Consider the following 57,671-nt stretch of genomic DNA (forward strand, 5'->3'; position numbering starts at 1 on the left):
CAATTTGCAGAGAACAGTTTTTATAGTGAAAGTCGGGCCGTCAGCGGGGGTAGCTTGCTGACACAGACACAAACTCTGCTTAGAAGGTGTCACAATGAACGACTCACTAAAAGCGCAATGCATTGCCGAATTTTTGGGCACCGGGCTGTTTTTGTTTTTCGGTATTGGTTGCCTCAGCGCGCTCAAAGTTGCTGGCGCAAGTTTGGGATTATGGGAAATCTGTATCATTTGGGGGTTAGGGATCTCGCTTGCCGTTTATCTGACGGCCGGAATATCCGGTGCGCATTTAAACCCGGCAGTGACGATTGCATTATGGTTGTTTGCCTGTTTCCCTGGCCGTAAGGTTTTGCCTTACACCATAGCCCAGCTTGCTGGCGCGTTTGGCGGGGCGATGCTGGCATATCTGCTGTATGGCAGTCTGTTTATCGAATTTGAAACGGCTCATCAATTGGTGCGTGGCAGCGTCGAGAGTTTGCAACTGGCGAGTATTTTCAGTACCTATCCGGCTGCGGCCTTGAGTGTATGGCAAGCGGCGCTGGTGGAAGTGGTGATCACGTCCATTCTGATGGGGATGATCATGGCGCTGACTGACGATGGCAATGGTGTGCCTAAAGGACCGTTGGCCCCTTTGCTGATAGGGATACTGGTGGCGGTTATCGGTGCTTCCACCGGACCTCTGACCGGATTTGCGATGAACCCTGCGCGTGATTTTGGCCCGAAACTGTTCGCATGGATGGCAGGATGGGGAGACATTGCGATGACGGGCGGACGTGATATCCCATATTTTATTGTACCTATCGTGGCACCTATTGTTGGGGCTTGCGGGGGGGCGGCAATCTATCGCTATTTTATTGGCAAAAACTTACCGTGTAATGCCTGTAAGCTGGAAGAAAATCAGGGGTAACGCCGTTTTTATGGGCTTTTTCTGAAATAGGTAAATGATTTCGTGATCTGGTTTCACGAACTGAATAAAACGTCTCCCAGGGATGGGGGACTTTTGTTATTGTGCATTTTGCTTTGTTCATTAATATCCCAGGAAAATGATCAGGCGAATGTAAATAAAATGTGCTGTTTATAACAATAAATTAACTGAGGGGTTTTATCATGATTTCTGCGAGCGCTCTGAACTCAGAACTCATTAATAAAATCGCCCAGGATTTTGCACAAGCCACCAGTCTGGCCGTTGTGGTTGTCAATATTCATGGTGATGAGATTTCTGAGTTGTTTAATTTCACACCATTTTGTCAATTGATGCGCCAACATCCTCAACACAGTACGCGTTGTCGTATGAGCGATCGCTGCGGCGGTCTGGAAGCATCAAAATCAGACCAACCTTGTATTTATCGCTGCCATGCGGGTTTAACCGATTTTTCTATTCCGTTGGTAATTGCAGGTCATCTGGTTGGTTTTGTCCTTTGTGGACAAGTGCGTTTAAGCAACGATGTCGGCCTGGTGGATATTCTTAGTGTGGATGACCGTTGGCAAGCCGATCCCGAACTGCTGAATGAATTTCATAACGTACCTGAGATGGACTATTCAAGGGTGATGGCGTCAGCAGACCTGTTGAAGCTTATTGTTGAAAATTGCCTTAAAAAACAACTTAATTTTGTTGTTATCAAGGATAACCCACAGCAAGCTGAACCTGCCCGGGCGAACCGTAGCCCTAATCCGCATGACAGTAAAATAAAGAAAGCGCTGCGCTACATTGATGCGCATTTGTCGGACGATCTGCGTCTTGAGGATGTCGCTTCACATGTTTATCTTAGCCCGTACTACTTCAGCAAATTATTTAAAAAATATCAGGGCATCGGTTTTAACGCTTGGGTAAACCAGCAAAGAATGGCCAGCGCCAGGGAACTGCTGTGCCACAGTGACTGGAGCATTGCCAGCATTGCGCGTAATTTAGGCTTTTCTCAAACCAGTTATTTCTGCAAAGTTTTTCGCCAGACGTATCAGGTGACGCCGCAGACGTTTCGCCAGCAAATTAATGAAAATTCCTCTATTGAATCTGCGTAAATATCAATATCTGGCAATTGCCGATTTTTGATATCCTGTGGCATGTCAGCCTTTATAAAATGAAAACAATCATCTCAATGCGATAAGTTGTCGTAGCGCAACAAAATAGTCTTATTTGAGGGATAAACTGCGTCTGTTTTTATTTTTGTGATGGGGTGCAGTTTCGGGAAGTGTGGTTTTTATTATTATTTCCCCGCTGCACTCATTCAATACATATACGAGTGAAATATGCATGTAAACGCCAGGAAATTGGCGTAAGAAAGAGTGAGATGTAATTAGAGTTTAATTACCGTTATGGGTTACGAAAAATGCCCATAACGTAAGTCGACAGGTTTGCCACATTTGTGGCAGGGAAGGGGGTGAGAATCCCCCGCAGCCCCCGCTGCTGTGATGCTGACGACCCCGTAAACGCCACTGATCGCAAGATTGGGAAGGACGGGTGAGGATGACGCTGAGCCAGAAGACCTGCCTGTCGACCATTACCAACAACTTCGGTGGGAAGTGGGTTGATCGGAAGCGTATCGTCTGAAGACGGGTTACAAGCGCATCTCTACACCCCTACCACCCTGAACAGGATCAGGGTATGGCGGCACGTTCTCACGCATTTATTCTTGCAGGCACCGGAAGCGGCTGTGGCAAAACCACGGTAACGCTGGGTTTGCTGAGTCTGTTAAAACGTCGCGGTCTGCGTGTGCAGCCCTGCAAAGTGGGACCTGACTATCTCGACACGGGCTGGCATACGGCGGTCTGTGGCACGGCCTCCCGCAATCTCGACAGTTTTATGCTCCCTGAGCCCGTTCTTAATGCCTTGTTTTGCGAGCATATGCAGCAGGCTGACATTGCCGTCATCGAAGGGGTTATGGGGCTGTACGACGGCTACGGCACCGACCCCAATTATTGCAGTACGGCGGCAATGGCGAAGCAACTGGGTTGCCCGGTTATTCTGCTGGTGGATGGCAAAGCGGTATCAACCTCGATTGCCGCGACGGTGATGGGATTCCAGCACTTTGATCCTGACCTCAACATCGCGGGTGTCATCGTCAATCGCGTTAATAGCGAAGCACATTACCAACTCCTCAAAACGGCAATTGAACGCTACTGTACGGTGCCCGTTCTGGGCTATGTCCCTCGTGCTGAGGGCGTTTCATTGCCTGAACGCCATCTTGGACTGGTCACCGCCCGAGAGTCGCTTATCAATCAGCAACCGTGGCAGGAATTTGCCAGTACCCTCGAGCAGACACTGGATATCGACCAGCTGCTTTCGCTGAGTCATCTCACGTCGCTACCTGAAGGAGAATGGCCGACATTACCCTCCGCTTCTGCTGGCAAAGGGCTTACGCTGGCGCTCGCGGATGATGAAGCCTTCAATTTTTATTACCCGGACAACATCACTCTGCTGGAGCGTACTGGCGTCCGTATCACGCGTTTTAGTCCTCTTCATGACCGCAAACTTCCTGACTGTCAGATGATTTGGCTTGGCGGCGGGTATCCTGAACTGCATGCGGCGGGTCTTGCCGAAAATACAGAGATGTTGTCGCAATTGCGGGCAGCGCACCAGCGCGGTGTGGCTATCTATGCGGAGTGCGGCGGTTTGATGTACCTGGGAACCTCGCTGGAGGATGCAACCGGATCGGTCTATCAGATGGCCGATGTTATTCCAGGCCACAGCCGGATGGGAAAACGACTTACCCGCTTCGGCTACTGCGAAGCGCAGGCCCTGCAGCAAACACTGCTGGCAGCGGCAGGTGATGTGCTTCGTGGGCATGAATTTCACTACTCGGATTTTACCCCAGAAATACCGGCCGTGATGGCGTGTCGCAAAGTCCGTGACGGTAAAACCTTGCAGGAATGGTCCGGCGGCTGGCAAGTGGGCAATACCTTTGCCAGCTACCTTCACGTTCATTTCGCGCAGCGTCCACAAATGTTGAACCACTGGCTGGCTGCGGGCAGGGAGTCACTATGACATTGCTGGCATGGGGCGTTGCCTGGCTTCTCGATTTCATTATTGGTGACCCGCAAAACTGGCCGCATCCGGTGCGCTGGATAGGCAATTTAATTTCCTCAGTTCAACGCCTTGTCAGACGTTATTGCCATAGCGAGCGCGCGCTGCGGGTAGGTGGTGCGGTGATGTGGGTGCTGGTGGTCGGCGTGACCTGGGGTGTTTCCTGGGGCGTGCTGACGCTGGCGACGATGATTCACCCCTGGTTTGGCTGGCTGGTTGAAGTCTGGATGATCTTTACCGTCCTGGCAGGGCGTTGCCTGGCAAAGGCCGCGATGGATGTTGAACGTCCATTGCGGGCTGGCAATCTTGCCGAAAGCCGGGAAAAGCTCGCCTGGATTGTGGGTCGGGACACGTCGCAGTTACAGCCGGATCAAATCAATCGTGCAGTGGTAGAGACCGTGGCGGAAAACACCGTTGACGGCATTATTGCGCCGCTGTTTTTCCTGTTGATTGGCGGCGCACCGTTAGCCATGGCCTACAAAGCGGTCAACACCCTTGATTCTATGGTGGGCTATAAGCATGAAAAATACCGGGCCATCGGTATGGTCAGCGCCCGCCTTGATGATGTGGCGAATTACTTTCCAGCCCGTCTTAGCTGGCTGTTGCTCAGTCTTGCCGCAATCCTGTGCCGTCAGGATGGCGCCCGCGCACTGCAGATCGGCTGGCGTGACCGTTACAACCACAGCAGTCCAAACTGCGCCTGGTCTGAGGCTTGTGTGGCTGGGGCGCTAGGGATTCGCCTGGGCGGTCCGAATAACTACTTTGGGCAGCGCGTTGAGAAACCCTGGATAGGCGATGCGCGGCGCGACATTTCTGTAGACGACATTTCCCAAACGATTCGATTGATGTGGGTAGCTTCGACCCTGGCCCTTGCGCTGTTTATGGTGGCGCACTGGCTGGTAGTTGGCGCGGCCTGAGGAGAAATACATGCAATACATCCAGCAACCCCAGGCGATTGAAACCAAAAGTTTCGACATCATTGGCGAGATTATTCGTGAGACCCGCCCGGATTATCAATTTGCCAGCCCGTTGCATGAAGCGATCATCAAACGGGTTATCCACACTACGGCAGATTTTGACTGGCTGGACATTTTGTGGTTTTCCAGAGATGCGCTGGAGCACCTGTGTGCGGCACTCCAGCGTCAGTGCGTTATCTATACCGATACCACGATGGCGCTTTCCGGGATCAATAAAACCCTGCTGGCCAAATTTGGCGGTGAATGCCGCTGCTACATCAGCGACCCGCGCGTCGTGAGTGCAGCAAAAGCGCAGGGGATCACCCGCTCAATGGCGGCCGTTGATATTGCGGTTACTGAAGAGAGCGAAAAGGTGTTTGTGTTCGGCAATGCGCCAACGGCATTGTTCCGACTGCTTGAACATGATGTTGCCGTCAGCGGCGTGGTCGGTGTGCCAGTAGGATTCGTTGGCGCCGAAGAGTCGAAAGACGCGCTAACGCAAAGCAACCTGCCGGCGATCGCCGCATTGGGGCGCAAAGGCGGAAGTAACGTGGCTGCGGCCATCGTGAACGCCATGTTGTACCACCTGCAGGGGGCGCGATGAGCGACGCATCCTTTGATGCCCCGGTATGGCACAACGGCAAAGCGCTTCGCAAGGGGTATACCACGGGATCCTGTGCAACGGCGGCAGCAAAAGTCGCTGCACTCATGGTATTGCGCCAGCATTTGATTCATCAGGTTTCTATCGTTACGCCTTCCGGGGTAACGCTGTGTCTGAACGTTGAGTCTCCCCACATCGAAGGGCAGCAGGCCATTGCCGCGATTCGTAAGGATGGCGGAGATGATGTGGACGCCACCCACGGCATGTTGATTTTTGCCCGTGTGACGCTGAATGACAGCGGTGAGATCGTCTTGCTGGGCGGAGAGGGCGTTGGCACGGTCACCCGTAAAGGTATCGGTTTGCCTGTCGGTAGCGCGGCGATCAACCGCACGCCCCGGCACACCATTGAATCCGCAGTACGTGAAGCCATTGGTCCGGCGCGTGGCGCAGAAATTGAAATCTTCGCTCCGGAAGGTGAAGAGCGAGCGCAAAAAACCTACAACTCACGCCTCGGGATTCTGGGGGGGATTTCGATCATTGGCACGACAGGAATTGTGACGCCAATGTCGGAAGAGAGCTGGAAACGTTCGTTGTCGCTGGAGCTGGAGATCAAACGCGCAGCGGGTCTGGACAGGGTTGTGCTGGTGCCAGGCAATCATGGTGAACGTTTTGTCCGCGAGCAAATGGGAATCGACACTCAGGTTGTCGTCACCATGAGCAATTTCGTCGGCTACATGATTGAAGAGGCAGTGCGACTGGGGTATCGCCACATCGTGCTGGTGGGACACCCTGGTAAGCTCATCAAAATCTCCGCTGGGATCTTCCATACGCACAGTCATATCGCCGATGCCCGCATGGAAACGTTAGTGGCGCATCTGGCGCTCCTTGGCGCACCGCGTGAACTGCTGACGCTGGTCAGCGACTGCGATACCACCGAAGCGGCGATGGAACACATCGACGCCTACGGATTTCAGCGCATTTACCCGCATCTGGCCGAGCGAATTTGTCTGCGCGTCATGCAGATGCTGCGCTTTACGAAAAACCCGCCTTGCTGTGACGCCATCATGTTCTCTTTCGAGAATCAGGTTCTCGGCAGTAACCGCCCGGTCGAAGAGATTGCGAGGGAGATGCAATGTTAACGGTGGTGGGAATGGGGCCGGCAGGGCTACATCTGATGACGCCTGCCGCCCGGGAAGCGGTGGCGCAAGCCGACGTCCTGGTGGGCGGGAAACGCCATTTATTACAGTTCCCTGATTTCAGCGGCGAACAGTTTGTGCTCGGCGCCAACATTGCAGAACTGCTGGACTGGGTTGCCCGCCATGACGATAAACGCGTGGTGGTACTGGCCTCTGGCGATCCGCTTTTTTACGGCATCGGCACGCGCATGGTGGCGCATTTTGGTCTTGAGCGGGTGCGCATTATTCCGGGTATCAGCGCGGTGCAATATCTCTGCGCGCAGTCAGGCGTTGACATGAACGATATGTGGCTCACCAGCAGCCACGGGCGCAGCGTCTGTTTTGACGAACTAGCGCGGCACAACAAGGTCGCGATGGTGACAGACACGCTCTGCGGCCCACGCGAAATAGCGGCTCAGTTAATGAAACGCGGTAAGGGACATCGCTGGATGGTGATCGGTGAAAACCTGGCGATGGAAAACGAACGGATCCACTGGCTGCCCGTCAGTGAGGTCAACAGCGACTATGAGATGAATGCAGTGGTGATCCTTGATGAAAGATGAGCTGTTCCTACGTGGAGAGAAAGTGCCGATGACCAAAGAAGTGGTTCGCGCACTCGCCCTCTCAAAACTTGAATTGCACCGCGCAAGCCATCTCATAGATGTCGGCGCTGGAACCGGAAGCGTCTCGATTGAGGCGGCGCTGCAGCATCCTTCTCTGCATGTCACCGCCATTGAGCGTAATCCCGCAGCGCTGCGACTGCTGGATGAAAACCGCCAGCATTTCGCCTGCAGCAACATTGATATCCTGCCGGGTGAAGCGCCAATGATGCTGACCGAGAAATCCGATGCGGTGTTTATGGGCGGCAGCGGTGGTCACCTTACCGAACTGATTGACTGGGCAATGCGTCAGCTTCACTGCGGCGGCCGCCTGGTCATGACCTTCATCCTGCAAGAAAACCTCAATACCGCGCTGGCGCATCTGGAGCACATTGGCGTGCAGGACGTGGATTGCCTACAGCTACACGTTTCGTCACTGACTGCCCTCGGCAGTGGTCACTATTTCAAACCGAATAATCCTGTTTTTGTTATCGCCTGTCAGAAGGAAGAACACCATGTCTGAGACATTTGATCCCCGTAGTGTGTGGTTTGTCGGCGCAGGTCCTGGCGACCGTGAGTTGATCACCCTCAAAGGCTACCGTTTGCTGCAACAGGCGCAGGTGGTTATCTATGCAGGCTCGTTGATTAATACCGAATTGCTGGATTATTGCCCGCCAGAAGCAGAGTGCCACGACAGCGCGGAACTGCACCTGGAACAGATCCTCGACCTGATGGAAGCCGGTGTGAAGGCGGGAAAAACGGTGGTGCGTCTGCAAACCGGCGATGTATCACTGTACGGTTCTGTGCGCGAGCAGGGTGAAGAGTTGACCCGGCGTGGCATCGACTGGCAGGTGGTGCCTGGCGTCAGTGCTTTCCTCGGCGCGGCCGCCGAGCTTGGCGTGGAATATACCGTCCCGGAAGTGTCGCAGAGCCTCATCATTACCCGTCTGGAAGGACGGACTCCGGTACCTGAACGTGAACAACTGGAGGCGTTTGCCAGCCACCAGACGTCAATGGCTATTTATCTTTCAGTCCAGCGTATTCATCGGGTCGCGGAGCGTCTGATTGAAGGTGGATACCCGGCAACGACCCCTGTGGCGGTGATCTACAAAGCGACCTGGCCGGAAAGTCAGACCGTACGCGGCACACTGGCAGACATTGGCGACAAGGTCCGTGACGCGGGGATCCGCAAAACGGCGCTCATTCTGGTGGGGAATTTCCTCGGTGATGAATATCACTACTCCCGACTTTATGCTGCGGACTTTAGCCATGAATACCGTAAAGCCTGAGTCTATTGCGCTTTTTTGTTTGACGCCTGGCGGAGTAGTGCTGGCGAAACGGCTGGCGGCAATGCTGCCGCTGACCTGCTTTACCAGTGAGAAATTGCTGGAAGAGGGGTTTGTGCCGTTTACCGACGGATTTGCCAGTACGGCACGGGACGCGTTTGCGCAATATTCGGCGCTGATTTTTATTGGCGCGACCGGTATTGCAGTACGTGTGCTCGCGCCGCTGGTGAATGACAAATTCAGTGACCCGGCAGTCGTCGTCATCGATGAGCGCGGGCAGCATGTGATTAGCCTGCTCTCCGGTCATGCCGGGGGCGCCAATGCGCTCACCCGCTACCTTGCGGGCATGCTGGGCGCCGATCCGGTGATTACCACCGCGACCGATGTTAACGATATGGCTGCGCTGGATACGCTGGCGTTCCAGCTTAACGCCCGAATGAATGATTTTCGCACGGCCGTGAAAATCGTTAATCAAATGCTGGTCAGCCAGCGGCGGGTGGGGCTGTGGTGGGACGACGCGTTAGCCGAAGAGGTCAGCCACTGTGACAAACGCGGTTTTATCATCGTGACCGACCTGCAGCAACTGCCGGAGCTGGATGCGCTGATTTGCATCACGCTACGCACTGATTTGCCCGCACTGCCAGTACCGCACTGGAAACTGGTGCCCCAGCGGGTTGTCGCCGGGATTGGCTGTCGTCGTGACACGCCATTTCCGCTGTTAGCTAACCTGTTGGCGCGTCAGCTTGAAGCACAGCGGCTCGATCCGCTGGCATTAAAAGCAATCGGCAGCGTCAACCTCAAAAAAGACGAGCAGGGGCTGATTCAACTGGCCTCCTGTTGTCGTGTTCCTTTCGAAACCTTTTCCGCTGACGCGCTGCGTGAGCATGAACATCGCTTTCCTGCTTCGTCGTTTGTGCGTCAAACGGTGGGCGTCGGTAGCGTATCAGGGCCGGCAGCCTGGCTGCTGAGCCATGGACAACTGTTAGGCGAGACCCTGCGTGAGCAGGGCGTGACTATTACTTTGGGAGTTTCACACTGATGTTAACCGTAATTGGAATAGGCCCTGGCTCGCAGGCAATGATGACGATGGAAGCGGTCGAGTCACTACAGGCGGCGGAAATTATTGTCGGTTACAAAACCTACACCCACCTGGTGAAAGCCTTCACGGGCGACAAGCAGGTGATCAAAACCGGCATGTGTAAAGAGATCGAACGCTGTCAGGCGGCGATTGAACTGGCGCAGGCAGGGCATAACGTGGCGCTGATCAGCAGCGGCGATGCCGGTATTTATGGCATGGCGGGTCTGGTGCTGGAACTGGTCAGTAAGCAGAAGCTGGAGGTTGAAGTCCGTCTGGTTCCCGGCATGACCGCCAGCATTGCGGCCGCGTCTCTGTTGGGCGCGCCGTTGATGCACGATTTTTGTCACATCAGCTTAAGCGATCTGTTAACGCCGTGGCCGGTTATTGAAAAACGCATTATCGCCGCGGGCGAAGCTGACTTCGTGATTTGCTTCTACAACCCGCGCAGTCGTGGTCGTGAAGGGCATCTGGCGCGCGCGTTCGAATTATTGTCGGCCAGTAAGAGCGCAGAAACTCCGGTTGGCATCGTGAAGTCGGCGGGACGTAAGAAACAGGAAAAATGGCTGAGCACCCTCGGCGGAATGGACTTCGAACCCGTGGATATGACCAGCCTGGTGATTGTCGGTAACAAAGCCACCTACATCCAGGATGGTCTGATGATCACGCCAAGAGGCTACGTGCTGTGAGATACGGCGAGGTGCTGGTGATGGGCGGAACCAGCGATGCGCGGGCGCTGTGTCAGCAACTGGACGCGGCGAACGTCCCTTACACCCTGTCGGTGGCGACCCCCACTGGCCAGCAACTGGCAGGGGAGATTAAAGGGCAGGTGCGATGCGGTCGTCTGGAGCTGGAGCAGATGATCGCCTGGCTGCGGGACAACCGCACCCGCTGGGTGATCGATGCGTCACATCCGTATGCCGAAGTGGTGAGCCGTAACATTCTGCGCGCCTGCGAAGCGGCGGGCGTGTTGCTGAGTCGCTACCAGCGCCCGGAGCAACTCAGCGACCTGACGCACCCGTTGCTTTATACCGTTCAGAGCATTGCACAAGCCTGTGAAGTGGCGCAGAAGTTTGGCGATCGTGTGCTGCTGACCACCGGCAGTAAGGACCTGGCGCAATGGCGCGCAGGGCTGCCGGAGAAAACATTGCTGGCCCGTGTCTTGCCCGTTCCTGATGTGATTGCGCAATGCGCAGAACTGGGATTCGGCGTAGGGGAGATCTTCGCCCTCTGCGGCCCCTTTAGCGCTGAATTTAACGCCGCGTTTTATCGCCAGTGTCAGGCCGACGTGGTGGTGACAAAAGCCTCTGGCGCAGAAGGCGGTTATCAGGAAAAAGTTCAACCCTGTCTGGATGCTGGGATCCCCTGCATCGTGATCACCCGCCCGGCGCCGTTGGTGACGGGAGACGAATTACTGGAAAGTCAGGCCGCATTTGCGCAGCGTTTAGCACGCTGGCTGGCCGCTGATTAAGGAGTCACACATGAAAAAAGCACTTCTGGTCGTCAGTTTTGGCACCAGCTATCACGACACCTGTGAGAAAAATATTGTGGCCTGTGAGCGCGATTTGGCGGCCAGTTGCCCTGACAGAGATCTGTTTCGCGCCTTCACCTCCGGGATGATCATCCGCAAACTTAAACAGCGCGATGGTATTGATATCGACACGCCGTTGCAGGCCTTGCAAAAACTCGCCTCGCTGGGATATCAGGACGTTGCCATTCAGTCTCTGCACATCATTAACGGTGATGAATACGAAAAAATTGTCCGTGAAGTGCAAAGCATGCGCCCGCTGTTTTCCCGTCTGACTCTGGGCGCGCCGTTATTGAGCAGTCATCGTGATTACGCGCAACTGATGCTGGCGTTGCAGCAACAGATGCCCACGCTTGAGACAACCGAGAAGGTGGTGTTTATGGGGCATGGCGCCAGCCATCATGCGTTCTCCGCCTATGCCTGCCTTGACCATATGATGACGGCGCAGGGTTTTCCGGCTCGCGTGGGGGCGGTAGAGAGTTACCCGGAAGTCGAGATTCTCATTGAGAGTCTGAGCAAGGAAGGCGTTAGCGGCGTACATCTTATGCCGTTGATGCTGGTCGCGGGCGATCACGCCATCAACGACATGGCCTCTGATGAAGAGGACTCCTGGAAAACGCGCTTTAACGCTGCAGGTATCCCGGCAACGCCGTGGTTAAGCGGGCTGGGCGAAAACCCGGCGGTGCGTGCGATGTTTGTCGCGCACCTGCAACACGCGCTGGAAATGGCAGTGGAGGAAGCAGCATGAGCGGCAAACTGTATGCGTTGAGCACGGGTCCTGGCGCGTCTGACCTGATCACAGTTCGTGGGGCGCGGCTCCTCGGTTCACTGGATATTTTATATGCCCCGGCCGGACGTAAAGGCGGTGACAGCCTGGCGCTCTCCATTGTGCGTGAATATATCGGCGAACAGACAGAGGTGCGCTGCTGCCATTTCCCGATGAGTGCCGACAGCGCCGAGAAAGAGGCGGTCTGGGACGAGGTCGCCGCCGCGCTGGTCAAAGAAGTTAAGGCCGGAAAACAGGTTGGCTTTATTACGCTGGGCGATGCCATGTTGTTCAGCACCTGGGTCTTTTTACTGCAGCGTATCGGCAACCCGGAGTGGCTGGAGATTGTCCCTGGCGTCACCTCGTTTGCCGCCATTGCCGCCCGCTCAAAAACGCCGCTGGCAATGGAACAACAGTCGCTGGCCGTGATCTCCTGTACAGCACCGGAAGCTGAAATTCAGCAGGCGCTAAAGCAGCACGAAAGCCTGGTGCTCATGAAGGTGTACGGCAGATTCACGCGCATTAAAGCGTTGCTGCAACAGGAAGGCTTACTGGACTGCGCCCTGATGATGGCCGAAGCCACCCTGCCTGGTGAGCAATGCTGGCGCCATCTGGATGAGGTGAGTGATGAGCAGTCTCTGCCTTATTTCTCGACCATTCTGGTCAACAAACGGTGGGAGTATAAGGAATGATACTCGAAAAACAGCTGAAACAACTGTCATTCAGTGGGCTGGGTGCGGCGCTATTGCTGATGGTGGTTCCCGAGCAGGCGTTCGCGATGCACATCATGGAGGGTTTTCTGCCGCCGATGTGGGCGTTGGCATGGTGGCTGCTGTTTTTGCCTTGCCTGTGGTACGGACTGGTTCGCCTGCGGCAGATTGTCCAGGAAGATAACCATCAAAAAGTGCTGCTGGCGCTGTGCGGGGCATTCATTTTCGTACTCTCGGCGCTGAAAATTCCATCCGTGACCGGGAGCTGTTCACATCCGACCGGCGTTGGGCTGGCGGTTATTTTGTTCGGGCCCGGCGTTGTGGCGGTGCTTGGCGCGATCGTTCTGCTCTTCCAGGCATTGTTGCTGGCGCATGGCGGGTTGACCACGCTGGGTGCGAATGGCATGTCGATGGCGGTGATTGGGCCGGTTGTGGGATATCTGGTGTGGCAAATGGCCTGTCGCGCAGGATTGCGCCGCGATGTTGGGGTCTTCTTGTGCGCGATGCTGGCGGATCTGGTGACCTATTTCGTCACCTCTGTGCAGCTTGGGGTCGCCTTCCCGGACCCGCAGGCGGGCGCGCCAGGATCCATCGTCAAATTTATGGGCATTTTCTGTTTAACACAGATTCCGATTGCGATCGCGGAAGGGTTGTTAACCGTCATGATCTACGACCAGTTGACCAAGCGGCGGTTGATTACCGCACAAGGACATTAGGATGAAAAAGACGCTGATATTGTTGAGCATGGTGATAGCCCTGGTGATCCTGCCGTTCTTCATTAATCATGGCGGCGAATACGGCGGTTCTGATGGGGAGGCTGAAAGCCAGATCCAGGCCATTGCGCCGGATTATAAACCCTGGTTTGAGCCACTGTATGAACCGGCCAGTGGTGAAATCGAAAGTTTGCTGTTCACCCTGCAGGGTTCGCTTGGCGCGGCAGTGATTTTCTACATTCTGGGTTATTGCAAAGGTAGACAACGTCGTGATGACCGGGCTTGACAGGCTTAGCTACCAGAGCCGCTGGTTTCATGTATCACCGGAGCGAAAGTTTTTGCTCTGGGTGGTGATGATGACGCTGGCATTCACCCTGCCTCCCTGGGGGCAGGGCGTTGAGCTTCTGTTTACCGCAGGGCTGACCTGTTGGTTATTACGCCTTTCGGTGTGGCGCTGGTGCCGGTGGATGGCCTTGCCCTTTGGTTTTTTAGTGGTTGGTGTGGTGACGATTCTGTTTAGCGTAAGCCGCGATCCCCACTCGCTGTTGGTCAGTTTGCCTGTCGGATCCTACTGGCTGGGGATTACCTCTTCAGGGCTTATCACCGCTAACGAAACCTTCTGGCGTAGCCTGGCCGCACTGGCGGCAACGTTCTGGCTGGTGCTGAATCTACCGTTTCCCCAACTGATTGTATTGCTAAAACGCGCACGCGTGCCGCGACTGCTCACTGAGCAGATCCTGCTGACCTGGCGCTTCATTTTTATTCTGTTAGACGAGGCGCTTGCCATTCATCGCGCGCAAACGCTGCGTTTTGGTTATCGTAGTCTGCCGAAAAGCTATCGTTCTCTGGCGATGTTGGTCGGATTACTGTTTACTCGCGTGCTGATCCGCTATCAGCAAATGGCTACCACGCTGGATATCAAACTGTATCAGGGTGATTTTCACCTGTAAGGAAAAGCATGCTTGCCACGACAGAGCTCTGGTTTCGCTATCAGGATGAGCAGGTACTCAAAGGGCTCACGCTGGATTTTTCCGCGCATTCTGTGACCGGATTAGTGGGCGCGAATGGCTGCGGGAAATCGACGTTGTTTATGAACCTGAGCGGCCTTCTGCGCCCACAAAAAGGGGCGGTTCTGTGGCAGGGGAAACCGCTGGATTACAGTAAACGCGGCCTGTTGGCGTTGCGCCAGCAGGTGGCTACCGTCTTTCAGGACCCCGATCAGCAAATATTCTATACCGACATCGATAGCGACATTGCGTTTAGCCTGCGTAATCTGGGCGTGGCGGAAGCCGAAATAGCCCGACGTGTGGAGGATGCGCTGACGCTGGTGGATGCCCAGCATTTTCGCCATCAACCGATCCAGTGTTTAAGCCACGGGCAGAAAAAACGGGTGGCGATTGCGGGGGCGATGGTATTACAGGCCCGTTATCTGTTGCTGGATGAACCGACGGCAGGTCTTGACCCTGCTGGCAGAACGCAAATGATCGACATCATCAAGCGGATTGTGGCGCAGGGGAATCACGTCGTCATCTCCAGCCATGATATCGATCTCATTTATGAAGTCAGCGATGCGGTATATGTCCTGCGCCGTGGCGAAGTGCTGGCGCATGGCGAGCCGGGCGAGGTATTTTCCCGTACTGAATTAATCGAACAAGCTGGGTTAACGCAGCCCTGGCTGGTGAAACTGCATGCCCAATTGGGGCTACCGCTGTGTAAAACCGAAGCTGAATTTTTTAGTCGTATGCGAGAGAACGCACTGAAGGAGGCGTCATGACGCAGGCAATAATGTTGCAGGGAACGGCATCTGATGTGGGTAAAAGCGTGCTGGTGGCAGGGCTGTGCCGTATTTTTTATCAGGACGGTCTGCGTACGGCGCCTTTTAAATCGCAGAATATGGCGCTGAACTCCGGTATCACACCGGATGGCAAAGAGATGGGCCGCGCGCAGATCTTTCAGGCGGAGGCCGCAGGGATTACCCCCGACGTGCGGATGAATCCGGTGCTGCTAAAACCCACCAGCGATCGCAAAGCGCAAGTGGTACTGATGGGCAAAGTGGCCACCAATATGGATGCCGTCAGCTACCACGAATATAAACCGCGACTACGGGAACAGATCCTTGAGGTATACAGCAGCCTGGCGCAGGAACATGACGTCATCGTGCTGGAGGGGGCGGGCAGCCCGGCAGAGATAAACCTGCGCGATCGCGACATCGTCAATATGGGGATGGCGGAGATGGCAAAATGCCCGGTGATCCTGGTGGCGGATATCGACCGGGGCGGGGTCTTCGCCTCTATATATGGCACGCTGGCCCTGCTGCACGACCATGAACGCGCCAGGGTGAAAGGGGTCATCATCAACAAATTCAGAGGTGATGTGGCGCTGCTTTACTCCGGCATTGAACAAATAGAGTCATTGACCGGGGTGCCGGTGCTGGGGGTAATGCCCTGGCTGGATGTGGATCTGGAAGATGAAGATGGCGTGGCGCTGCAAAAAGGGAAATACCTGCGCACCGAAAAACGCGACATCGATATTGCGGTTGTTCAACTGCCGCACATCTCAAATTTTACCGATTTCAACGCGCTGGCAGCCCAACCGGATGTCCGGGTACGCTATGTGCGGCATCCTGAAGAGCTGGAAACAGTCGATTTGGTGCTTCTGCCCGGCAGTAAAAACACGCTGGGCGATCTGGTGTGGATGCGCGAAAGCGGTATGGCGCATGCTGTTTTACAGGCACATCAACGCAGCGTACCCATCATGGGCATTTGCGGCGGCTACCAGATCCTCGGCGATACCATCATTGATGAAGTGGAGTCCGGGCTGGGCACGCTGCCGGGGCTTGGCTTACTCGACACCGTCACCCATTTTGCGCAGCACAAAACCACGACCCAGGTAGAAGCAACAATGTCGCCTGCACTGCCCGGATGGCTGGCTGCAGCTTCAGGTTTGCCCGTACGTGGCTATGAAATTCACATGGGCGAAACCACGCTGAACGAGAATTGTCGCTCCGTGATGCAGTTGCAAAAAAACGGGCAAGATGTGGCGGATGGCGCGGTGACCGAGGACGGACTGGCGTTTGGCACCTACCTGCATGGTCTGTTTGATAGCGATGATTTTACCCGTGCTCTGCTCAATGGCCTGCGCGTGCGTAAAGGTCTGCAACCCCTGGATATGACTTTTCAGTATGGGCAGTACAAATTGCAGCAGTTCGATCTGCTGGCAGAAGGGATGCGTGAACATATTGATATTGATAAGATTTATCAAATCATGCAACAACATCAGGAGCCGGTATGATGATTCTGGTAACGGGCGGGGCGCGCAGTGGAAAAAGCCGACATGCCGAAGCGCTGATTGCGGACTCGCCGCAGGTGTTATACATCGCAACGTCTCAGGTTTTTGACGAGGAGATGGCGGCGCGAATTCAACATCATCGGGACGGACGACCGGCGCACTGGCGTACCGCCGAGCGCTGGCAACAGCTTGATGAGTTGATCACAGCGCAAAACGATCCCAATGAGGCCATTTTGTTGGAGTGCATCACGACAATGGTGACCAACATGCTGTTTGCGTTGGGGGGCGAGAGCGATCCCGATAGCTGGGATTATGCGGCGATGGAACGCGCCATTGAGGACGAGGTCCACGCGCTGATTGCTGCCTGCCAGCGCTGTCCTGCAAACGTGGTGCTGGTGACCAACGAAGTTGGGATGGGCATCGTCCCGGAGAATCGTCTGGCGCGCCATTTTCGCGATATTGCTGGGCGGGTTAACCAACGGCTTGCCAGCGCTGCCGATGAGGTGTGGCTGGTAGTGTCAGGTATTGGAGTCAAAATTAAATGAGTAAGTTGTTCTGGGCAATGCTTTCGTTTATCAGTCGTTTGCCCGTACCCGTCCGCTGGTCGCAGGGACTGGATTTCGATCAGTATTCACGCGGCATTGTGATGTTTCCGCTGATTGGTCTGGTGCTGGGTGGGTTAAGTGGTCTGGTGTTTATGGCCGTGCAACCCTGGTGCGGCATTCCTCTGGCGTCACTGTTTGCGGTGCTGACGCTGGCGCTCTTAACGGGTGGTTTCCATCTGGATGGCCTTGCCGATACCTGCGATGGCGTATTTTCTGCGCGTCGCCGGGAACGCATGCTGGAGATCATGCGTGACAGTCGTCTGGGAACGCACGGCGGGCTGGCACTGATTTTTGTCTTGCTGGCGAAGGTTCTGGTGATCAGTGAACTGGCGCTGCGGGGAACGCCTGTACTGGCGTCGCTGGTCGCTGCCTGTGCCGCCGGACGGGGCATTGCCGTATTGCTGATGTACCGCCATCGCTATGCCCGCGAAGAAGGGCTGGGCAATGTGTTTATCGGCAAAGTCACCGGGCGACAGACCTGCGTCACGCTAGGTTTAGCGGCGATTTTGGCCGCCGTGCTGCTTCCGGGTATGCATGGGCTGGCGGCGATAGTGGTCACAATGGTGGCGATTTTCATTCTTGGTCAATTACTTAAACGTACGTTGGGTGGACAAACTGGCGATACGCTGGGCGCGGCTATCGAACTTGGTGAGTTAATCTTCCTGCTGGCTCTGCTGTGAGTCAGCCAACACAATGAGAACCCTTATGCAGACTTTATCCTCAGTACTCCGTGCGATCCCACCGATTGACGGTGATGCGATGTCGCGTGCGCAGCAACATATTGACGGTTTGCTCAAGCCGCCAGGCAGTCTCGGTCGCCTGGAAGCGCTGGCTGTGCAACTGGCCGGAATGCCGGGTCTCAACGGCATACCTCACGTGGGTGAGAAAGCGATGTTGGTGATGTGCGCAGATCACGGCGTATGGGATGAAGGGGTCGCCGTCTCGCCGAAAGTGGTGACTGCGGTTCAGGCTGCAAATATGCTGCGGGGAACGACAGGCGTCTGTGTGCTGGCCGCACAGGCGGGCGCAAAGGTGCATGTGATCGATGTCGGGATTGATTGCGACCTTATCCCTGGCGTTGTAAACATGCGCGTGGCGCGTGGATGCGGCAATATCGCCACAGGGCCGGCAATGAGCCGCACGCAAACCGAAGAGTTACTGCTGGAAGTGATTCGGTATACCCAGGAACTGGCAAAAAACGGCGTGACGTTGTTTGGTGTTGGGGAGTTGGGTATGGCGAATACCACCCCGGCCGCAGCAATCGTGAGCGTGCTGACCGGAAACGATGCTGAGGATGTGGTCGGAATTGGGGCCAATCTCCCGTTGTCTAAAGTGGGGAATAAAGTGGATGTGGTGCGTCGTGCCATTAGCGTGAATCAGCCTGACTCGCGTGACGGTATTGATGTGCTGGCCAAGGTGGGGGGATTTGATCTGGTTGGTATGGCTGGCGTGATGCTTGGCGCGGCGTCCTGCGGATTACCCGTACTGATGGATGGTTTCCTCTCTTATTCGGCGGCGCTGGCGGCTTGTCGGATTGCTCCTGAGATTAAGCCGTATTTGATACCTTCCCATTTCTCGGCGGAGAAAGGGGCGCGGATTGCGCTGGCGCATCTGGAACTGGACCCGTATCTGAATATGGGGATGCGACTGGGTGAGGGCAGTGGCGCCGCGCTCGCCATGCCGATCGTTGAGGCGGCCTGTGCGATGTACAGCAATATGGGACATCTGGCAGACAGCAATATCGAACTGCCGGACGGTAAAGAAGCATAGTCACTCTCTGCAACCCCCGCTTACAGGTGGGGGTTTCCTTTTTAAACCCGTTTATTGTTACACTCTTGCAAGTGAATAGTCCTTCGTTAACACCCATCGTATATCAAAAAGCTATAATTAACTGACACCTGCCGCGACTGAGGAAAGGGAAATGATGCCTCGTGTGAAATTGTTTTGCTCTCTGGTCATGCTATTGACCAGCCAGATCGCCATGGCGGTGACTTACCCGCTACCGCCTGACGGAAGTCGCCTGGTGGGCGCCCCGCTGACGATGATAGTACCGGATAAAAATACCCAACCGCTGGAGACATTTGCAGCTCAGTACGGTCTGGGATTGAGCAATATGCTGGAAGCGAACCCCGGAGTGGATGTCTATCTCCCCAGGTCCGGGTCGACGCTCGTTATCCCGCAACAGCTCATTTTGCCCGCAACGGTCCGCGAGGGCATCGTGATTAACGTGGCGGAAATGCGTCTCTACTATTATCCGAGTGGGGGAAATACGGTTGAAATTCTGCCCATCGGCATTGGCCAGGCAGGGCGAGAAACCCCGCGTAACTGGGTGACATCGGTACAGCGCAAACAGGAAGCGCCGACATGGAGTCCTACCCCTAATACACGTCGTGAATATGCCCGGAGAGGGGAGAGTCTGCCCGCGTTCGTTCCTGCGGGGCCGGATAACCCGATGGGGTTGTATGCCATTTATATTGGCAAGCTGTACGCTATTCATGGCACGAACGCCAATTTTGGCATTGGCCTGCGTGTGAGTCAGGGCTGTATCCGCTTACGTAACGATGACATTAAATATCTGTTCGACAACGTGCCGGTGGGCACGCGTGTGCAACTGATCGACCAGCCGGTGAAATACACCACAGAGCCGGACGGTAGCCGCTGGCTTGAAGTTCACGAGCCGCTGTCACGTAATCGCGCCGAATATGAATCCGACAGAAAAGTCCCGCTGCCGGTAACGCCTGCGCTACGCACCTTCATGACGAGCGGTGGCGTTGATGCCAGCCGGGTCAACCATGAACTGGAGCGTCGCTCCGGAATGCCGATAAATATTAATGTCGGTGCCATCAATCAATAAATGATGCGCCTGAATAACGGCAGTAGCAGAAAAGAAAAATACCGCCAGATGTTATGGCGGTAATAAATCAGACATTAGCATTGCTTTTCACAAATCCCCAGGCCCTGTTTTTTAGTGATTATGGTTGGCCTCTAAAATTTAATCTGTCGCGAGAATTAAGTAAAATAATTCATATAGTTCCGCTTAAGGATTTCATGGATCTCCTCTCTCGACTTTCCTTCAATAGCATCTAAAAAATCGTGAGTGGACAGTTTTCTATTGAGATTGCTGGAGAAACCATGATCCATAAAAATCCGTATGTCGTTATCCTTGAGGTGATAATTTACTTTAATATGGTCAACGTTCATCTCATTCAGCAACCATGAAATACGGTTTGAGAAGGTGACGACAATATCGGCATCTAAATCTTTTAGCCGTTCTTTTTCATGAATGTTAATCGATTCTTTTACATCGATGTCCAGATGAAATTTGAGATGACTGATAAAAAAGTCAATTTTTTCTACAGCAGAATTTGTTACTATGATAACTGTTTTTCTATTTCGACCCGATAACTTGCTGCTGTTGATATGTTTTTTTATTATCAGGGTTATCGTTGATAGCTGATTTTTATCAAGATTAAGTTGGTATGCCGATTCTAAAACCTGAATTGACTGCTGAACAATTTGGAAAAGGTTGGGGTAGTGTTTCTCAGTACTTGATAGATTATTATCAAATAGGCTGTAACCAAGAATACTGCGCAAAATGCACTTCTGAATATACGGATAAAGTTCATGCAAAAGCGCATCAGGGTAGATTATTGTAGTAATGATATTTTTACTCACTTCAGTAAAAAATGCTCTCAGCGTCTCGTACAGACGCAAATCGATGAGTGGCAGTTCCGTACTTCTTTGATCGAGTGAGTGGATAAAATAGTGCCTCAGTTGCTCTTCCGCACTGTATGCTTTGTGAGGACAAAGCGGCAGTAATACGGGTACATCGCAGGGGGTGACATGACTTTCGGGAGCACGGACCGACTCTAACAGCAGCCAGATATACAGCAATTTTTTGCTAGGGTAGGAGAGAGCCAGTTGCTCATCGCGGATAACAGCATGAAACCTGCTAACCACCTCAGGTAAAGTTTGCGATTGTTGACTAAACCGGGAAAACATCAATCTTTCATAGACATCGTTAGCGGCGCGCCCGACCAGGGATGCTTCGTGATTCAGTTCGCAAATGGATGCCAGGATCTCCATAATAAGAATCCGCCACGCCGTTTCATTACCCGTAATTCTTATCCCTTTACGACTGACAACTTCAGATTTCAAATCTCGTGCTGATAAATAATTTTCCAGTATTTTCAAATCTTTCTTTTTCGTCGTTAAGCTAATGCCAATCTCTTCATAGAGTCGGGATGTGTTTACCGTCGTATAAAGAAATGCGTAAAAGAGAATAAGTTTAATCCTCTCTTCAACGGATGAGTTATAGTCTTTGACTTTAAGATTTGATAAAAACGCAAGCAAATCAGCATAAGTGAGATCGCAGACAAAAGAGTCGGCATGAATGGCAATACGCTCTGTTTTAAGGTAATAATTAATGTTTGCGACGCTGCGTTTTAACGTGAGTAAGCTCTTTCCTGGAAAATGCTCAGGAATATCCGTAAATGCCAACTGTCCTTTATCTTGCATAAAGCTAAGAAAAGCAATGTCATACTGGTTAATGCTAATAATCACCTCCTTTTTATGCGCACAATCTCAGTTGGTTTAACCTTCATGTCAATATGTAGAAATTGATAGTGAGACGATGCTCACACATTCACGTTATCGTGTTTTCACGGAAACTTATTGTCGCAGTTTTATTACATCAAGTTACCTTGAATGTTGATGTGCCCGCAGATGACAATAGGATCAAATAGTTAAAATTACTGATTAATTAAGACAGAGTATAGCCAATGAAGATGGACAAATTTAAAGACGGCATACAGCTATTTGGACGCTCACTATTATTGCCAATAGCGGTGATGGCACCGATTGGGATGATAATGGGTATCTGTGCTGCGCTGAGCCAGTCTTATATGATAAATAAGTTACCGTTCCTTGGTAACGATGTAATAAAAATGATACTGGAGAGTATGAGGGACATTACCGGGATCGTCTTTAACAATATCCCGTTATTGTTTGCCATGGGGGTTGCCTATGGGCTTTCCAAAAATGAGAAGGGTATTGCAGTATTCTCTGCGGTATTGGCTTACCTGACGCTTACCATCGTGATGAACGTCTGGCTAAAGGTGAATGGCGCGTTAGCCAAGGGCGACCTCTCTTCTGTGGGCCAGGGCCTGGTACTTGGTATACAAACGCTGAAGATTGAAGCAATGGGGGGGATTATTTCCGGGCTGGTGGCTGCAAAAGTGACCGATCGATTTTACCGGCTGCAGCTTCCTCTGGCTTTTGCTTTCTTCAGCGGTAAGAAGTCAGTCCCGATCATCACTTTCCTGTACATGATCCCTGTTGGGTTGCTGATTCCTTTCGTCTGGAGTGGGGTCACCACCGCGCTGACCAGCATCTCATTCATTATGATGAACGACACGTTCGGCGTCGGTGTGTACTGGTTTATTCACCGCACTCTGATTCCTTTCGGCCTCCATCATGTGCTGGCCTCGGTGCTGCGCTTTACCGAAGCAGGCGGGACCTACTTGATTAATGGGGAAACCTATACCGGTATTCTCAATGCCACCAATAAGATCCTCTTTGAGCTTGGTCCAAACGATCCGAGCTGGTCATTGATGCCTAAACTCACCGCCTACCTGGGCGCAGGCCAGATGCTCAATACGCTCTTCCGTGTTCCAGCTATTGGTCTGGCAATGTATCACGCCTCGTTTAAGGCTAACCGTCCTATTGCTAAAGGGATGATCCTGACCATCGTGTTGACCGCCTTCCTCGGCAACGTGACTGAACCGCTGGAGTTTTCATTCCTGTTTATCGCGCCAGGTCTGTTCTTTATCTACACCGTGCTGTGTGGGGTGATGGCCATCCCTCTGGCGTTCCTTGATGTTTCCATTGGCTATATCCGTGGCACCATTTTTGACTTCGGTATCTTTGGACTGCTGTATGAAAACACCCACTGGGTTCAGCTCGTTATCCTGGGGGCGGTGAACTTTGTCGTCTTCTATGTGGTGTTCCGCTTTGCGATTGAAAAATTCAAAATCCAGACGCCGGGCCGTGAAGAAGAGATCAGAAACAATAACCTGTTGAAAGAAAAGCGTTATCTGGAAATTGCCACTCTGGTATTAGAAGGACTTGGCGGGAGTGACAATATTAAGAATGTTGATAACTGCGTAACTCGCTTACGTATCGATTTAAAAGACCAGGGTAAGGTACAGACTGATACGTTAAAAAATGCAGGATCTTCAGGAATATTTATTCCTAAAAATAACCATATCCACGTTGTTTTCGGTCCACACGTCGAGTTTGTAAAGAACGCGATTGTCGATAAGATTGCTGGCAAATGATCAATAAGGAATAAATCGTGAGTGCTTTATACGATTCAAAAACAAAAACGATGGATGATCGCGGGATCAGAGCGTTATTAACCGAAGAAGAAAAATTCCGCTCCTGGCTGGATATTGAAGCCGCGCTGGCAAAAGCTCAGAGTGAAATAGGAATAATTCCGGCAGATGATGCCAAAAAAATTATCCAGTCGTGTCGCATTGAAAACATCGATATTAACACCGTTAATGAGTTGCAAAGAGAAATTGGGCATGGCTTTGTGCCCTTTCTAAAAATGCTGGTAAAAGCTTGTCCGGCGGATAGTGGAAAATTTGTTCACTATGGTGTTACCACACAAAATATTCAGCAGAGTGCGCAACTGCTGGTAATGAAGAAGGTACACGTTAAATTCAAAACGGTTATTGAAGAGATTCTGCTTAATCTTGCACAGATCGCCACCCGTGAAGCGAATACCGTCATGCCAGGACGAACTCATGGCCGCCATGCTATTCCCATTACGTTTGGCTTTAAGGTTGCGGTATGGATCGATGAATTCCAGATGATGCTGGAACGCATGGAACAATGCGAAAAAAGGGTATTTCGCATCATGATGGGGGGAGCCGTAGGCGCCTTCAACTCAAGTGGTGAAGCTGGGCGGCAGGTACAAACTCGCATGGCTGAACTGCTGGGTATGTCTGAGATGCGCGTTCCTTCTCGCAATATCGCCAACCATAAAGTTGAGTATGTTCAGGTGCTTTCATTGCTGGCCAGTTGTTGCCACAAGATCGCCGAGGAAGTTTACAGTACGTCACTGGAAGAAATTGCTGAGCTGGGTGAAGGATTTACGACCGGAACGGTTGGCAGCAGCACGATGCCTCATAAGGTCAATCCAAAGCTTGCTAAAGGTATTATCGCTAACGCACAGAAACTGTACTCACTTTCTTCTGTCATGCTCAACTCTTCAAGTCGTCCCTACGAAGCGGACAGCTCTTCTTATATGCTACTGGAATCATCGTTACATGAAGCGCTGGCGTTAATGACAGAAATTATTTTACGCGCTGAGGAGCTCACCCGAACGCTGCATGTTAACCGGGAGCAGATGTGCCGCAATGCAGGTATTAATAGCGGTCTGGATAATAGTGAATTCATAATGATGAAGCTTGCTGCCGTACTGGGAAAAGATAAGGCCCATGAAAAAATGTATTCACTGGCAATGCAGTCAATACATGAGAAATCCAGTTTTTCTAAACTGCTGTGTGAAGACCCTCAAATTTCAGATTTATTTACAACAGATGAGATTTTGACATTTCTGGAACCCAATAACTATACCGGATTGTCATCAACAATCGCCGAAGAAGTCGCAAGGTCCGTCAAGGAAGAGTTAACCCTACGGGGCTAATCGCCATCTGATAATAACGACAAATTGTGAATATAAAGTATGGGCAGAAATGCCCATACGACAGATTTTCTATGTTTAAAATATGGAGTGTTTATGAACAATTTTTTTAAATTGAGTACCCTGTCTATTATTATTCTCTCTTTTTCTGCTGGTGCGGTAACACTCGACTATCGGCATGAATATAAAGCCGACAGTAAAACCAATGCAGATCGCCTGAAACTGAGTCACACCACCCAGAGTGGGTATTTTGCTAGTGTGGAAGGTAAGCAGGCGGAAAGTACGAAAGTGATGTCTGATGGATTTAAAGAAGGCAATGGTGGTTACAGTGGCAATGGCAGCGAGTGGGAATTTGGGCGTAATTTTAAAATAACGGATAAATTAACTCTTGCCCCGGCCGTGAATCTGGATAATGGTGATACCTTTGTTGGTTATCGTGCGCAGATTAAAGCCATTTATAAAATTACTGATAGCTGGGTGACAACATTTCGCTGGCGTCCGGGTATTCAGGTTGATGAAAAATCATCCGTAGATAACAAAAATTATAACCAGTTCAACTGGGAGTTTGGCTACGTCAGCGATAAATTTACCGTAACGGGTGATTATGAATACCGCTTTACAAACTATGAGGACTACAAAGGGGATCATAATTACTGGTTGTATAATGTTGTCGCGACGTTACCGCTCAACAAAAACTGGACACCTTATACTGAAATAGGCGTGGTTCCTCGTTACAACACCAACCACGAAAAAGACGAAATGGAAATGCGCTACCGTCTTGGCATTAAATACAACTTCTAAATTAGCCATTCACCCGACATCAGTATTTGGTCGGGTACGCAAGCCTACCGTATCTGCGTACGCCGGGGATGTGGGTCATACTGGCGAATTAAGGCTGAATCAGAAAGCAAAAAGCCCGCTAAAAAGCGGGCTTTTCTAAATATGGCTCCTCTGACTGGACTCGAACCAGTGACATACGGATTAACAGTCCGCCGTTCTACCGACTGAACTACAGAGGAATCGTGTGAACGGGGCGAATATTAGCGACGCCCATCGTCATTGTCAAAGCCTGAATGCACAAACTTGATCGTTTGCCGAAATTTTCCCCATTTCGCCGTTTATTCACACGCGTTCGGTTGTTTTACACACTTTTCATGCGCCGGGCGAGGGTATTTCCAGAGCCATCGTCCGGTCACCATACGCCAGTAAAAGAGAGCCGCACGGACTGCCCAGTCGAAGAACATCCCCATCCAGACACCCACTACGCCCCAGCCAAGAACAATTCCCAACGTGTAACCTGCCACGACACGGCATCCCCACATCCCCAACATCGAAACCCACATGGCATACCGGGCGTCACGTGCGCCCTTAAATCCGGCAGGTAATACCCAGGATGCCGCCCAGATAGGCATAAATGCTGCGTTCAGCCAAATCAGGATCACCACCACATCTTTTACATCCTGATCGTGGGTGTAAAACGATGCCATTATTCCGGCAAAGGGCGCGCTCAACCACGCGATTGCCGTTAATCCGATGGTGGAAAGCCAGAACACATGGCGTAGCTGAATCTCCGCCTGCGCCATTTGACCATTACCCAGTCGTCTGCCGGTGATGATAGTTGATGCCGACCCCAGGGCGTTTCCCGGCAGGTTGATCAACGCAGCAATCGAGAAAGCAATAAAATTACCGGCAATAACACTGGTGCCCATCCCTGCAACGAACATTTGCGTTAGCAGTTTCCCGCTGTTGAACAGGACCGATTCAATACTTGCCGGAATGCCAATGCCCATCACTTCCCAGATAATGGCGAAATTTAGCGGCTTAAAGTAGCTTTTTAGCGTGATACGCAATGCCGGGTTAAACCCAATCATCAGTACCCAGATAATGGCAACAGCGCCAATATAGCGGGAGATGGTCAGCCCCAGCCCGGCCCCCACAAATCCCAGCCCCTGCCATGAAAAAATCCCGTAAATCAAAATACTGCTGATAATGATATTCAGGATATTCATGCCACCATTGATGAGTAACGGGATTTTGGTATTACCCGCCCCACGTAACGCGCCACTACCAATCAGCGCAATGGCGGCCGCAGGATAACTGAGGACCGTCAGTTCCAGATAAGTCAGCGCCAGGGCTTTCACGTCTGGGGTGGCTTCTCCAGCCACAATATCAATGATCTGCTCACCGAAATAATGAATCACAGCCGCCAGTACGATGGCAAAAAGCGTCATGATCACCAGCGATTGCCTCGCAGCGGCTCTGGCTCGTCGCCGATCGCGTTTACCCAGGCTAAACGCCACCACGACCGTAGTCCCCAGATCGATAGCGGCAAAAAACGCCATGATAACCATGTTGAAGCTATCGGCGAGCCCGACGCCAGCCATGGCCTCTTTGCCCAACCAACTGACCAGGAAGGTACTTAATACCCCCATTAACAGGACACAGGTGTTTTCAAGAAAAATAGGGACAGCAAGCGGGGTGATTTCACGCCAGAAAAGAACTTTATAACTCTTGCGTTTGGCATACCAGGGTGTGCGGGAAACAGCCCGGCGTAAAGCGGTGGAGACGTTCAAAGTGGACCTTAAAGAAAAAGTTGAAACCTCATTTCAAATGATGAGGGAGAAACAGAAAAGCTGCAAAGTTTTTTCCAGGAAAAATGTCTGCAATTGCTACAAATTGTTGAGAGAAACGGCAAATGAACCGTTATGGGGGAAATGGGGTTTGACAAAAAAAATTTCGCCGCTAAGATATGCCTCCACACCGATTCCTCTGTAGTTCAGTCGGTAGAACGGCGGACTGTTAATCCGTATGTCACTGGTTCGAGTCCAGTCAGAGGAGCCAAATTTAGAGAAGCCCGCTTTTTAGCGGGCTTTTTGCTTTCTTATTCAGGCTTAATTCGCCTGTACCCGAATGGGTGCCGTTGCGGCAAACAGCCACGGACGCGCCTCGCTGTTCACCAGCGGAGATAACGTTTCTCTGACCTGCTGATGGTAGTCATCGATCCATTGTTTCTCCGCGTCACTCAGCAGATGTAACTCCACCAGATTCAGATCGATGGGCACCAGCGTCAGCGTGGAGAACTTACAGAATCCTGGGCGGCTTTCTACGATCTCAACCTGATTTTCAATACGGATACCGTATTGTCCTGCGAGGTAATAACCCGGCTCAATGGTCATGATATTGCCTGCGGTCAACGGCCACGGATTCACTTTTTTGGCCAGACGGTGAGGCTGCTCGTGGATCAAAAGCTGATGACCGACACCGTGACCGGTTCCGTGATCGTAGTCGAGGCCGAGTTCCCAAAGCGCCCGACGGGCGAACGCATCGAGTTGGTGGCCCTGACTTCCGCTGGGGAACTGCAGGGTGATCAGTGACAGGAAGCCCTTCAGTACAGCAGTGTAATGCAGCTTCCTCTGTGCATTCTGAGGCCCAAACGCCAGCGTACGGGTGGTATCGGTGGTTCCATTGTGATACTGGCCGCCGGAATCGTTCAGGTACATCGCTTGTGATGTGATCGGCGTATTGGTTTGTTCACTCGAGTGATAATGGCACATGGCGGCGTTGCTTGCGGAGGCCGAAATCGTGCCAAAACTTTGTTCAATAAATCCCGGTTGCTGTTGACGATAGAACAGCTGTTTTGCCTGGGCCTCCAGTTCGGTCACGGGATTGCCCGCTGCTTCACGTAGGGGAACCTCATGCGCCAGCCATGCCAGAAAATTAACCCAGGCGGCGCCATCCTGCTCGTGGCATTCCCGGTAACCGGCCAGCTCTGTTTCGTTTTTATTCGCTTTGATAAAGGTAATGGGATCGGGCGACCAAATGACTTCGCCGCCATGCTGTTCAATGGCAAAACGTAGCGCAACCGGTGCGTAATCTTTATCGACCAGAACGCGTTTCCCTGGGGCGAGTTGTTGGCAACGAGACAGGAAATTCTCCTGCGCTGAGAGCGTCAACGTCTCCAGCAATGTCTCCGGTAATGCTGTGGTTTTTCGGCTATCGACGAACCACTCCAGTTCACCCGTGCGGTGCAGCAGAGCAAAAGAGAAAGGCACCGGCACCATATTCAGGTCTGAGCCGCGCACATTGAGCAGCCAGGCAATGTTGTCCGGCAAGGTGATAGCGAGAAGATCAGCCTGATGTTTATCCAGAGCTTCAATAATCCGCGCGCGTTTTTGCGTGCTGCTTTCTCCGCTGATTTCAATCGGCATTTCTCGAATGAGTCCACAAGGTGCTGCGGGGCGGTCGTGCCATACGGTGTCGAAGGGGTCACTCTCTAAGGCGACCAGTTTACAGTGAGTCGCAGAGAGGGCTTCAAACTGGCTGTTAGCCATCAGTAATGGCTCGAATGCGATACGTGCGCCTGTCGGAACATGCGTCTGTAGATAGTCTGCCAGAGGTTCATCGTGCAAATGATGAATCTCAAAATCGTTGAGATCGACCTCAGCGCGGACCTGTACCTGGTATCGCCCGTCGACGAAGATTAACGCCCGGTCGCGGAGCACCAGCGCCAGTCCGGCGGAGCCGCTAAACCCGGTCAACCAGGCCAGTTTGTTGTCATGCGGCGTACAATCTTCGCTCTGATGAGCGTCGGCGCGTGGGATAATCATGCCATCCAGCCCTTGCGTTATCAGTAAGCTGCGCAGAGCGGAAAGGGGAGTTGAATTTTGCATAGGTACCTTCTGACCTTAACGGAACGGCGGTTCGTTGAACGTACGTAATTTACGGGAATGCAGACGATCGCCTTCTGCGCGCAGCAGGTCGATCGCCCGGATACCAATCTGCAGGTGCTCGGAAATGGCACCCTCATAAAAACGGTTAGCCTGACCCGGAAGTTTGATTTCTCCGTGCAGCGGCTTATCGGAAACACACAGCAGCGTGCCGTAGGGAACGCGGAAACGGTAGCCCTGCGCAGCAATGGTGGCGCTTTCCATATCAATCGCCACGGCGCGACTCAGGTTGAAGCGCAATGCTGAGGCCGAATAACGTAACTCCCAGTTTCGATCATCTGTGGTGACCACGGTTCCGGTGCGCAGGCGTTGTTTAACCTCTTCACCCGGCATTCCACTGACCTGTTTGGTGGCGTCATAGAGCGCGCGCTGTACTTCGGCAATGCTGGGGATTGGGATATCGGGCGGCAGTACGGCGTCCAGTACGTGATCGTCGCGCAAATAGGCGTGAGCCAGCACGTAATCGCCAATGGACTGGCTTTCACGTAATCCACCACAGTGGCCGATCATGAGCCAGACATCCGGGCGCAGGACGGCCAGATGGTCGCAAATCGTTTTGGCGTTTGAAGGGCCGACACCGATGTTCACCAGCGTAATGCCCTGGCCGTCAGCGGTGATCAGATGCCAGGCGGGCATTTGATGCTTTTTCCAGGCCAAATCGGAAATGGCCTCTTCCGGCGCTTCTGTTTCTGCGGTGATCCAGATCCCTCCTGCACAAGACAGGGCGATGTAAGGGCTGTCTGGATCCAGAATTTGGCTGCATCCCCAGCGCACAAATTCATCCACGTAACGGGTGTAGTTGGTAAACAATACGAAGGGCTGAAAATGTTCAACCGGCGTGCCGGTATAGTGGCGCAGGCGCGCCAGCGAGAAATCGACACGGCGGGCATCAAAATGCGACAGGGGAGAAAACTCTGCCGGATGATAGATGCCGTCGGCTGTTTCATCACCAATCTGTGCCAGTTCAGTGGTTGGGAAATGGCGCGTGAGTCCGGCGCTCATTGAACGATCAAGCGTCAACGCGGAGCCGTCAATGACATAAGGATAGGGGATTTCATGGTGCGACGGTTCAACGGAGATATGCGCGCCGTAGTCCTGATAGACAAGCGTGAGCTGTTCCAGCAGATAAGCGCGAAACAGTTCGGGGCGCGTTACGGTGGTGGTGTAGCATCCCGCATGGGTAAAACGCCCAAAAGCGCGCGTTTTGGGGGGATTCGTGGCGGTGCCATCCCAGCTTACTGAGAGTGAAGGGTAGACGAAAAGCCCATTATTTCTTGCGTCGGCATCGGGTAGCGTACCGTTTTCAATATAGTGAGAGATGGCTTCCCGTAGTGCATTTACTGACTGATCATATAACTCATTAAGGCGTTCCAGCGCCTGTTCGGGTGTCAGACCTTTACCCTGATTCTCCATATTGTTCTCCTTATGCGTTCACAGGTTGCCCATACCATTCGATAGTATGTCAGCGAATTGTGAAACAAAAGGGGGCGATGAACGTGGGGTGAAAAAGCCGGAGGGCATCCGGCTTTAGTAGGTTACAGTGTTACTGTTTCCGTTAGTCTTTTTTGGCGGCATTAGCAAAGAAGATATCGGACTGAATATCCTTGGTGCGTAGAGTGAAAAGCTGGTTTGTTAGCGACTCAGTCAGATTCTCGGCGTCAGCCATTACGCGTAAATTAAAGTCATTCAGCATTTTATTTGCGGCATCTTTATTGGTTTTTGCCATTTTCAGATACTCGGCTTCGACCTCTTTCTGTTCTTTCGCGACCTTATCTTCCCAGTCTTTATACGCACGCTTAACGATAGGGGCGAGTTTCGGGTAATCCGTCATCGTCAGCGTCTGCAATTTACGGTATTTCCAGTAAATTGACTGACTGTCCGCTTTATCTGTACCGATACTATAGTTGGCAGGATAGGCTTTTAATCCGCTGTAGTAGGGGACAAATGCGGTGAGATCGGCCATGCCGAGGCCAATATAACTGACTTCGCCGATTTCCTTCGGCAGCCACGGGCGGACCTGCATAACGTGCGCCTCATAGGTACGGAAAACGCTTACCGGACGCCAGGGTTCTTTTCCATTCAGACCTTTTGAATAGGGATCATGTTCGGTGCCTTCGTAATGATCGCGCAGGACGGCTTTAACGTCATCCAGCGTCATTTTTTTCTCAGGCGTGGCGAAGACAGGGAATTGTCTACCGGCGGCGACATCCTGATTCAGTGACGGTGTAAATTGCTTCTGGATAGTCCAGACGCGCGGGTCGTTATACGTCCGGTCACGTTCATCATCACGGGTATAAGCTTTGGAGAAATTAAAAGCTCCGTCGCGTTTCTGGTCATAAAGACCTTTTTCCGTGGCAAATTCAATCAGGGTTTTTGAACCCATAAAATTAGGATCTTTTGCATCGTAAGCTTGTAAACGCCCCTGATTGCCTGACGCAAAATATTGCCCGGAAGGAAGACGCTGCGCCATCCACTGATGTCCGGTGGCGGTTTCCAGATACCAGACTTCATTATCATCGACAACGGCAACACCAAAACCTTCGCCAGCACCTACGGTTTCAATAATATGGCCCAGCAATGCGACGGCTTCCCGTGCGGTTTTTGTCTGGGAAAGGAGAACATCTGGAATATCGTCTTCCGTAATGCCGACATCTTCGACATAGGGATCAAATGCCAGTGCTTTTGGTGAGGCAAAAATAGATTCTGTGCCGCTCACACCGACACCAGCTTCGTTAAAGCCCGTTGCGCCGTGTAACTGGGTTTTCCAGTTAGGGACAGTGGTATAGCGTAAGGAATCCTTCGGTAATGGCCAGGTGAAATTATTCGCACCGTTATGCGCTTTGGTACTGTACACCCCGGTTTGATTTTTTTTCGCCGGATGAATCAGGAAATGCTGTGCTTTCATTGCGTCACTGTCTGCACTACGGGCAACCATCATGGAGCCATCCGCAGACGCTTCATTTCCGACCAACAGTGTTGTACAGGCAAAACCCGATGAAACTACCGCTACGTTTATTGACAGTGCAATAAGGCACTTTTTAAAAGTCGACATGCTCAATCCCTCTTGGTTCCGTTATCAATAGACCGGAAACACACTGCTTCCTTAAGCGCGATGACGCTTCGACTGACCCCGCGTCGTTCGCCAGAGAGATAAATGCGTCTGCCCGCATTTTCTCCAAATATCTGTCCGCGCATCTCAGTCTTTTGGACAAAATAATCGGTCCGTTTCGCTTAATTATTACGCAGAGGATATTGAGGTATTCAGGATGTTACCCAAACAGAGTCGAAGAATAGCAATGACGTAAAGATGATTTCAGTGACGTATATCTCAATGCCGCGCAGCGTAAAAAGAACGGAATGTCTATCTGGAGACATTAATGTGGTTATCAGAAAACAAAATGAAATGAATGAAAGGTGGCGTATCCGGGGGAATATTGCGATACCGGAGGATTATTTTTACTGACTGTAATTAATTGCAAAAAATAAGCACAGGCAGAGAGTAAATCCCGAAAAGCAAAAAGCCCGCTAAAAAGCGGGCTTTTCTAAATTTGGCTCCTCTGACTGGACTCGAACCAGTGACATACGGATTAACAGTCCGCCGTTCTACCGACTGAACTACAGAGGAATCGTGTGAACGAGGCGCATATTAGCGGCGTGAGTTTGGGTTGTCAAAGGGTGAAATACGATTTCGCGTTCGTTTGCTGACAAAATCAACAAAGCGATGCTCTTTCGGGCAGTTTCCCATTTTGCCCTGATCTGGTGCGCTTTTACCTGTGATGGAGCAGAACAATATGACCGATTGGGTTTATAAGAATGTCATGAAGGAATAATGACTTGTTTAACAACCCATTAGAGTGCGTGTCGTCGATTGATAGAAACTGGCAAGCATCTTGCAAAATCTTCTGAAATACGGTTGCCAGCACCAGGGCTGGCAACCGGACAGGAGGCAAAATGAACTTCAGACGGCTGAAATATTTCGTAAAAATCGTCGATATTGGTAGCCTGACTCAGGCTGCTGAAGTGCTGCATATCGCGCAACCTGCACTTAGCCAGCAGGTCGCAACGCTGGAAGGGGAACTGGATCAACAACTGTTGATTCGAACCAAGCGTGGCGTAACGCCTACTGAGGCTGGAAAAATTCTCTATACGCATGCACGGACGATACTCCGCCAGTGCGAGCAAGCCCATCTGGCGGTGAATAACGCCGGCCAGACCCTCAGTGGGCAGGTGTCTATTGGTCTTGCTCCAGGGACCGCTGCCTCTTCTATAACCATGCCGCTGCTTCAGGCGGTGCGCGCCGAGTTACCCGATGTGCTGGTCTACTTACATGAAAATAGCGGGGCTGTGTTGAATGACAAATTGCTCAATGGCCAACTGGATATGGCAGTGCTGTATGAACGCTCCCCGATCGCCGGTATTACCAGTCAGCCTTTGCTCAAGGAAGATCTGTTCCTGGTGGGAACCTGTGATTGCCCCGGGCAGAGTGTCGATTTAACGGCGGTTGCTGAGATGAATCTGTTCCTTCCACGGGACTACAGCGCGGTTCGCCTACGTGTGGATGAAGCGTTTTCGCTACGCCGCCTGACGCTGAAAGTGATTGGTGAAATTGAATCTATCGCAACATTAACGGCGGCAATTGCCAGCGGAATGGGGGTAACAGTGTTACCTGAGTCGGCAGCCCGCGCTCTGAGCAGTGCGGCAAATGGCTGGATGGCCCGTATTACAACACCTTCTATGAGCTTACCTTTGTCGCTGAATACGCAGGCCAAAGGGAGCTTGTCACCTCAGGCTCAGGCGGTAAAAGAGATTTTGATGTCTCTGGTGAGCCATCCAACCCTGGAAAATCGGGAACTGCTGCTGGTGAGTTAATCGTTATTCCTCAGTGGAATAAGATGCGGGTTTTTATTATTTGTTATGCCGGGCATCAGACTTTAACAATAGCGTAATGTCTGATGTTTCCGGAGCGAAGAGTGAATTTTCAGCAACTAAAAATAATCCGCGAGGCGGCCCGTCAGGACTATAACCTGACGGAAGTGGCCAATATGCTCTATACCTCTCAGTCGGGCGTCAGTCGGCATATTCGTGAGCTTGAGGACGAGCTGGGCATCGAGATTTTTATCCGGCGCGGTAAACGTTTGCTCGGCATGACGGAACCCGGCAAAGCGCTGCTGGTGATCGCCGAGCGGATTCTCAATGAAGCCAGTAATGTTCGCCGACTTGCTGATTTGTTTACCAACGACACCTCCGGTGTTTTAACGATTGCCACCACGCACACCCAGGCGCGATACAGTCTGCCCGAAGTCATCAAAGCTTTCCGTGAATTGTTCCCGGAAGTTCGCCTGGAGCTCATTCAAGGAACACCGCAAGAGATTGAAGGGTTGTTGCATAGCGGCGGAGCCGACATAGGGATTGCCAGTGAGCGGTTAAGTAACGACCCTCAGTTAGTCGCGTTCCCCTGGTTTCGCTGGTATCACAGTCTGTTGGTGCCTCGTGATCACCCACTTATACACTCCTTACCCTTAACGCTGGAGTCAATTGCACACTGGCCGTTGATCACATACAGACAAGGAATTACCGGGCGCTCCCGCATTGATGAAGCGTTTACTCGCAAAGGACTACTCCCTGATATCGTCCTGAGCGCTCAGGATTCGGATGTGATTAAAACCTACGTGGGACTGGGGTTGGGGATAGGTCTGGTGGCAGAGCAATCAAGTGGTGAGCAGGAAGAGGGGGCGCTGACACGTCTCGATACCCGACATTTATTTGATGCCAATACGGTTTGGCTCGGTCTGAAACGCGGACAGTTACAGCGTAATTACGTCTGGCGTTTCATTGAGTTATGTAATGCTGGGTTGTCAGTTGAGGATATTAAGCGACAGGTGATGGAATCAGACGAGAGCGTCATCGATTATCAGATATAAAGCAAAAAGCCCGCTAAAAAGGATTACCCGCTACAATCGCAGGCATTTCCTGTCTTCACGGTGAGGTCTGACGCCGCCGGGATGACGCGGCTTCAGGTCTGGTTGTAAAACACGTCGATGCAGGAAAAGCACATCCGGGATATTCCTCTGGTATCCCGTTGTTGATGTTTAATTCTTCGCCGCCAGAAGCGGCGTGTGAAGAAAAACGTAAACTCATTGCTTACTGCTACTACTCCAGCGCATCCCACTTCTCTAGTAGCTCCCCAGGAATTTCATTGATCACTTCAGAAAACCTTTTTCCGACCAGCCGTTCTGCCTGGCGCAATAATGGGATCGTCGGACTGCTCGGCTCACTGTTTTCAAACCAACGGCGGATGATCCGCAGGCGTGTCAGCGCATCGTTGCGATCGCGGATCGGTCCGGAGTCCGCGCTGTCCGTTGCGGCTATTTCCGCAGGGATGCCCACCAATGCGGGAGAAGGTGATGCCAGCATCGGTTCAATGCCAGGTATGATGGTTGAGTCTGGCTGAACAATCGGTGTTTCTGGCAGAGTGATCTCCGGCGTGGTGGTCTGTATCACCCCCGGCAACAGAGCCAAAAGTTGTTGCAGGCGGGAAAAATCCGGGGCCAGATCGTGCAGTGTCTCCCTGGACCATCGTTGCAGTTGTTTCGTCGTCTCCATCGCCCGTCGAAAGGCTTCAAGAGGCAGCATGCCACGAGCTTCCAGGTCGGCCAGTTGCTGGCGTACCGATTCCGGTGCGAGCGCATCTGCAGGACGTGGTGCGGACATCGCGCGCTCCACATCCCGTACCTGAAGACGCATGGCTGCACTATTTGATAGTGCAATGCTGCGGATATCCGCCATCACACCTTCGGGATCCAGCAGCGCCGACAGCGCATTACTGCGTGCCACTACCGCATCTTCGATTGTGGTTTCCTGCCCAGCAAGAAGCTGCGGGTGGATGGTGTCAGGATAAGTGGAACAAAGATTTTCCATCAGCGTGAGTGCTTCCGCCAGCCCCTGAGTTCCAGCCTGTTGGATACGGCAGCGCAGTAATACCACCAGTACGCGAATATCTTTGCTGCGCGCCAGCAGGCGACGGGCATCCCGCTCCAGCTCCGCCCAGTTAACGGTTTCCGGTGAACTGATAAAATCGCCATACTGGGCTTCCGCCCGGGGGGCTGCACGGGTGAACAACAGCAGATATTCCGGGTCATACTCCAGATCGGGACCGCAGGGGAGTTCAGCAGAAACAGGTTCAGACAGGGATCTATCCATAAAGCGGCCCTCAGTGCGTCAGATAACATTCAGGTTCAAAAATCATACCCGTCACCGGGTCATCGTTTATGGCTTTCCCCGCCCAGGTCGTCCAGCCAAGCTTGTGGAGGCCGCCAATCACCGCCGGGGGCGCTGTGTGTGGTTTAAGCTGCAGTTCAATTTCCCAGCAGTATTCAAAACCGGTGAAAGCGCGCACCAGTTCTGTCAGTACCGGCAGATTATTGCCGCCGGGCAGGAAGCGCTGGTAATCCGCCAGTGTGAGAGGGCCGATGACCAGTCGAAATTTATACTGCATGTCCGGCACGGCCTGGCCGATAAGTGCGCCATTGCCAATCACAGAAGATGGCGCGGGCATACCCAGCCGGGTGATTTCATCATTCGCCACGGCTATCCAGTGCAAAACAAATTCCTGTATGCGGAAGGGAACGCCAAAATAGTGCGCCAGCGTGGAAGCCAGCCCATCCGGGTTACGGGATTCACGTACCAGGTGAGCTGACGCTGCCAGGCGGACGTGATCCGACAGTGGGCTGACCGCACTCTCCCGCAGATCCTGTCCACTGAGACTGGCAATGTAGAAGGCGAAGCGATCGTATTCCGGTTTATCCAGCCCGCCTCCTGCCGATTGAGCACTCCGCCAGGCCTGGTAAAACTGTGTCAACCAGCGGTGATGAAAAAGATCGGAAAAACGGGTCAGTGTCGGATCGCGGCGGCTTTCTGTTCGGTTCAACGCCAGCTCGGTATAGTGCAGCGGCAGCGGGCCATTCGGTCCCCACAATCCGAGACTGTAAAGACCCAGGTGCAGGCGTCCTTCCTGCCAGCTCACCTGGGCGATTTCCCGTGGTGCAAAGGTCAGGGTGGGTGTCTGCCCGAGGCGAAATTTTTCCATGCGCGGCTGCCAGGTGCTTCCGACCGGAGCCGTACAGAGCTGTACGTCCACACGTCGCATCAGATTCAGGAAACCATAACACCAGGGGGCAACCTGAGCCTTGGTGAACGCTGTATTCATATACTCCCCCGCTGCCCGACTCTTACCGGCCAGGTCATGATGCGGCCACGCTGCATCGAGAGCAGTGTCATCTGCGAGAAGGTATTGATGGAGACATGGCGTGCAATATAGTGTTCCAGTACCAACCCGAACAGATATGGACTGATGCCGGAAAATCCTTCCTCATCCACGGTCAGTTCGCAACTGACGCCGCGACCGTAGACCAGCAGCCCCGATCCCGGTAGGCGGCGGGTGACCGGGGTGGTATTACAGCCAATCAGACTGCGTATCTGACGTGATTGCGGGCTGTCGTGCGCCGGAATAAACAGGTTCAGCAGATCGCGTAATGCCTGGCCGCCAGTGCGGTGATCCAAATCGGCAAGCGGCAGATAGTTAAATGACAACTGGCGGATCAACCGCCAGGCCATTTCGCGTTCGGCCAGCGGAGGTTGTGGTGGACGAGGAGGCCGGATAAGGCCGACGCCAGCCACCGGAATGGCAGCATCCACGGTCAGATCATCAAGACCATTACGTCGGATCAGACAGGGTAGATCACGGTTTGTCACCATTGCTGTGATGGTGATGTGACGCAGGTTTTCCGGGTAGGGGGCTTCATGCTGATCAACCAGCGACAGGAAAACCTCCGACCCGGTATAGGCTGTACGGGTGCCGTAGCGACGGGCATTCTCTGACAACCGGCGCTGTTCCCGGCGCAGGGAGAAGTAACGCCCGTGGTTGCCTTCATCATTATTGCGGGTGTGGTAGAGCGGGCGGAATGTCATTTTCCGCGTGGTTTCTGCCTCCAGACCCTCAACTTCCTGTACGGAGAAGACCTCATAATCCAGAGGATGAGTGCGATCTACCACCAGATGCTGCTCCGTCATGCTATGGGTGACTTCGACCCGCGTGGTGGTGCGGGGAAAGAGATTAATCACCGGTGTACAAAACAGACTGAACTGTGCGGTATCCGTCTGATGGAGTAGCCAGTCCGGCGGCAGACGGTTAAGTAATATGACAATCTCGGCAACGCCGCTATTAATTTTCTGTAGTCCGGCAGAGAGGCCGGTCGGGGTGAAGAAATAAAAACGCTCAGGACAGGCGAAGTATTCCTGCAGTAGATTATGGCCGTGGAACACATTCCAGGCGAGCGGTAACAATCCTTGATCTGGTTCCAGTCCCTCGTGCGTTACAGGCTGCTTCAGGTTTACGTCCAGAACGCCGTCAAAATGTCCTGGCTCTCCGGCCAGCGTGGCGACGGCACTGGTATGCAGCAGTTCAAACAAATGTGAGGCAATACGCTCTTCGCCGCAGAGGTAAAACGACAGCCGATCCGGCCCGGTAAGTTGGCTGAAACTCAGTTCACCGAAGGTGCGCAACGTGATACGCAGCGCGCCAGCGACATGAATGTTCGCAGGCAGATAACGGTGCAGGGCGGGCATATCCGGAGGTGCGGCGGTCAGGCGAACTTCTTCAATAGAAAGAGGCCACAGCGTGACATCCTGGCTGCTACGAAACTGGCAGGCGGTGTTTTCGCCTTCGGGGATTGTGGAGAAAAAAGCGGTGTCACGCGGTACGGTGAACCCCTTTGCCAGATCGCCTTCCTGCGGATCAGGATACAACCGGGCCACGGTCATAGAGGGTATAGGCGCAACGTAATTGGGACTGACAACCTCCAGCAACCGCTGGGTGAAACGGGGAAACTCGGCATCAATTTTTAGCTGTGTGCGGGCGGTCAGGAAACTGAATGCCTCGATCATGCGTTCCACATACGGATCGGCAATGTCCTTGTCCTGCATTCCCAACCGGGCGGCTATTTTGGGATGGCGGGCCGCGAACTCTGCACCGGTTTCCCGCAGGTAGCTCAGTTCGCGGTTGTAATATTCCAGTAGCCGTGGATCCATGAATAATTCCCTGTGTTAAAAAAACGTAATGCGACTCTGTTCCATATCCAGCGCGCTGCGTACCCGAAACGCCGTCGGATAAGGCTGCGTCAGGATTTCTCCGCGAATTTCAAACTGCAGCGTGTTGTGACCGTTCTGACGGCGTTCATCCTGTAGCGGGATGATTTGCAGCGTGGATGACTTCAGGCGAGGTTCAAAACGGATAATGGTACGCAAGATAGCCTTGCGGATATCATCCCATTTATGTTCATACATAAAGCTACCCGCCAGCGGTGGCAGGCCGTAGTTCAACACTGACGCCGCCACCTGCGGATGACGACTGGTGTCGATATCATCTTCATGGCTGACCGTATTAAGTAGAAAAGATAAGTCCCGGCGGATGATCTCCTTAAGTTGTACCGGACTGACGCTGACATCACGGTCGCGCTTCTGGTTCGGGGCGTCATCGCATAGCCGATCAAACAGTGTGGGGAGCAGAGGGTTACCTGGGGGCTGGCGGAAAACGCTCATGTATTGCTCTCTTTCGGGGTATGAAAGATGCATTTGGTGAGATCAAGCAGGCTGATATCGCCACTGCTGGTCAGCCACACTTTTTGCCCCAATCCCTGCACGACGGTGTCGCCGGGACCGTCCTGCCATGTCGTTTCACGGCATAACCGCAGTGCATCGGTAGCATTTTCGGAACCGCTGTAGCGGCTGAACAACCATGCACCATGTTTATCACCATTCACCAGCGTGATGTTCACCGGCTTCCACAGCAGATCGGTCAGGCGAGTCGGAGAAGATGAGTCCATCGAGTGGATTTGCGAAAGTGGCAACCAGATATAGAGGCCGCCGGTGACCACTTCGGCCACAGGCCCAGTCCGGGAGTCGCTGTCGCTAATCCAGTCGAACTCTCCGCCGTTCCAGCGCCCTCTGACATCTGTCATTGCATTCAGCGCCTGGTTTCGGCGTTCATCGGCTTCATCTATTTCGCCGCGTGCAGTACAGGCCAGAGCGAACAGCATATCTTCCATCCAGGCGGGTGGTGGCTGAATAAAGCCCGGACGCTGTTCCCCCTGAAAACAGCGCTGACGGAACATTTCGCAACGGATCAGTTCCCCGAACAGCTGAGCCTCCTGGGTATAATGTGCATCCATTCGGGCGCATAACTGAAGCTGCTGCAGCGCCCGTAACCAATCGCCGGTAATGCACAATAACTGAAACAGGCTATGTCGTCTGGCGACTAGCGTCGGGTGAGTCCGTACCTGCTGTTCGGCCATCTGAAGGCCATCAGTCAAAGTGTGTTCCTGCAACAGTGCAGACAATGAGGCGGGCAGCGTGTCATTTTTCTTCATGGGAATGCTCTCCGTTTTGCTGCAAGTTGCTTATTCGGTAATGGCTATCAATGCCGATGATACGGTGCTCTCGCTGCGTCAAATCGGGCAGCATATCGCTATGCGCAGCTTGTCGTGTGTGTCCGGAGGAAAGCAGATGCAGAATATCCGGGATGATTTCCTGTGCGGGCAAGGCGGTTTCTTTATCGCCGGTGGCGTCAAGCAGATCGAGAATGGCGTCAATACGCAGCTCACCGGTCACCATATCCTGTAACGTACCGGTTTCTGCTGTTCTGTCGCGCAGGGAAGACAGGTCCTGTGTGTCCGCGTCATTCTGGGGAAACAGGCTAGTCCGGCTCCGGGTAGTCTTTACAGGAGACAACAGCGCCTGCTGGTATTCATGGTAAAGCTGAATCAGCGTGTTATCTGTTAGTGGTGAGCCTTTGGAGGATGTTGCTTCGTGAACAGGGATAATATCGAAAGGGTTTTGCGGATTCAGTTGCTGCTGCTTAAACCAGTCCAGATCCAGATATTCGCTCATGACTTCAAAGGAAACCGCGGATTGGGGTTGCGCGTTTTCAGAATGTGGTACCTGAGGGAATGTATGATCTCGGACAAGACGCCAGGAGGACAGACCCCATTCAATAACGTCTTCTTCATTCAGCCGCATACGGCTGTTGGGTTCCAAAATCTGATCATTAACGGCACAGCAATATTCACTTGAGTAATTGATAATCCACCAGACTTCCTCGTGACGGATCAGGCTGAGGGCAATATTGGCACTTTCGTTAAGATCAAACACAGGAACCTGAGGCGCTATGGCTGTGAACGTTATCTGTGTCCCGGCAATATAGGTTGTGTTATCTGCAACGCCCTTCGCCTGAAGTTTCTGCAATATCCATGTATTTTCTTGTTTCATCATGTCACTTGATATTCATTTTTCACTGTTGTTGGAATATTCATTATTCTTCAGATGATTCATGTGAATTAAATATATTGTAAAAACATTTCATCTGTTTTTCTTATTATTTGTTTTATGAATTAAAAGTCGTTTATTTGAATAATATTATATTCAATGATTTTTTTGAATCAGCCTTTCATTATGTTTTCCTATCTTGATGGGAAATATATTAACCATTTGATTGTATTGTAATCCGTGATCTGCATCATTGTTTTGTTTGTGTATTTTGATAATTCTATTTGTGTGGATTTTCTTACGTGTACATATGTATTCATGCTCTCTTAATATGGACTTTTACGTCAGGTGTAACAGATGGAAATTACTGTTTCACGTAGTGCGCTATATGGAAAACTGGCAGGCTCGTTGTTCCGAACCCTTGAGTCAGCAACAACATTCTGTAAATTACGATCCAACCCGTATGTTGAACTGATCCATTGGTTACATCAGTTAATACAACAGCCAGACAATGATATTCACTATGTTCTTCGGCATTATCGGATTGCCGCTTCTGATGTGGAAAAGTCGTTACTTCGGCAACTGGATTTGTTGCCCTCCGGTGCCAGTGCGATCAGCGATTTTTCCCACCACATTGATCTCTCCATTGAAAAAGCCTGGATGTTGGCAAGTATCCGTTATGGTGACCACAAAATCCGCAGCGGCTGGCTATTGCTGGCGTGGCTGACCACACCTGAACTGCATCGGGTACTGGGAAGTATTTGTGTGCCATTGACCGGGATCCCGGTTAATGATCTGCCAGAAATTCTGCCTTCTCTGATCGAATCATCACCTGAAGCACAGGAGTTATCCCGTGACGGCTTGGACCTGCCATCTGCGACCCCTGGCGAGAGCAGTCAAGCACTTCCGGGTGAGATTCAGGGCGAAAAGTCCGCGCTGGCGAAATACTGTCAGGATATGACCGCTCAGGCACGTGAAGGCACTATCGATCCGGTGACAGGTCGCGAACACGAAATCCGCACCATGACCGATATTCTGCTGCGCCGTCGCCAGAATAACCCGTTGCTGACCGGTGAGGCGGGTGTCGGGAAAACAGCGGTGGTAGAAGGTTTTGCGCTGGCGATTGCCCAAGGCGAAGTACCACCTTCATTGCGTAACGTGCGGTTGCTGTCGCTGGATGTAGGGACGCTGCTGGCAGGAGCCAGCATGAAAGGTGAATTTGAGTCCCGTCTGAAGGCCCTGCTGGAAGAGGCCGTGCGTTCTCCACAGCCGGTAATTCTTTTTGTTGATGAGGTCCACACGCTGGTAGGGGCGGGTGGCACATCCGGTACAGGAGATGCGGCTAATTTGCTGAAACCCGCGCTGGCACGCGGCACTTTGCGCACCATCGGTGCCACCACGTGGAGCGAATACAAACGCCATATTGAAAAAGATCCGGCGCTGACCCGACGTTTTCAGGTGTTGCAGGTGGCGGAGCCGGAAGAAACCGCCGCAGTGGAGATGGTGCGCGGTCTGGTGGAAACACTGGAAAAACACCACAACGTGCTGATTCTGGATGAAGCAGTACGTGCAGCCGTACAACTTTCCCACCGCTACATTCCCGCCCGGCAGTTACCGGACAAAGCCATTAGCCTGCTGGATACCGCAGCAGCCCGTGTGGCTCTGTCGCTACATACGCCGCCTGCACATGTGCAGTATCTGCGCCAGCAACTTAAAGCGGCTGAAATGGAGCAGGCACTCCTGTTAAAGCAAGAACAAATGGGGATCCGCACGGAGCACGGTGACACCCTGGCAGAACGGATCACATCACTGAATACGGGCTTGTCTGAAGCAGAAACCCGCTGGCAGCAAGAGCTGGCGCTTGTTCATACGTTGCAGGAACAGCGCACCGCAGAGCCGGGTGAACATGATGAAACCTCGTTACAACAGGCGCAAACGTCATTAAAACACTGGCAGGGAGAGGAGCCCGTCGTGTTCCCGGAAGTCGGCGCGGCGGTGGTAGCGGCGATTGTTTCTGACTGGACCGGCATTCCCGCCGGGCGCATGGTGAAAGACGAGGTCAGCCAGGTACTGGAGCTTCCTGCCCGTCTGGCACAGCGCGTCACCGGGCAGACGAATGCGCTGGCACAGATTAGCGAACGGATTCAGACCGCGCGGGCGGGTTTAGGCGATCCGCGCAAACCTGTTGGCGTGTTCCTGCTGGCTGGGCCATCCGGCGTCGGTAAGACCGAAACCGCGCTGGCGCTGGCTGAAGCCATCTACGGCGGTGAGCAGAATCTGATCACCATCAATATGAGTGAGTTTCAGGAATCTCACACCGTTTCCACGCTTAAAGGCGCACCACCCGGTTATGTGGGCTACGGTGAAGGCGGCGTTTTAACGGAAGCGGTTCGCCGTCACCCGTGGAGCGTGGTGCTGCTCGATGAGATTGAAAAGGCTCACCATGATGTCCACGAACTGTTCTACCAGGTCTTGGATAAAGGTGGAATGGAGGATGGCGAAGGCGTCCACATTGATTTCAAAAACAGCACGCTGCTGCTGACCACCAATGTGGGTTCTGAACTTATTAGCCAGCTCTGTGAAGACCCGGCGTTGATGCCTGATCTGGCTGGATTGAAGGAGGCGTTAATGCCGGAGCTGCGCAAACATTTTGCGGCAGCGTTCCTCGGGCGTATGACGGTGATCCCTTATCTGCCACTGGATGAAAGCGCGCGGGGTGTCATTGCCCGCCTGCATCTCGACAGGCTGGTGGCGAGAATGGCAGAGCAGCACGGCGTTACGCTGGTTTACGGTGATGAGCTGGTTGCGCATATCGTGGCGCACTGCCCGATGCACGAAACAGGTGCGCGGCTGCTGATCGGTTATATCGAGCAATTTATTCTGCCGCACCTGTCGCGCTACTGGTTGCAGGCGATGACAGAGAAAAATGACATCACCCAAATTCACATTGGTGTTGACAGCGATGAGCGGATTTTTTTTGAAACTGATTTTGAAACCGGTTTCTTTGGGTGATGTACCTGCGATGCGATTTTTAAACTGACCGTTATGCCGCCTTCCTGGCGGCTGGCGGATGACTGATAAGGAAATTAAGGATTATGGCTATCAATAACAGCGCGCAGAAGTTTATTGCCCGCAACCGCGCGCCGCGCGTGCAGATTGAGTATGACGTGGAGATTTACGGCTCCGAGAAAAAAATTGAGCTGCCGTTTGTGATGGCGGTGCTGGCCGATCTGGCCGGAAAACCGCGTGAAGAACTGCCGCCGGTGACGGAACGGAAATTCCTCGATATTGATATTGATAACTTTAACGAACGCATGAAAGCCATTGCGCCGCGCGTGGCATTTGCCGTGCCCAATACGCTCACGGGCGACGGCCAGTTGATGGTCGATATCACGCTGGAAAGTATGGACGATTTTTCCCCAGCGCAGATTGCCCGCAAGGTGGATGCCCTGAACCAGTTGTTGGAGGCCCGCACCCAGCTTGCCAACCTACAAACTTACATGGACGGCAAAGCTGGTGCGGAAAATCTGGTCAATAAGCTGTTGCAGGATCCGACCTTACTGAAGACGCTGGCAAATGCGCCAAAACCGGCTGTTGCTCAGGAAGATGTGTCTGCGGATGAGACGGGATCAGCAGAATAATTGCGAATTTTTAAGGAGTTTTCATGGCAAACACTAACATGCAGGCGAGCAGTGCGGTTGCTCAGGATACCGCTTTCGCATCCGGCGAGTTTGACTCGCTGCTGAACCAGGCCTTCCGACCAAAAACCACTCAGGCGGCAAAAGCTGTAGAGGCAGCTGTACAAACACTGGCACAGCAGGCACTGGCAAATTCTGTCACCGTCAGCGATGACGCTTACAAAAGCATCAGCGCCATCATTGCGCAAATTGATTACAAACTGACGGAACAAATTAAATTAATCCTGAGCCACCCGGAGTTTCAGCAACTGGAATCCTCCTGGCGCGGAATGGAGCACCTGGTCTACAACACAGAAACTGACGAAAAATTAAAAATCCGCTTTATGAATCTGTCGAAGGATGAACTGCGGAAAAATATGAAGCGTTACAAGGGGATCGCCTGGGATCAAAGCCCGATGTTCAAAAAGCTGTATGAAGCAGAGTACGGGCAACTGGGTGGTGAACCTTACGGCTGTATCATTGCCGATTACTACTTTGACCATACACCGCCAGATGTGGATCTGCTCGGTTCTATTGCCAAGGTGGCGGCGTCGGCCCATGCGCCGTTTATCGCTGGTGCATCGCCTTCTGTTCTGCAAATGGACTCCTGGCAGGAACTGGCGAATCCCCGCGATCTCACCAAAATTGTTACCCAGAACCTGGAATATGCACCGTGGAACTCGCTGCGGACCAGCGAAGATTCGCGTTATATCGGCCTGACCATGCCGCGTTTTCTCTCCCGCCTGCCTTACGGTGCAAAAACTAACCCGGTGGATGAGTTCGATTTTGAAGAAGATGCCGACGGCGCTGATCACAGCAAATACGTCTGGAGCAACGCGGCTTACGCGATGGGTGTGAACATCAACCGTTCTTTCAAGCATTACGGCTGGTGTACGTTGATCCGTGGGGTGGAATCCGGTGGGGCGGTGGAAAACCTGCCTTGTCACACATTCCCGACCGATGACGGCGGCGTGGATATGAAATGCCCGACGGAAATTGCTATCTCTGATCGGCGCGAAGCAGAACTGGCGAAAAACGGCTTTATCCCGCTGATCCATCGTAAGAATTCAGACTATGCCGCCTTTATTGGTGCGCAGTCGCTGCAAAAACCGCAGGAATACTATGACCCGGACGCCACGGCCAACGCCAATCTCTCCGCTCGTCTTCCGTATCTGTTTGCCTGCTCGCGGTTCGCACATTTCCTCAAATGTATCGTGCGCGACAAGATCGGCTCGTTTAAAGAGCGTGAGGACATGCAACGCTGGCTGAACGAATGGATTATGAACTACGTAGATGCCGATCCGATGAACTCCTCGCAGGAAACCAAGGCCCGCCGTCCACTGGCTGCTGCGGAAGTGGTGGTGGAAGAGGTTGAGGGTAATCCTGGCTATTACGACGCAAAATTCTTCTTGCGCCCACATTTCCAGCTTGAGGGATTAACAGGTTCACTGCGTCTGGTAACGAAACTGCCGTCTGTGAAGCAAACGGGCGCCTGAGGAGATTAAAAGATATTTAGGCATTCGAGGTTTATTTAGCAATTGATGCGTTGATTCAACATTATATTCGTGCGGGGCAAACATCTATATGGAACCAGGGAGCAAGGTCCCCGGAAGTATTGCCATCGTTGTAGCTATCTTCGTCAATGGACGCTACCCCGATCATGGGAGTGGCAATGATGCTGCGTTTTACCTGGGCCAAGATGCCGGAGGAATAGAGGTGATGGATCACATCTGGTTTACCTGCCGCTATGAGCAATGAGCTGTTTTACTTTCCAATAAGTTCATGGGGTAGTTTCAAATTTCCGGGGTCAGTATAGCGTGCCAGAAAAGTTGGTTTGTAAGTAAGGGAATAATGGTTTTATGAATTTTATTTTATAAATTATTCTCAGTGAATATTAATTTTCATCTGAAATGTATTTGTTATGCAAATACATGGATTCCGGTGTTTAATTTCCGGAAGGTATACAGGTTCTGTTCTCCTTAATTTATGGGGGAAGGGGGTTCTGTACGGCAATGGTTTATCTAAATTCTGCTCTGCAGATAAACCAAAGGTTATTTTAAGTAATTCTTAATAGGGAAATAAAAATGGCTTATGACATTTTCTTAAAAATTGACGGCATTGACGGCGAGTCAATGGATGACAAACATAAAAATGAAATCGAAGTGCTGAGTTGGCGCTGGAATATTCATCAGGAGTCCACGATGCACGCAGGCAGTGGCCTTGGCTCCGGCAAAGTGTCTGTCACCAATCTGGATTTTGATCACTATATCGATCGCGCCAGTCCTAACCTATTCAAATACTGCGCCTCCGGCAAGCATATTCCGCAGGCCATTCTCGTGATGCGCAAAGCGGGTGGTAATCCGCTGGAGTATCTCAAATACACTTTCACAGACCTGATCGTTGCCGTGGTTTCACCCAGTGGCAGCAAGGACGGTGAAGTTGCGTCCCGTGAAACCGTGGAACTGTCTTTTAGTACCGTGAAGCAGGAATACGTGGTGCAGAACCAGCAGGGCGGTAGTGGCGGCACGATCACTGCAGGCTACGACTTCAAAGCCAACAAAGAAATTTAATCTGCGATTCCCGGCCCGGCATTATGCCAGGCCGGTTTTTACCTTTTGATTGATAAGGAAAATTCGGTGAATAAACGGCGTAACCTTGCAGGGTTATGTGCGGTAGCCATGTTTTTACTCTCTGGATGTGGCAGCAACACCGCCACGCCGCCAGCCCGTGAGCTGCTGCAACTCGACCTGACTGTGACGGCTTCTGACAACGTCAACCCCGACAACCAGGAGAAGGCCGCACCCATAGAGGTTCGCATTTATGAGCTGAAAAATGATGCTGCGTTTACAGCAACAGACTATTGGTCGCTCCAGGATAAAGACAAAGCTGTCCTTTCTGACGACCTGCTGCACCGCGACAGTTTCATTCTGCGACCTGGCGAGGTGAAAACACTGCGTCGTCCGTTAAATGCGCAGACCACCGCGTTGGGCGTGCTGGCGGGATACCGCAACCTGGGTAAATCCGTCTGGCGGGAAACCTATACCATGCCGCAAGCCCCGGAGACTACCTGGTACAGCCGTATGGTGCCGGGAAAGCAAGTGAAGTTAGATGCGAAATTAGAGCAAAGCACCATTGTGATCACCGAACGGGATAAATGAATTATGAGCTGGAATAACCGGGTTGTCTGGAGCGAAGGACAGTTTCTGCTGCCACAGATGTTTCAGCAACAGGAACGCTATCTGGAACACGTCATTCACCATCGCAGTCTGCCGCTGTCACCCTTTTTCTGGGGGTTCAGTGAATACAATATTGATGACGAAGCGCTGAATATCGGCAAATTGGTACTGAAAGAGGCAGCCGGTACTTTTGCCGACGGCACGGCGTTTAATGCGCCAGGGCACACGCCGTTGCCGCCGCCCCTGACCATTCTGCCGGAACATCTTAATCAACAAATCTGCCTGGCGGTTCCGGTACGTACGCCGAACAGTGAAGAAACCAGTTTTGATAATAACCCGGAATCACTGGCGCGTTTCTCGGTACATGAAAGCGACATTCGCGACGCCAATTCGCTGGGGCGGGGGGCGCAGTTGTTACAGCTCAGCCATCTGCGCCTGCGTCTGTTGCCGGAAAAGGCCGTGACGGGGGCCTGGATCGGACTGCCGCTTACCCGCATTACGGGTTTGCACCCTGATGGCCGGGTGGATATCGACCACGATCTGATCCCGCCAGTTGCCAATTATCAGGCAAGCTCACTGATGCGTACCTGGCTGTCATGGATCAACGATCTCATCCGGATGCGTGCGGATTCGCTGGCAGAACGACTGACCGGCAGCGACAGTCACGGTCAGGAAGCCGCGGAAGTTTCGGATTATCTGCTGCTGCAAATCCTCAACCGCTTTGATCCGCTGCTAATCCACCTGGCGAAAACACCACTGTCGCCGGAAGTGCTTTACCGCTATTTATCTGAACTGGCCGGAGAACTCTCCACTTACGTACGACCACAGACGCGTCGTCCGGGGGAATATCAAGAATACAAACACCTGACGCCATATGCCGGGCTGAAATCCGTGGTGGACGAGGTGCAGTATCTGCTGAATGCGGTGCTTATTCGGGGCGCGCAGCGTATTACGCTGGAAGAAGGCACTTACGGAATTCTTAATGCGGTGGTGGAGCCTTCCGAACTATCCGGTTTCAGTGCTCTGGTGCTGGCGGTGAAGGCACAGATGCCCTCCGATGCACTGCTGCAACATTTTTCCGCCCAAACCAAAATCGGGCCGTCTGAACGCCTGCCTGAACTTATTCGTTCGCATCTGCCGGGGCTGGTTTTACAGGTACTGCCTGTGCCACCACGCCAGATCCCTTTCCAGTCCGGGTACATCTATTACGATATTCGGCGCGACGGGGTGCTGTGGGAACACATTGCTCGTTATGGCGGAATGGCGATGCATACCGCGGGGGAATTTCCGGGACTGGTTATGGAACTGTGGGGAGTGCGGGATAAATGACGGACAACACCATCGCATTCGCACCGGGAGAACCGGTCATTCAGTCTGCCACACAGACCCTGGCGCAACTGCGTGACGGGAATGAACATGAAGCCGTCGTGACTGATAACCGCCGTGATTTGAAGGTTGTGATTGAGGACGGCCCGGATCTTAAACTCCGGCTGGCTGAAATCAGCCGTGCTGCAAATCCCTTACTGGCCGCTGCCCGTCCTCTGTTGTGCGCATTGGCTCAGATGCCCGGTGAGCTGGAGGATGGATTTGTGGAGCACTATCGCACGTTGCTGGAGCGTGAGGTGCATCTATACCAGACGTTATGCGATCAGGCGAACCTGCGGCGTGAACATGTATTGGCGGTGCGCTATTGCCTGTGCACGGCGCTGGACGAAGCTGCCAATAACACCCCGTGGGGAAGTCATGGGGTCTGGGCCGGAAAAAGTCTGCTGGTGACCTTTCACGGTGAAAGCGAGGGCGGGATCAAGCTGTTCCAGATCATCGGGCGTCTGGCGGGAAGTTTCCAGGAGCACGGTGATGTGCTGGAAATCATTTACCACATTTTGGGGTTGGGATTCGAAGGTCGTTATAGCGTAAGGCCTGACGGGCGTAAACAGCTTGATGACATTCGCCAGCAACTGCTGACGCAGCTTTCACAACGTCGGGATCCGGTTACGCCTGTACTTTCTCCGGAATTTCAGGGGGCTGTCAGCGGACAATTGCGGCGAATGCGTCGGGTGCCGGTCTGGCTGAGCGCCGGAATTGCCCTGCTGGTTATGTTGTTACTGTTCGGGCTTTACAGCTACCGGATGTCGGCACAGACCGGAGCGGTACAGCAACAGATTAACGCCATTGGCAAACATCTGCCGCCGCCACCGTCTCCACAGCCAGTACCAGCAAGAAAGCTACGGCTGAAAATTTTGCTGGCGAACGAAATCGCCCGTGGTTTGCTGACGGTTGATGAGGATGAACATCACAGTCGGGTGGTTTTCCGTGGTGATGCGATGTTTGTGGCAGGGCAAAAAACGGTGAATGACACGCTGCGCCCGGTGATTAATAAGGTGGCGCAGGAGATTGCTCATGTCGGTGGTGCCGTGACTGTCACCGGTCACACGGACAGTCAGCCGATCCATTCTGCGGCGTTTCCGTCCAACCAGGTGTTGTCGGAAAAACGGGCGACAGAGGTGGCGGTACTGCTGAAATCCGGCGGTGTACCCGCCGGGAGCATTACCGTGATCGGAAAGGGAGACACCGTGCCGGTGGCCGATAACCGCAGCAAAACCGGACGGGCGCAGAACCGTCGGGTGGAAATTCTGGTGGTGGAACCATAATGCAAAAATTTCTGAATATGCTTTTTTCCCGCCGCGCGCTGGCGATTGCCGGGGTCATACTGCTGGCACTGCTAATCTGGTTCATTGGGCCGCTGGTGTCGTTTGATGCGCTGCATCCGTTGGATTCGGTTGGCAGCCGGGTGGTCACCATTGCCCTGTTGCTGATGTTGCTCCTCCTGTGGCTGGTTAACTGGTCGATGAGCATCATTGGCGTCAGTATCCTGTGTCTGGTGATTGGCTTTATCTCGCCGCTGCTGGCGTTTGGCGAGGTGCGCCCGTTTGCACCGCTGTGGATACGTCTGACCCTGATTGGCTTAATTCTGCTGGTTTACGCAGTGTACGGACTGTACCGCCTATGGCGGGCGTTACGGGTAGATGAACACTTACTACGCCGTTTCCTGCATCCGCGAGGGGACGATGTGTCGGTCTCCGGGGAAATCAAAGCCGATTTGCGTACCGTCAGCCACATTGTCTCGCGGGCGGTCCGGCAACTGAAACAACTGCGGGTGGATATTCCCGGCTGGCGGAAAATATTTGAAGGGAAGCGCTTCCTGTACGAACTGCCGTGGTTCATGGTGGTGGGCAGTCCTGGCGATGGCAAAACCACCGCTCTGCTCAACACCGGATTACCGTTCCCGCTTGCGGAGCAGATGGAGCAGACTTCTCGCATTCTGACGGTGCCCGGCGGCGGTACGCTGCACTGCGACTGGTGGTTCACTAACGAGGCGGTGCTGATTGACACCGCCGGTCGTTATGCCCGCCATGATGACGGTGGCGAAGGGAGCGCTTCACAGCGTAATGCTGGAGAATGGCAGGGTTTTCTCAGCCTGCTGCGTAAACATCGCCCCGGTGCGCCGCTAAACGGCGTGATCCTGACGCTGAACGTAGCGGACCTTACAGCGCAATCACCGACGGAGCGCCTGGCGACCTGTGCAGCCTTGCGAGCGCGACTGGCAGAGCTGCGCGAGACGCTGGGCATTCGATTTCCGGTGTACCTGGTGGTCACCAAAATGGATCTGCTGCCGGGGTTTACCGAATATTTCCGTGCGCTGACTAATCATCTCCGGGCGCAGGTTTGGGGTTTCGCGTTGCCCTACAGCCGCAGGCGTAAAGCGAATGATCCACAGGCGCTGCATACTGCCTGCGAACAGGAGCTGGCGCGCCTGACACTGCGGCTGGATCAGGGACTGGATACCCGGTTACAGGAGGAATACGACCTGCACAGCCGCCAGCGACTGTATGGCTTCCCGCGTGAGTTTGCGGCGCTGGGTATACCGTTACTGGAAGCCATCGACCAGATCTTCCTCGATTCAAAATTCGACGCCACCCAGTTGCACAACACGCTGCGCGGGGTGTTCTTCACCAGTGCGGCGCAGGCGCAGGCAGATGTCATAGCTGACCGGATGAGTATCTGGCAGCGTTTTGTTCGGGCGACAAGAAACGCCCGTGGTGGGGACGCTGTAACCCCTTCACATGCGCTACCGGACGCCAATCGCAGCTATTTTCTGCATGATCTGTTGACCCGATTTATTTTCCGCGAAGCGCACCTGGTGGAACCGAACCTTCAGTGGGCCTGGCGTTATCGCCTGCTGCGGACCTGCGGGCACCTGCTGGTGCTGGCGCTGGCCGTCTGGCTTTGGCAGGGAATGCAAGGCAGTCTGCTCGGCAACGGGGGCTATCTGAAAGAGGTCGGCGCGCGAGCTGCCCTGCTGGATGGCGATGTAAAAGCGTATACGAGAAAACCCGCGATGCAGCCGGTTCCGGCGTTACTGAACCAGGCGCGGGCGTTATCTGCCTGGCCGGGGCTGGATCCGGACTCACCACCGCTGGCCTGGCGCTACGGCCTGTACAGCGTACCACCCGTGATGGAGAGCGTGGCATCGCTGTATGATCGCCTGCTGGATCAACTGCTGTTGCCGCCGCTGGTGAAGCGTATGGAGTATGTGTTGGCGGATGCCATCGCCCGCGAGGACAGCAAAGCGGCGTATGACGCCCTGCGTGTCTATCTGCTGCTGAATCTGGACAAGGATCACGAGGATAAATACAACGCGGCAGAGATCCAGACATGGGTACTCAAGGATCTGGAAAACAATGACAGCGTTACGGAATTTGGTGGGCGCGCTGCCGTGCTGGAACATATCGAAGCCCTGTTTGACGGCAGTCGGGTGGTGCATTCACCGTATGACAGGAACGAAGACCTGATTCGGCAGGCTCGGGCTTTTCTTGACCAACATACCAGTACCGAACGCATCTATGCACGGGCGCTGGCCGCCATGGAAAGCGAAGCGCCGCAGGAGTTCACCCTGGTACGTGCGGTAGGGGCAGATGCAGGAACGGTCTTTGTGCGCACAAACGGCGCAGCGCTGGACCGGGGTGTGCCGGGTATTTTTACCCGCGAGGGCTACCGGAACCTGTTCGACAAACGTCTGCCGGAGTTTGTTGCAGCGGCCTCTGAGGATGATGGCTGGGTGATGGGCCGGGAGCGCGCACAAAAAAAAACGGCTGACGCATTGATGGAACAGTTACTCGGTCAGGAACTGCCTGTAACCCGCGAGGTGCGCCACCTGTATTTGGCCGAATACGCCCGTCGCTGGCAGGACTTTCTGGAAAGTATTCACAGCATCAACAGCGCCGGAGAGGAAGGGGGCTCAGGTCTGGCGTATGACTTGCAGGTACTGCGTACCTTCTCATCGCCGGACTCACCGTTGATGCGGCTGGGAAAGGCGGTGGTGGAGCAGACCACACTGGTGCCGCCGCTGGATGCACAGGCAAAACAGAAAGCACTGGCGCAGCGTGCGCAGGACAGGCTGTCTGGCAGAGCGGCGCAGACGGCGAAGTTGTTTCAGGATATCCACCCGGAAGAACGGCTGGAGAAAACGCTGGTAGACGACCGATTTGCCGCGCTGAGGGAGGTGGTCTTAGGGCATGGCGATAGCGGCGGCGCAACACAGCTGAATTCGCTGCTGACCATGCTCAACGAATATTACACACAGCTCACCATTGCCGACAGTGCGCTGGCGGCCAGCACCCTGCCGGGGCGCATCAGTGCTGCGGATAAACTGCAACTGGAAGCAGCAAAACTGCCCGCGCCGCTAAAAAATATCCTGCTGGATCTGACGCAGCAGGGAACGCGCAAAATTAACGCCGGAACCGGAGAGGTGCTGAATGCACAGATGGAGTCGGTGATTGGCGACGACTGCCGGGATACCGTTGACGGACGATACCCTTTCGCCGACAGCCCGCAGGAGGTCAGCACGGAGGACTTTAACCGTATTTTCGCCACCGGCGGCGTGCTGGATGCGTTCTGGAGCAAACAACTGGCGCCGATGGTGGACACCGCCAGCAACCCGTGGCGTTACAAACCAACCGAAGGAAACATGACATTGCAGGGACCGGATCTGACGCCATTTCAACAGGCGAAGCATATCCGCAGCGTGTTCTTTAACGGGGAAGGCGGGAAAAAGTTCTCCTGGGCGATGCAAATTCGCGTGGCAGAGATGGACCCGGCCATTACGGAGCTGGTGATTGACATTGATGGTCAGGTATTGCGCTATGCCCACGGCCCGGACCGACCGCTGAAAGTGAACTGGCCGGGACCGCGCAACGGTTCGATGGCAGAAATCACCGCCAGCCCGCGTATTCGGCAGGATACCTCCACGCTGTTGACCGGAGGACCATGGGCACTGTTTCATCTGTTGGATGCCGGGATTGCGCAGGAAACCGCGGTGCGGGGAACGCAGCAGGTGGAATACGATTTTGACGGACGGCGGGTGGTACTGGAAATCACCGCAGGACGGGATTTTGACCCTGTGAACCGGGAACTGTTGCAGGATTTTAGTTGCCCGGCGAGGACGTTGTAATGCGCCGGACTGCGAGGATATCGGCTCCGGCAATTTTCGGCAAACTGCCGGATCAGCGGGATTACGTGCGTTGGCGGGTGAGTGCGCAGGAGGAGCAGGTTTGGCAGACGTGGCTGAACGAGCAGACCTGGCTGGGCCACGGACGCCATATTGTGCAGCCGCACGGGCAGGCTGATACCAATGAAGAACATGATGGCTGGATGCGGCTGTCACCGCATGAAACGCCAGTGCCGGAGTTGCACCATCCGTTGCCGTGGAGTTTTGTACTGTCGCCGGGATTTTTGCCCGTGAGCAGCCGGGATGAATGGTTGACCGGGGTAGTTGTGGCTTCGCGCGACAGCGTGGGCAGGCCGTGGCCGCTGGTGATTTACCAGCGCAGCGGGCGGGAATGGCTTGAAAAGACATTGCCGGAAACCAAGGGCTGGCTGTACTGGTTGGCGAGGATGGCGGCGCAGCATGTGTCGCCTCAGGTAGAGCGGCACGGGCGACTGGCGGTGCAAACAGACCAGTTATGGGCCATGTGGCAACCGGGGCCGCGATGGACGCAGTGGCTGCGCGGGTTGCGTCGTGTGCCGCAGCGCAGCCGGGAATTGACCGGATTGCCCGATGCACCAGTGGTCGAACTGCCGGGTGTACGCCACCTGCCGTGGCCGGGATGGCCAGGAAAAATGCTGGTACAGGCTCAACCTGGGCACGGTTGGTTCTGGCAGCAAAATAGCGAAGGGCGGTATGTGGATGCGCTGAGGCTGGCGGTGAATAACAGGCGAGAAATAAAATGAGTAAAATACAATATGATCCTAAGGGTCCGTTGGCGGAAGAGTATGCCAAAACGGAGATTATAGGTTCTTTTTTTATACACGACACTCTGATTGGGGAGGTTGTGATAAGCAGTGTTACTGGTGTTATCTGGTTAAGAATACGATGGAAATATACCTAGCTGAAAGATGGCGATGTAAGATATGACTGGACAGCCAAAGAAAAATCACTATTTATTTCCAATGTTTATTTAACCGTTAGTTATGAGTGGAATGAAAAAATACTCTTTTCTGTCTCAGGAACATCGGACTTTGCCAAAAAATTTCAGGGGAAACGTCTTCCTTTCTATATAGAGATAATTCCGGTTGATAATCAGGAACACTGGAATGTGACTGTTTTAAAAATCACTCCTGGTTCTTTTGCAAGAAGTAATGTTTCGTGGAAGAACAAGTCTATTCACCTTGATTCAGAAGATGTAGTAGCAGTAGAAAAATGCCTTGAGAACCATTCGCGTATTTGCCGTAGTCAGATAGGCGTAACGCATGAGATGGGGCATCTGATTCTGGCAGGTGATGAATATTATGATAGTGAATCAAAAGAATCACTATCGCCATATAGTTGGGGTGTTGATGCAATAATGAACATTGGCATGGAACTCCGGGGTCGTTATCTGGAGACAGTTACTGCAGAGTTGAATATAATAATACCAGATGCTTATTTTTCTCTTGTGAGTGTAAAAACATGACGCGATTTTTCTTTTATTTTCTCAATGGTTTTCATTCAATGAATTGTAATGCGCAAGCTCCTGTTTATTACGAAAAGAATAATATACAGAATGGGGGTAATGACGTTTTTTTGTTAGTAAATATGGCAGGCCAAACCGTGAGATTATAAATCCTCGCTATAAATACATTGGGGAATACTATATTGGTCTTGAGAGTACATATCGGTCGACAAATCCTGAATTTAGAAACGCTCCTATTAAAGAAATATTCTGGCGCTTGCGGGAAGACTTAAGCCTGACATGTTGGTTTCATTATAAAGACGGACAGTGGCGAGTTATCTCTTATTTTTTTTGGCCACCAGGTGCTGTATTTTAGTTTGGTGTTAAAGGAGTAAATACCATTAATTTCGCATCCACAGGCAATAAATCTGATAATTGTGACTGACCTGCCATCACCACGCCACCGATAACCTGAGAAAGTGGTGGTATGAGCGCTGGCTCAGCAACTGCCCCGCCGGTGTGGTGATCGCCGGAACCGTCAGGGCTGGTTCTGGCAGCAGAACAGCGAAGGGCAGTATGTGGACGGTCTACAATTGGCGGCAAAACAATACGCATCATGATTCTGAAAATAGCTATACAAAGAATATAACAACGAGTGTGCAGATAGGAAACGAATCAGTAATATATGGAGGCAAATATGGGCAATTCTCGTGATGAAGCAATTCAGCAGGCATATGATACTTATGATAGC

Annotated in this window: 52 protein-coding genes, 3 tRNA genes, 1 pseudogene and 1 riboswitch (1 of these 57 only partly in view); of the genes and pseudogenes, 42 read left to right on the forward strand and 14 right to left on the reverse strand. The window is 52.8% G+C overall.

Going from position 1 to position 57,671, the window contains the following annotated elements; all coding sequences use genetic code 11:
* The first annotated feature begins 94 nt into the window (after positions 1–94).
* The 23 genes from pduF to ldtA all read left to right on the forward strand — a co-directional run bounded on the left by pduF (position 95) and on the right by ldtA (position 20,174).
* Positions 95–904, forward strand: coding sequence for a propanediol diffusion facilitator PduF (pduF, locus tag AC07NP_RS09555; RefSeq protein WP_494660307.1), 810 nt, complete (start codon positions 95–97; stop codon positions 902–904).
* Between the two features lie 200 nt (positions 905–1,104).
* Positions 1,105–2,016 carry a transcriptional regulator PocR gene (pocR, locus tag AC07NP_RS09560; protein WP_494660308.1) on the forward strand — a complete coding sequence of 304 codons (912 nt, stop codon included), beginning with the start codon at positions 1,105–1,107 and terminating at the stop codon, positions 2,014–2,016.
* A gap of 312 nt (positions 2,017–2,328) precedes the next feature.
* Positions 2,329–2,503: riboswitch (cobalamin riboswitch) on the forward strand.
* Positions 2,504–2,599: 96 nt separating this feature from the next.
* On the forward strand, positions 2,600–3,979 hold the full coding sequence (locus AC07NP_RS09565; RefSeq protein ID WP_494660309.1) for a cobyrinic acid a,c-diamide synthase CobB: 1,380 nt from the start codon (positions 2,600–2,602) through the stop codon (positions 3,977–3,979).
* Positions 3,976–4,935 (forward strand): adenosylcobinamide-phosphate synthase CbiB, encoded by a 960-nt coding sequence (gene cbiB, locus AC07NP_RS09570; protein WP_494660310.1) that lies wholly within the window; start codon positions 3,976–3,978, stop codon positions 4,933–4,935. The genes AC07NP_RS09565 and cbiB overlap by 4 nt, the downstream gene beginning before the upstream one ends.
* Positions 4,936–4,945: 10 nt before the next feature.
* Entirely contained in the window at positions 4,946–5,578 is a 633-nt protein-coding gene (locus AC07NP_RS09575; protein WP_494660311.1) for a cobalt-precorrin-8 methylmutase, read from the forward strand.
* Positions 5,575–6,714 carry a cobalt-precorrin-5B (C(1))-methyltransferase CbiD gene (gene cbiD, locus AC07NP_RS09580; RefSeq protein ID WP_494660312.1) on the forward strand — a complete coding sequence of 380 codons (1,140 nt, stop codon included), beginning with the start codon at positions 5,575–5,577 and terminating at the stop codon, positions 6,712–6,714. Before AC07NP_RS09575 ends, cbiD begins: the two co-directional genes overlap by 4 nt.
* Positions 6,708–7,313 carry a cobalt-precorrin-7 (C(5))-methyltransferase gene (locus AC07NP_RS09585; protein ID WP_494660313.1) on the forward strand — a complete coding sequence of 202 codons (606 nt, stop codon included), beginning with the start codon at positions 6,708–6,710 and terminating at the stop codon, positions 7,311–7,313. Before cbiD ends, AC07NP_RS09585 begins: the two co-directional genes overlap by 7 nt.
* The gene (locus AC07NP_RS09590; protein ID WP_494660314.1) at positions 7,303–7,872 is read left to right on the forward strand and encodes a decarboxylating cobalt-precorrin-6B (C(15))-methyltransferase; all 570 of its coding nucleotides are present in this window, start codon (positions 7,303–7,305) and stop codon (positions 7,870–7,872) included. Before AC07NP_RS09585 ends, AC07NP_RS09590 begins: the two co-directional genes overlap by 11 nt.
* Positions 7,865–8,638, forward strand: a complete 774-nt coding sequence (locus AC07NP_RS09595; protein ID WP_162379877.1) for a cobalt-precorrin-4 methyltransferase — start codon at positions 7,865–7,867, stop codon at positions 8,636–8,638. Before AC07NP_RS09590 ends, AC07NP_RS09595 begins: the two co-directional genes overlap by 8 nt.
* A complete protein-coding gene (gene cbiG / locus AC07NP_RS09600; RefSeq protein WP_494660315.1) occupies positions 8,619–9,674 on the forward strand; it encodes a cobalt-precorrin 5A hydrolase in 1,056 nt (351 codons plus the stop codon). The genes AC07NP_RS09595 and cbiG overlap by 20 nt, the downstream gene beginning before the upstream one ends.
* Positions 9,674–10,399 (forward strand): precorrin-3B C(17)-methyltransferase, encoded by a 726-nt coding sequence (locus AC07NP_RS09605; RefSeq protein WP_494660316.1) that lies wholly within the window; start codon positions 9,674–9,676, stop codon positions 10,397–10,399. The genes cbiG and AC07NP_RS09605 overlap by 1 nt, the downstream gene beginning before the upstream one ends.
* A complete protein-coding gene (locus AC07NP_RS09610) occupies positions 10,396–11,181 on the forward strand; it encodes a cobalt-precorrin-6A reductase (RefSeq protein WP_494660317.1) in 786 nt (261 codons plus the stop codon). The genes AC07NP_RS09605 and AC07NP_RS09610 overlap by 4 nt, the downstream gene beginning before the upstream one ends.
* Positions 11,182–11,191: 10 nt before the next feature.
* Entirely contained in the window at positions 11,192–11,986 is a 795-nt protein-coding gene (gene cbiK, locus AC07NP_RS09615) for a sirohydrochlorin cobaltochelatase (RefSeq protein ID WP_494660318.1), read from the forward strand.
* The gene (locus AC07NP_RS09620) at positions 11,983–12,696 is read left to right on the forward strand and encodes a cobalt-factor II C(20)-methyltransferase (protein ID WP_494660319.1); all 714 of its coding nucleotides are present in this window, start codon (positions 11,983–11,985) and stop codon (positions 12,694–12,696) included. Before cbiK ends, AC07NP_RS09620 begins: the two co-directional genes overlap by 4 nt.
* Positions 12,693–13,430, forward strand: coding sequence for a cobalt ECF transporter S component CbiM (gene cbiM, locus AC07NP_RS09625; protein WP_203360788.1), 738 nt, complete (start codon positions 12,693–12,695; stop codon positions 13,428–13,430). The genes AC07NP_RS09620 and cbiM overlap by 4 nt, the downstream gene beginning before the upstream one ends.
* Before the next feature lies 1 nt (position 13,431).
* Positions 13,432–13,713, forward strand: a complete 282-nt coding sequence (locus AC07NP_RS09630; protein WP_203360789.1) for an energy-coupling factor ABC transporter substrate-binding protein — start codon at positions 13,432–13,434, stop codon at positions 13,711–13,713.
* Positions 13,700–14,377 carry an energy-coupling factor ABC transporter transmembrane protein gene (locus tag AC07NP_RS09635; RefSeq protein ID WP_494660354.1) on the forward strand — a complete coding sequence of 226 codons (678 nt, stop codon included), beginning with the start codon at positions 13,700–13,702 and terminating at the stop codon, positions 14,375–14,377. Before AC07NP_RS09630 ends, AC07NP_RS09635 begins: the two co-directional genes overlap by 14 nt.
* Positions 14,378–14,385: 8 nt before the next feature.
* Positions 14,386–15,201: an energy-coupling factor ABC transporter ATP-binding protein gene (locus tag AC07NP_RS09640; protein ID WP_203360790.1), complete on the forward strand. Its 816-nt coding sequence runs from the start codon at positions 14,386–14,388 to the stop codon at positions 15,199–15,201.
* Positions 15,198–16,718, forward strand: coding sequence for a cobyric acid synthase (locus tag AC07NP_RS09645; RefSeq protein ID WP_494660320.1), 1,521 nt, complete (start codon positions 15,198–15,200; stop codon positions 16,716–16,718). Before AC07NP_RS09640 ends, AC07NP_RS09645 begins: the two co-directional genes overlap by 4 nt.
* Positions 16,715–17,260 (forward strand): bifunctional adenosylcobinamide kinase/adenosylcobinamide-phosphate guanylyltransferase, encoded by a 546-nt coding sequence (gene cobU, locus AC07NP_RS09650; RefSeq protein ID WP_192612655.1) that lies wholly within the window; start codon positions 16,715–16,717, stop codon positions 17,258–17,260. The genes AC07NP_RS09645 and cobU overlap by 4 nt, the downstream gene beginning before the upstream one ends.
* Positions 17,257–18,000: an adenosylcobinamide-GDP ribazoletransferase gene (gene cobS, locus AC07NP_RS09655; RefSeq protein ID WP_494660321.1), complete on the forward strand. Its 744-nt coding sequence runs from the start codon at positions 17,257–17,259 to the stop codon at positions 17,998–18,000. Before cobU ends, cobS begins: the two co-directional genes overlap by 4 nt.
* 25 nt (positions 18,001–18,025) lie before the next feature.
* The gene (gene cobT / locus AC07NP_RS09660; protein ID WP_494660322.1) at positions 18,026–19,090 is read left to right on the forward strand and encodes a nicotinate-nucleotide--dimethylbenzimidazole phosphoribosyltransferase; all 1,065 of its coding nucleotides are present in this window, start codon (positions 18,026–18,028) and stop codon (positions 19,088–19,090) included.
* Positions 19,091–19,244: 154 nt separating this feature from the next.
* Positions 19,245–20,174, forward strand: a complete 930-nt coding sequence (gene ldtA / locus AC07NP_RS09665) for a L,D-transpeptidase (protein WP_494660355.1) — start codon at positions 19,245–19,247, stop codon at positions 20,172–20,174.
* A 155-nt stretch (positions 20,175–20,329) separates the two neighbouring features.
* On the opposite strand, the gene AC07NP_RS09670 is transcribed toward ldtA, so the two are convergent.
* Positions 20,330–21,883, reverse strand: a complete 1,554-nt coding sequence (locus tag AC07NP_RS09670; protein WP_494660323.1) for a PRD domain-containing protein — start codon at positions 21,881–21,883, stop codon at positions 20,330–20,332.
* Positions 21,884–22,101: 218 nt separating this feature from the next.
* On the opposite strand from AC07NP_RS09670, the gene AC07NP_RS09675 reads away from it, so the two are divergent.
* The 3 genes from AC07NP_RS09675 to AC07NP_RS09685 all read left to right on the forward strand — a co-directional run bounded on the left by AC07NP_RS09675 (position 22,102) and on the right by AC07NP_RS09685 (position 25,832).
* Positions 22,102–23,658: a PTS transporter subunit EIIC gene (locus AC07NP_RS09675; protein WP_494660324.1), complete on the forward strand. Its 1,557-nt coding sequence runs from the start codon at positions 22,102–22,104 to the stop codon at positions 23,656–23,658.
* Positions 23,659–23,675: 17 nt separating this feature from the next.
* Positions 23,676–25,034, forward strand: coding sequence for a class-II fumarase/aspartase family protein (locus tag AC07NP_RS09680; RefSeq protein ID WP_494660325.1), 1,359 nt, complete (start codon positions 23,676–23,678; stop codon positions 25,032–25,034).
* A gap of 93 nt (positions 25,035–25,127) precedes the next feature.
* Entirely contained in the window at positions 25,128–25,832 is a 705-nt protein-coding gene (locus AC07NP_RS09685; protein WP_494660326.1) for an oligogalacturonate-specific porin KdgM family protein, read from the forward strand.
* A 142-nt stretch (positions 25,833–25,974) separates the two neighbouring features.
* On the opposite strand, the gene AC07NP_RS09690 is transcribed toward AC07NP_RS09685, so the two are convergent.
* Together AC07NP_RS09690 and AC07NP_RS09695 are read right to left on the reverse strand one after the other, a co-directional pair.
* A tRNA-Asn gene (locus tag AC07NP_RS09690) sits at positions 25,975–26,050 on the reverse strand.
* Positions 26,051–26,149: 99 nt separating this feature from the next.
* Positions 26,150–27,604, reverse strand: coding sequence for an EmmdR/YeeO family multidrug/toxin efflux MATE transporter (locus tag AC07NP_RS09695; RefSeq protein ID WP_494660327.1), 1,455 nt, complete (start codon positions 27,602–27,604; stop codon positions 26,150–26,152).
* 192 nt (positions 27,605–27,796) lie between these two features.
* Here AC07NP_RS09695 and AC07NP_RS09700 point away from each other — a divergent pair.
* Positions 27,797–27,872 (forward strand) — tRNA-Asn (locus AC07NP_RS09700).
* A 50-nt stretch (positions 27,873–27,922) separates the two neighbouring features.
* On the opposite strand, the gene AC07NP_RS09705 is transcribed toward AC07NP_RS09700, so the two are convergent.
* From AC07NP_RS09705 to AC07NP_RS09720, 4 genes are all read right to left on the reverse strand, one after another.
* Entirely contained in the window at positions 27,923–29,701 is a 1,779-nt protein-coding gene (locus AC07NP_RS09705; protein ID WP_494660328.1) for an aminopeptidase P family protein, read from the reverse strand.
* A 15-nt stretch (positions 29,702–29,716) separates the two neighbouring features.
* Entirely contained in the window at positions 29,717–31,171 is a 1,455-nt protein-coding gene (locus AC07NP_RS09710; protein WP_494660329.1) for an AMP nucleosidase, read from the reverse strand.
* Between the two features lie 142 nt (positions 31,172–31,313).
* On the reverse strand, positions 31,314–32,810 hold the full coding sequence (locus tag AC07NP_RS09715; protein ID WP_494660330.1) for a C69 family dipeptidase: 1,497 nt from the start codon (positions 32,808–32,810) through the stop codon (positions 31,314–31,316).
* 497 nt (positions 32,811–33,307) lie between these two features.
* Positions 33,308–33,383, reverse strand: a tRNA-Asn gene (locus AC07NP_RS09720).
* Positions 33,384–33,709: 326 nt separating this feature from the next.
* Between AC07NP_RS09720 and nac the strand changes: the two genes are divergently transcribed.
* Both nac and cbl read left to right on the forward strand, forming a co-directional pair.
* A complete protein-coding gene (gene nac / locus AC07NP_RS09725; protein ID WP_490470492.1) occupies positions 33,710–34,627 on the forward strand; it encodes a nitrogen assimilation transcriptional regulator NAC in 918 nt (305 codons plus the stop codon).
* Between the two features lie 101 nt (positions 34,628–34,728).
* Positions 34,729–35,679, forward strand: a complete 951-nt coding sequence (gene cbl, locus AC07NP_RS09730) for an HTH-type transcriptional regulator Cbl (protein ID WP_494660331.1) — start codon at positions 34,729–34,731, stop codon at positions 35,677–35,679.
* Positions 35,680–35,908: 229 nt separating this feature from the next.
* Here cbl and AC07NP_RS09735 read toward each other — a convergent pair whose 3' ends face one another.
* The 6 genes from AC07NP_RS09735 to tagK are packed head-to-tail and all read right to left on the reverse strand — an operon-like array spanning position 35,909 to position 42,079.
* Positions 35,909–36,958, reverse strand: coding sequence for a type VI secretion system protein TssA (locus tag AC07NP_RS09735; RefSeq protein WP_494660332.1), 1,050 nt, complete (start codon positions 36,956–36,958; stop codon positions 35,909–35,911).
* 10 nt (positions 36,959–36,968) lie between these two features.
* Positions 36,969–37,964, reverse strand: coding sequence for a type VI secretion system baseplate subunit TssG (gene tssG, locus AC07NP_RS09740; protein WP_494660333.1), 996 nt, complete (start codon positions 37,962–37,964; stop codon positions 36,969–36,971).
* Positions 37,961–39,844: a type VI secretion system baseplate subunit TssF gene (tssF, locus tag AC07NP_RS09745; protein WP_494660334.1), complete on the reverse strand. Its 1,884-nt coding sequence runs from the start codon at positions 39,842–39,844 to the stop codon at positions 37,961–37,963. The genes tssG and tssF overlap by 4 nt, the downstream gene beginning before the upstream one ends.
* A 15-nt stretch (positions 39,845–39,859) precedes the next feature.
* Complete coding sequence (tssE, locus tag AC07NP_RS09750) at positions 39,860–40,354, reverse strand: type VI secretion system baseplate subunit TssE (protein WP_494660335.1); 495 nt, start codon at positions 40,352–40,354, stop codon at positions 39,860–39,862.
* The gene (locus AC07NP_RS09755) at positions 40,351–41,181 is read right to left on the reverse strand and encodes a type VI secretion system accessory protein TagJ (protein ID WP_494660336.1); all 831 of its coding nucleotides are present in this window, start codon (positions 41,179–41,181) and stop codon (positions 40,351–40,353) included. The genes tssE and AC07NP_RS09755 overlap by 4 nt, the downstream gene beginning before the upstream one ends.
* A complete protein-coding gene (gene tagK, locus AC07NP_RS09760; protein ID WP_494660356.1) occupies positions 41,168–42,079 on the reverse strand; it encodes a type VI secretion system-associated protein TagK in 912 nt (303 codons plus the stop codon). Before tagK ends, AC07NP_RS09755 begins: the two co-directional genes overlap by 14 nt.
* A 354-nt stretch (positions 42,080–42,433) precedes the next feature.
* Here tagK and tssH point away from each other — a divergent pair, with 354 nt between their 5' ends.
* The 12 genes and pseudogenes from tssH to AC07NP_RS09820 all read left to right on the forward strand — a co-directional run bounded on the left by tssH (position 42,434) and on the right by AC07NP_RS09820 (position 57,296).
* Positions 42,434–45,088: a type VI secretion system ATPase TssH gene (gene tssH, locus AC07NP_RS09765; RefSeq protein WP_494660337.1), complete on the forward strand. Its 2,655-nt coding sequence runs from the start codon at positions 42,434–42,436 to the stop codon at positions 45,086–45,088.
* Between the two features lie 83 nt (positions 45,089–45,171).
* The gene (gene tssB, locus AC07NP_RS09770) at positions 45,172–45,717 is read left to right on the forward strand and encodes a type VI secretion system contractile sheath small subunit (RefSeq protein WP_494660338.1); all 546 of its coding nucleotides are present in this window, start codon (positions 45,172–45,174) and stop codon (positions 45,715–45,717) included.
* A gap of 23 nt (positions 45,718–45,740) precedes the next feature.
* Positions 45,741–47,249 carry a type VI secretion system contractile sheath large subunit gene (gene tssC, locus AC07NP_RS09775; RefSeq protein ID WP_494660339.1) on the forward strand — a complete coding sequence of 503 codons (1,509 nt, stop codon included), beginning with the start codon at positions 45,741–45,743 and terminating at the stop codon, positions 47,247–47,249.
* Positions 47,250–47,337: 88 nt separating this feature from the next.
* The gene (locus AC07NP_RS09780; protein ID WP_494660340.1) at positions 47,338–47,511 is read left to right on the forward strand and encodes a BPSL0067 family protein; all 174 of its coding nucleotides are present in this window, start codon (positions 47,338–47,340) and stop codon (positions 47,509–47,511) included.
* 326 nt (positions 47,512–47,837) lie between these two features.
* Positions 47,838–48,323 carry an Hcp family type VI secretion system effector gene (locus AC07NP_RS09785; RefSeq protein ID WP_494660341.1) on the forward strand — a complete coding sequence of 162 codons (486 nt, stop codon included), beginning with the start codon at positions 47,838–47,840 and terminating at the stop codon, positions 48,321–48,323.
* A gap of 66 nt (positions 48,324–48,389) precedes the next feature.
* The gene (gene tssJ / locus AC07NP_RS09790) at positions 48,390–48,911 is read left to right on the forward strand and encodes a type VI secretion system lipoprotein TssJ (RefSeq protein ID WP_494660342.1); all 522 of its coding nucleotides are present in this window, start codon (positions 48,390–48,392) and stop codon (positions 48,909–48,911) included.
* Positions 48,912–48,914: 3 nt separating this feature from the next.
* Complete coding sequence (gene tssK / locus AC07NP_RS09795; protein ID WP_494660343.1) at positions 48,915–50,258, forward strand: type VI secretion system baseplate subunit TssK; 1,344 nt, start codon at positions 48,915–48,917, stop codon at positions 50,256–50,258.
* On the forward strand, positions 50,255–51,580 hold the full coding sequence (gene tssL / locus AC07NP_RS09800; protein WP_494660344.1) for a type VI secretion system protein TssL, long form: 1,326 nt from the start codon (positions 50,255–50,257) through the stop codon (positions 51,578–51,580). The genes tssK and tssL overlap by 4 nt, the downstream gene beginning before the upstream one ends.
* On the forward strand, positions 51,580–55,440 hold the full coding sequence (gene tssM / locus AC07NP_RS09805; RefSeq protein ID WP_494660345.1) for a type VI secretion system membrane subunit TssM: 3,861 nt from the start codon (positions 51,580–51,582) through the stop codon (positions 55,438–55,440). The genes tssL and tssM overlap by 1 nt, the downstream gene beginning before the upstream one ends.
* A complete protein-coding gene (locus tag AC07NP_RS09810) occupies positions 55,440–56,219 on the forward strand; it encodes a TagF domain-containing protein (protein ID WP_494660346.1) in 780 nt (259 codons plus the stop codon). Before tssM ends, AC07NP_RS09810 begins: the two co-directional genes overlap by 1 nt.
* Positions 56,220–56,584: 365 nt before the next feature.
* Positions 56,585–56,941 (forward strand): hypothetical protein, encoded by a 357-nt coding sequence (locus AC07NP_RS09815; protein WP_494660347.1) that lies wholly within the window; start codon positions 56,585–56,587, stop codon positions 56,939–56,941.
* Positions 56,938–57,296 (forward strand): annotated as a pseudogene (locus AC07NP_RS09820) (hypothetical protein). Before AC07NP_RS09815 ends, AC07NP_RS09820 begins: the two are co-directional and overlap by 4 nt.
* Here AC07NP_RS09820 and AC07NP_RS09825 read toward each other — a convergent pair.
* Positions 57,293–57,538: a hypothetical protein gene (locus AC07NP_RS09825; RefSeq protein WP_494660348.1), complete on the reverse strand. Its 246-nt coding sequence runs from the start codon at positions 57,536–57,538 to the stop codon at positions 57,293–57,295. The pseudogene AC07NP_RS09820 and the gene AC07NP_RS09825 overlap by 4 nt on opposite strands.
* Positions 57,539–57,617: 79 nt before the next feature.
* Here AC07NP_RS09825 and AC07NP_RS09830 point away from each other — a divergent pair, with 79 nt between their 5' ends.
* On the forward strand, positions 57,618–57,671 hold the start of the coding sequence (locus AC07NP_RS09830) for a hypothetical protein (RefSeq protein ID WP_494660349.1). Its footprint extends 702 nt past the window's final position; 54 of the gene's 756 nt are visible here — the first part of the coding sequence; its start codon is at positions 57,618–57,620; its stop codon lies beyond the right edge, outside the window.

The sequence above is a fragment of the Citrobacter sp. GW821-FHT07H02 genome (assembly GCF_059418505.1).

Excerpts from the sequence above, each read along its gene's own strand:
- pduF (WP_494660307.1), top strand. The coding sequence starts at position 95 with ATGAACGACTCACTAAAAGCGCAATGCATTGCCGAATTTTTGGGCACC.
- pocR (WP_494660308.1), top strand. The coding sequence starts at position 1,105 with ATGATTTCTGCGAGCGCTCTGAACTCAGAACTCATTAATAAAATCGCC.
- AC07NP_RS09565 (WP_494660309.1), top strand. The coding sequence starts at position 2,600 with ATGGCGGCACGTTCTCACGCATTTATTCTTGCAGGCACCGGAAGCGGC.
- cbiB (WP_494660310.1), top strand. The coding sequence starts at position 3,976 with ATGACATTGCTGGCATGGGGCGTTGCCTGGCTTCTCGATTTCATTATT.
- AC07NP_RS09575 (WP_494660311.1), top strand. The coding sequence starts at position 4,946 with ATGCAATACATCCAGCAACCCCAGGCGATTGAAACCAAAAGTTTCGAC.
- cbiD (WP_494660312.1), top strand. The coding sequence starts at position 5,575 with ATGAGCGACGCATCCTTTGATGCCCCGGTATGGCACAACGGCAAAGCG.
- AC07NP_RS09585 (WP_494660313.1), top strand. The coding sequence starts at position 6,708 with ATGTTAACGGTGGTGGGAATGGGGCCGGCAGGGCTACATCTGATGACG.
- AC07NP_RS09590 (WP_494660314.1), top strand. The coding sequence starts at position 7,303 with ATGAAAGATGAGCTGTTCCTACGTGGAGAGAAAGTGCCGATGACCAAA.
- AC07NP_RS09595 (WP_162379877.1), top strand. The coding sequence starts at position 7,865 with ATGTCTGAGACATTTGATCCCCGTAGTGTGTGGTTTGTCGGCGCAGGT.
- cbiG (WP_494660315.1), top strand. The coding sequence starts at position 8,619 with ATGAATACCGTAAAGCCTGAGTCTATTGCGCTTTTTTGTTTGACGCCT.
- AC07NP_RS09605 (WP_494660316.1), top strand. The coding sequence starts at position 9,674 with ATGTTAACCGTAATTGGAATAGGCCCTGGCTCGCAGGCAATGATGACG.
- cbiK (WP_494660318.1), top strand. The coding sequence starts at position 11,192 with ATGAAAAAAGCACTTCTGGTCGTCAGTTTTGGCACCAGCTATCACGAC.
- AC07NP_RS09620 (WP_494660319.1), top strand. The coding sequence starts at position 11,983 with ATGAGCGGCAAACTGTATGCGTTGAGCACGGGTCCTGGCGCGTCTGAC.
- cbiM (WP_203360788.1), top strand. The coding sequence starts at position 12,693 with ATGATACTCGAAAAACAGCTGAAACAACTGTCATTCAGTGGGCTGGGT.
- AC07NP_RS09630 (WP_203360789.1), top strand. The coding sequence starts at position 13,432 with ATGAAAAAGACGCTGATATTGTTGAGCATGGTGATAGCCCTGGTGATC.
- AC07NP_RS09635 (WP_494660354.1), top strand. The coding sequence starts at position 13,700 with ATGACCGGGCTTGACAGGCTTAGCTACCAGAGCCGCTGGTTTCATGTA.
- AC07NP_RS09640 (WP_203360790.1), top strand. The coding sequence starts at position 14,386 with ATGCTTGCCACGACAGAGCTCTGGTTTCGCTATCAGGATGAGCAGGTA.
- AC07NP_RS09645 (WP_494660320.1), top strand. The coding sequence starts at position 15,198 with ATGACGCAGGCAATAATGTTGCAGGGAACGGCATCTGATGTGGGTAAA.
- cobU (WP_192612655.1), top strand. The coding sequence starts at position 16,715 with ATGATGATTCTGGTAACGGGCGGGGCGCGCAGTGGAAAAAGCCGACAT.
- cobS (WP_494660321.1), top strand. The coding sequence starts at position 17,257 with ATGAGTAAGTTGTTCTGGGCAATGCTTTCGTTTATCAGTCGTTTGCCC.
- cobT (WP_494660322.1), top strand. The coding sequence starts at position 18,026 with ATGCAGACTTTATCCTCAGTACTCCGTGCGATCCCACCGATTGACGGT.
- ldtA (WP_494660355.1), top strand. The coding sequence starts at position 19,245 with ATGCCTCGTGTGAAATTGTTTTGCTCTCTGGTCATGCTATTGACCAGC.
- AC07NP_RS09675 (WP_494660324.1), top strand. The coding sequence starts at position 22,102 with ATGAAGATGGACAAATTTAAAGACGGCATACAGCTATTTGGACGCTCA.
- AC07NP_RS09685 (WP_494660326.1), top strand. The coding sequence starts at position 25,128 with ATGAACAATTTTTTTAAATTGAGTACCCTGTCTATTATTATTCTCTCT.
- AC07NP_RS09705 (WP_494660328.1), bottom strand. The coding sequence starts at position 29,701 with ATGCAAAATTCAACTCCCCTTTCCGCTCTGCGCAGCTTACTGATAACG.
- AC07NP_RS09710 (WP_494660329.1), bottom strand. The coding sequence starts at position 31,171 with ATGGAGAATCAGGGTAAAGGTCTGACACCCGAACAGGCGCTGGAACGC.
- AC07NP_RS09715 (WP_494660330.1), bottom strand. The coding sequence starts at position 32,810 with ATGTCGACTTTTAAAAAGTGCCTTATTGCACTGTCAATAAACGTAGCG.
- nac (WP_490470492.1), top strand. The coding sequence starts at position 33,710 with ATGAACTTCAGACGGCTGAAATATTTCGTAAAAATCGTCGATATTGGT.
- AC07NP_RS09735 (WP_494660332.1), bottom strand. The coding sequence starts at position 36,958 with ATGGATAGATCCCTGTCTGAACCTGTTTCTGCTGAACTCCCCTGCGGT.
- tssG (WP_494660333.1), bottom strand. The coding sequence starts at position 37,964 with ATGAATACAGCGTTCACCAAGGCTCAGGTTGCCCCCTGGTGTTATGGT.
- tssF (WP_494660334.1), bottom strand. The coding sequence starts at position 39,844 with ATGGATCCACGGCTACTGGAATATTACAACCGCGAACTGAGCTACCTG.
- tssE (WP_494660335.1), bottom strand. The coding sequence starts at position 40,354 with ATGAGCGTTTTCCGCCAGCCCCCAGGTAACCCTCTGCTCCCCACACTG.
- AC07NP_RS09755 (WP_494660336.1), bottom strand. The coding sequence starts at position 41,181 with ATGAAGAAAAATGACACGCTGCCCGCCTCATTGTCTGCACTGTTGCAG.
- tagK (WP_494660356.1), bottom strand. The coding sequence starts at position 42,079 with ATGAAACAAGAAAATACATGGATATTGCAGAAACTTCAGGCGAAGGGC.
- tssH (WP_494660337.1), top strand. The coding sequence starts at position 42,434 with ATGGAAATTACTGTTTCACGTAGTGCGCTATATGGAAAACTGGCAGGC.
- tssB (WP_494660338.1), top strand. The coding sequence starts at position 45,172 with ATGGCTATCAATAACAGCGCGCAGAAGTTTATTGCCCGCAACCGCGCG.
- tssC (WP_494660339.1), top strand. The coding sequence starts at position 45,741 with ATGGCAAACACTAACATGCAGGCGAGCAGTGCGGTTGCTCAGGATACC.
- AC07NP_RS09780 (WP_494660340.1), top strand. The coding sequence starts at position 47,338 with ATGGAACCAGGGAGCAAGGTCCCCGGAAGTATTGCCATCGTTGTAGCT.
- AC07NP_RS09785 (WP_494660341.1), top strand. The coding sequence starts at position 47,838 with ATGGCTTATGACATTTTCTTAAAAATTGACGGCATTGACGGCGAGTCA.
- tssK (WP_494660343.1), top strand. The coding sequence starts at position 48,915 with ATGAGCTGGAATAACCGGGTTGTCTGGAGCGAAGGACAGTTTCTGCTG.
- tssL (WP_494660344.1), top strand. The coding sequence starts at position 50,255 with ATGACGGACAACACCATCGCATTCGCACCGGGAGAACCGGTCATTCAG.
- tssM (WP_494660345.1), top strand. The coding sequence starts at position 51,580 with ATGCAAAAATTTCTGAATATGCTTTTTTCCCGCCGCGCGCTGGCGATT.
- AC07NP_RS09810 (WP_494660346.1), top strand. The coding sequence starts at position 55,440 with ATGCGCCGGACTGCGAGGATATCGGCTCCGGCAATTTTCGGCAAACTG.
- AC07NP_RS09825 (WP_494660348.1), bottom strand. The coding sequence starts at position 57,538 with ATGATGCGTATTGTTTTGCCGCCAATTGTAGACCGTCCACATACTGCC.